This is a genomic window from Chitinasiproducens palmae, assembly GCF_900095735.1.
In the GTDB taxonomy this organism is placed as follows: domain Bacteria; phylum Pseudomonadota; class Gammaproteobacteria; order Burkholderiales; family Burkholderiaceae; genus Chitinasiproducens; species Chitinasiproducens palmae.
In genome coordinates this window covers 288,358-329,635 of the sequence record NZ_FNLO01000006.1, presented here as the reverse complement: position 1 = coordinate 329,635, position 41,278 = coordinate 288,358, and the positions used below count along the sequence as shown (strand labels likewise).

Annotated in this window: 38 protein-coding genes and 1 pseudogene (1 of these 39 cut by a window edge); 20 read left to right on the top strand and 19 right to left on the bottom strand. The window is 67.4% G+C overall.

Features of this window, described 5'->3' with window-relative positions; genetic code table 11:
• On the top strand, window positions 1–284 hold a 284-nt coding region (locus tag BLU54_RS12340), incomplete at its 5' end, for an FAD-binding protein (RefSeq protein WP_211435344.1).
• A gap of 126 nt (window positions 285–410) precedes the next feature.
• Here the strand turns inward: BLU54_RS12340 and BLU54_RS12335 are convergent.
• The 14 genes from BLU54_RS12335 to BLU54_RS12270 all read right to left on the bottom strand — a co-directional run bounded on the left by BLU54_RS12335 (window position 411) and on the right by BLU54_RS12270 (window position 14,249).
• A complete protein-coding gene (locus BLU54_RS12335) occupies window positions 411–1,343 on the bottom strand; it encodes an NAD(P)H-dependent flavin oxidoreductase (RefSeq protein ID WP_091908519.1) in 933 nt (310 codons plus the stop codon).
• Complete coding sequence (locus BLU54_RS12330) at window positions 1,343–1,798, bottom strand: MaoC/PaaZ C-terminal domain-containing protein (RefSeq protein ID WP_091908517.1); 456 nt, start codon at window positions 1,796–1,798, stop codon at window positions 1,343–1,345. The genes BLU54_RS12335 and BLU54_RS12330 overlap by 1 nt, the downstream gene beginning before the upstream one ends.
• 32 nt (window positions 1,799–1,830) lie before the next feature.
• The gene (locus tag BLU54_RS12325) at window positions 1,831–3,543 is read right to left on the bottom strand and encodes an AMP-binding protein (RefSeq protein ID WP_091908514.1); all 1,713 of its coding nucleotides are present in this window, start codon (window positions 3,541–3,543) and stop codon (window positions 1,831–1,833) included.
• Window positions 3,543–4,256, bottom strand: coding sequence for an ABC transporter ATP-binding protein (locus BLU54_RS12320; protein WP_091908512.1), 714 nt, complete (start codon window positions 4,254–4,256; stop codon window positions 3,543–3,545). Before BLU54_RS12320 ends, BLU54_RS12325 begins: the two co-directional genes overlap by 1 nt.
• Complete coding sequence (locus BLU54_RS12315) at window positions 4,253–5,086, bottom strand: ABC transporter ATP-binding protein (RefSeq protein WP_091908510.1); 834 nt, start codon at window positions 5,084–5,086, stop codon at window positions 4,253–4,255. The genes BLU54_RS12320 and BLU54_RS12315 overlap by 4 nt, the downstream gene beginning before the upstream one ends.
• Window positions 5,083–5,982 (bottom strand): branched-chain amino acid ABC transporter permease, encoded by a 900-nt coding sequence (locus tag BLU54_RS12310; protein WP_091908508.1) that lies wholly within the window; start codon window positions 5,980–5,982, stop codon window positions 5,083–5,085. The genes BLU54_RS12315 and BLU54_RS12310 overlap by 4 nt, the downstream gene beginning before the upstream one ends.
• A gap of 12 nt (window positions 5,983–5,994) precedes the next feature.
• Window positions 5,995–6,867 (bottom strand): branched-chain amino acid ABC transporter permease, encoded by an 873-nt coding sequence (locus tag BLU54_RS12305; protein ID WP_091908504.1) that lies wholly within the window; start codon window positions 6,865–6,867, stop codon window positions 5,995–5,997.
• Between the two features lie 10 nt (window positions 6,868–6,877).
• Window positions 6,878–8,083: an ABC transporter substrate-binding protein gene (locus BLU54_RS12300; protein WP_091908502.1), complete on the bottom strand. Its 1,206-nt coding sequence runs from the start codon at window positions 8,081–8,083 to the stop codon at window positions 6,878–6,880.
• Window positions 8,084–8,298: 215 nt separating this feature from the next.
• The gene (locus BLU54_RS12295) at window positions 8,299–9,084 is read right to left on the bottom strand and encodes a citryl-CoA lyase (RefSeq protein ID WP_091908500.1); all 786 of its coding nucleotides are present in this window, start codon (window positions 9,082–9,084) and stop codon (window positions 8,299–8,301) included.
• A 19-nt stretch (window positions 9,085–9,103) separates the two neighbouring features.
• Window positions 9,104–9,982 carry a MaoC/PaaZ C-terminal domain-containing protein gene (locus BLU54_RS12290; RefSeq protein ID WP_091908598.1) on the bottom strand — a complete coding sequence of 293 codons (879 nt, stop codon included), beginning with the start codon at window positions 9,980–9,982 and terminating at the stop codon, window positions 9,104–9,106.
• Window positions 9,979–10,758, bottom strand: a complete 780-nt coding sequence (locus BLU54_RS12285) for an enoyl-CoA hydratase/isomerase family protein (protein WP_091908498.1) — start codon at window positions 10,756–10,758, stop codon at window positions 9,979–9,981. Before BLU54_RS12285 ends, BLU54_RS12290 begins: the two co-directional genes overlap by 4 nt.
• Window positions 10,759–10,868: 110 nt before the next feature.
• Entirely contained in the window at window positions 10,869–12,065 is a 1,197-nt protein-coding gene (locus tag BLU54_RS12280; protein WP_091908496.1) for an acetyl-CoA C-acetyltransferase, read from the bottom strand.
• Between the two features lie 19 nt (window positions 12,066–12,084).
• Entirely contained in the window at window positions 12,085–13,344 is a 1,260-nt protein-coding gene (locus BLU54_RS12275) for an acetyl-CoA hydrolase/transferase family protein (protein ID WP_091908494.1), read from the bottom strand.
• Window positions 13,344–14,249: an SDR family NAD(P)-dependent oxidoreductase gene (locus BLU54_RS12270; protein WP_091908595.1), complete on the bottom strand. Its 906-nt coding sequence runs from the start codon at window positions 14,247–14,249 to the stop codon at window positions 13,344–13,346. The genes BLU54_RS12275 and BLU54_RS12270 overlap by 1 nt, the downstream gene beginning before the upstream one ends.
• 196 nt (window positions 14,250–14,445) lie before the next feature.
• On the opposite strand from BLU54_RS12270, the gene BLU54_RS12265 reads away from it, so the two are divergent.
• Window positions 14,446–15,348: a LysR family transcriptional regulator gene (locus BLU54_RS12265; protein WP_091908492.1), complete on the top strand. Its 903-nt coding sequence runs from the start codon at window positions 14,446–14,448 to the stop codon at window positions 15,346–15,348.
• A gap of 113 nt (window positions 15,349–15,461) precedes the next feature.
• On the opposite strand, the gene BLU54_RS12260 is transcribed toward BLU54_RS12265, so the two are convergent.
• From BLU54_RS12260 to BLU54_RS12240, 5 genes are all read right to left on the bottom strand, one after another.
• A complete protein-coding gene (locus BLU54_RS12260; RefSeq protein WP_091908490.1) occupies window positions 15,462–17,015 on the bottom strand; it encodes a class I adenylate-forming enzyme family protein in 1,554 nt (517 codons plus the stop codon).
• 516 nt (window positions 17,016–17,531) lie between these two features.
• Window positions 17,532–18,869, bottom strand: coding sequence for an MFS transporter (locus BLU54_RS12255; RefSeq protein WP_091908488.1), 1,338 nt, complete (start codon window positions 18,867–18,869; stop codon window positions 17,532–17,534).
• Between the two features lie 82 nt (window positions 18,870–18,951).
• Window positions 18,952–20,286, bottom strand: a complete 1,335-nt coding sequence (locus BLU54_RS12250; RefSeq protein ID WP_091908485.1) for an amidase — start codon at window positions 20,284–20,286, stop codon at window positions 18,952–18,954.
• A 7-nt stretch (window positions 20,287–20,293) separates the two neighbouring features.
• A complete protein-coding gene (locus BLU54_RS12245) occupies window positions 20,294–20,971 on the bottom strand; it encodes a DUF2848 domain-containing protein (RefSeq protein WP_091908484.1) in 678 nt (225 codons plus the stop codon).
• A 7-nt stretch (window positions 20,972–20,978) separates the two neighbouring features.
• A complete protein-coding gene (locus BLU54_RS12240; protein WP_091908482.1) occupies window positions 20,979–21,662 on the bottom strand; it encodes a GntR family transcriptional regulator in 684 nt (227 codons plus the stop codon).
• Between the two features lie 306 nt (window positions 21,663–21,968).
• Between BLU54_RS12240 and BLU54_RS12235 the strand changes: the two genes are divergently transcribed.
• The 18 genes and pseudogenes from BLU54_RS12235 to BLU54_RS12150 all read left to right on the top strand — a co-directional run.
• Window positions 21,969–22,607 (top strand): alpha/beta hydrolase, encoded by a 639-nt coding sequence (locus BLU54_RS12235; protein WP_091908480.1) that lies wholly within the window; start codon window positions 21,969–21,971, stop codon window positions 22,605–22,607.
• A 71-nt stretch (window positions 22,608–22,678) separates the two neighbouring features.
• The gene (locus tag BLU54_RS12230) at window positions 22,679–23,083 is read left to right on the top strand and encodes a nuclear transport factor 2 family protein (RefSeq protein WP_091908478.1); all 405 of its coding nucleotides are present in this window, start codon (window positions 22,679–22,681) and stop codon (window positions 23,081–23,083) included.
• Between the two features lie 676 nt (window positions 23,084–23,759).
• Window positions 23,760–25,031 carry an SfnB family sulfur acquisition oxidoreductase gene (locus tag BLU54_RS12225; protein WP_091908476.1) on the top strand — a complete coding sequence of 424 codons (1,272 nt, stop codon included), beginning with the start codon at window positions 23,760–23,762 and terminating at the stop codon, window positions 25,029–25,031.
• A 3-nt stretch (window positions 25,032–25,034) separates the two neighbouring features.
• Complete coding sequence (locus BLU54_RS12220; protein ID WP_091908474.1) at window positions 25,035–26,318, top strand: SfnB family sulfur acquisition oxidoreductase; 1,284 nt, start codon at window positions 25,035–25,037, stop codon at window positions 26,316–26,318.
• A complete protein-coding gene (locus BLU54_RS12215; protein ID WP_091908472.1) occupies window positions 26,318–27,688 on the top strand; it encodes an LLM class flavin-dependent oxidoreductase in 1,371 nt (456 codons plus the stop codon). Before BLU54_RS12220 ends, BLU54_RS12215 begins: the two co-directional genes overlap by 1 nt.
• 334 nt (window positions 27,689–28,022) lie before the next feature.
• Entirely contained in the window at window positions 28,023–28,832 is an 810-nt protein-coding gene (locus tag BLU54_RS12210; RefSeq protein WP_091908593.1) for a MetQ/NlpA family ABC transporter substrate-binding protein, read from the top strand.
• A gap of 352 nt (window positions 28,833–29,184) precedes the next feature.
• Window positions 29,185–30,369 (top strand): methionine ABC transporter ATP-binding protein, encoded by a 1,185-nt coding sequence (locus BLU54_RS12205; protein WP_235837934.1) that lies wholly within the window; start codon window positions 29,185–29,187, stop codon window positions 30,367–30,369.
• Complete coding sequence (locus tag BLU54_RS12200; protein ID WP_091908468.1) at window positions 30,350–31,003, top strand: methionine ABC transporter permease; 654 nt, start codon at window positions 30,350–30,352, stop codon at window positions 31,001–31,003. Before BLU54_RS12205 ends, BLU54_RS12200 begins: the two co-directional genes overlap by 20 nt.
• Before the next feature lie 72 nt (window positions 31,004–31,075).
• Complete coding sequence (locus BLU54_RS12195; protein ID WP_091908466.1) at window positions 31,076–32,260, top strand: acyl-CoA dehydrogenase family protein; 1,185 nt, start codon at window positions 31,076–31,078, stop codon at window positions 32,258–32,260.
• A gap of 30 nt (window positions 32,261–32,290) precedes the next feature.
• Entirely contained in the window at window positions 32,291–33,466 is a 1,176-nt protein-coding gene (gene ssuD, locus BLU54_RS12190) for an FMNH2-dependent alkanesulfonate monooxygenase (protein ID WP_091908464.1), read from the top strand.
• A complete protein-coding gene (locus tag BLU54_RS12185) occupies window positions 33,463–34,320 on the top strand; it encodes an amidohydrolase family protein (protein WP_091908462.1) in 858 nt (285 codons plus the stop codon). Before ssuD ends, BLU54_RS12185 begins: the two co-directional genes overlap by 4 nt.
• 174 nt (window positions 34,321–34,494) lie before the next feature.
• Window positions 34,495–35,430 carry a MetQ/NlpA family ABC transporter substrate-binding protein gene (locus BLU54_RS12180; protein WP_091908460.1) on the top strand — a complete coding sequence of 312 codons (936 nt, stop codon included), beginning with the start codon at window positions 34,495–34,497 and terminating at the stop codon, window positions 35,428–35,430.
• A 245-nt stretch (window positions 35,431–35,675) separates the two neighbouring features.
• Window positions 35,676–36,818 (top strand): taurine ABC transporter substrate-binding protein, encoded by a 1,143-nt coding sequence (gene tauA, locus BLU54_RS12175; protein ID WP_235837925.1) that lies wholly within the window; start codon window positions 35,676–35,678, stop codon window positions 36,816–36,818.
• Window positions 36,815–37,573 (top strand): annotated as a pseudogene (locus BLU54_RS12170) (taurine ABC transporter ATP-binding protein); the annotation flags it as partial. The gene tauA and the pseudogene BLU54_RS12170, both read left to right, overlap by 4 nt.
• 179 nt (window positions 37,574–37,752) lie before the next feature.
• Window positions 37,753–38,700, top strand: coding sequence for an ABC transporter permease (locus BLU54_RS12165; RefSeq protein ID WP_091908454.1), 948 nt, complete (start codon window positions 37,753–37,755; stop codon window positions 38,698–38,700).
• Between the two features lie 132 nt (window positions 38,701–38,832).
• Entirely contained in the window at window positions 38,833–39,966 is a 1,134-nt protein-coding gene (locus tag BLU54_RS12160; protein WP_235837924.1) for an aliphatic sulfonate ABC transporter substrate-binding protein, read from the top strand.
• Complete coding sequence (locus BLU54_RS12155; protein ID WP_235837923.1) at window positions 39,956–40,882, top strand: ABC transporter permease; 927 nt, start codon at window positions 39,956–39,958, stop codon at window positions 40,880–40,882. Before BLU54_RS12160 ends, BLU54_RS12155 begins: the two co-directional genes overlap by 11 nt.
• Window positions 40,879–41,278, top strand: partial view of an ABC transporter ATP-binding protein gene (locus BLU54_RS12150; protein ID WP_091908450.1) — the start only. It continues 419 nt past the right edge of the window; the window shows 400 of its 819 coding nt (coding positions 1–400); the start codon lies at window positions 40,879–40,881; its stop codon lies beyond the right edge, outside the window. The genes BLU54_RS12155 and BLU54_RS12150 overlap by 4 nt, the downstream gene beginning before the upstream one ends.

Sequence of the window (41,278 nt, the reverse complement as noted above, 5' to 3'; positions counted from 1 at the left end):
TGGCCGACAAGCTGGGCGCGGCGCTGGGCGCCTCGCGCGCGGCGGTGGACGCGGGCTTCGTGCCGAACGACTACCAGGTGGGGCAGACGGGCAAGATCGTGGCGCCGGGGCTGTACATCGCGGTGGGCATTTCCGGGGCGATCCAGCATCTGGCGGGCATGAAGGACAGCAAGGTGATCGTGGCGATCAACAAGGATCCGGAGGCGCCGATCTTCGGCGTGGCCGACTACGGCCTGGCCGGCGACCTGTTCGCCCTCGTGCCGGAACTGGTCGCGGCGCTCTGACATCGCTGCGCGAGCGGTCGCACGCTCGCGCATTGCGCACGCGGCGCGCCGTGGACCTTGGGCGGCGCGGCCCCGCCGCATAGGTTGGGCGGCGCGCCGTCGCCGCCGTCGAGCCAAAGCCGCGACTCAGTCCGGCGACGAGACCCGCTGTGCCGCGGCGCGATATTCTTCGAGCAGTCGGTCGACAACGGTCCGAACCGACAACACTGCGTCGATATTGCCCACGCCCTGTCCGGCGCCCCAGACCTCGCTCCACGCCTTCGGCCGCGTTTCCCCCTTGCTGTAATCGACCTTCGCACCGGCTGCCGGCAACGCGTCCGGATCCAGCCCGGCGGCACGAATGCTTTCCTTCAGGTAGTTCGCCGGCACGCCCGAGAAGAACGGCGTATAGACGATATCGCGCGACGTGGCGGCCACCACCATTTGCTTGTGTGCATCGGTCGCGCCAGCTTCTTCGGTGGCGATGAAGCGAGTGCCCACATACGCCAGCTCGCAACCGAGTGCGCGCGCGGCGAAAACGGCCGCGCCGTCGGTGATCGCACCCGCGAGCACCAGCAGGCCATCGAAGAAGCGCCGCACTTCGGCGCGAAACGCGAACGGATTGAGCGTCCCGCCATGGCCACCGGCGCCCGCGCAAACCAGGATCAGACCGTCGACGCCGGCGGCCGCAGCCTTTCGCGCGTGGTGCACCGTCGTCACGTCATGGAACACCAGGCCGCCGTACTCGTGTACGCGAGCCACGACGCGATCCGGCGCATGCAAAGACGTGATCACGATCGGTACGCGGTGCGCGACGATGACCTCCAGGTCCGCGTCTAGACGGGCATTGCTCGGATGCACGATCAGGTTGACCGCGAATGGCTGCGGGCAGCCCGCCAGTCGAGTTTCGATCTCGGTCAGCCAGGCATCGAGCTGTTCCTGCGGCCGGGCGTTGAGCGCCGGGAAGCTGCCGATCACGCCGGCCTGGCACTGCGCGACCACGAGGTCGGGCTTCGACACCAGGAACATCGGTGCGGACAGGACCGGCACCGTGAGTTTCCGAAAGCGACCGTTGTCCATCACGCCGCACCCCGCTTGCGGATCAGCAGATCGCTGTGTCCGTCCTGCACGATCACGTCGTTCTGATTCAGCAGGACGAAACGGCGACCCAGCTTGCCGACGCGTTGACTGCTGCCGGCGTCCAGCGCGGTGATTTCCAGGCGCAGGCGAATCGTGTCACCCACAAACAGCGGCGCGACGAACTTCCATTCGTTCAGCGACATCATCGCGACCGCGCTGTCATGGAAGATACCGAGCTGATGCAGCATGCCGGTGGCGACCGCGATGCCGAGCGTGCCGTGCACGACCCGCTGCTGGTAGCGCGTGGCGCGCGCGAATTCGGCATCGGCATGGATCGGGTTCCAGTCTCCCGAGAGCATCGAGAAGAAGGTCAGATCCGCCTCGGTGATGGTGCGGCCACCGCTCTCGAACGATTGCCCTACCGAAAAATCCTCGAAATACAGAGATGTCGTCATGGTTCGTGTCCTGCAGGCAGTCTCGTTTGCTGTCAGTGGGTGGCGACGGCTTGTTCGGCGGCAAGCCGTTCGAGCGCCATCGCGCGCAGGCGGGTGCGCTGAATCTTCACGCCGTTGGAACTCTCCGTCACCGGGAACGCGTCGACCGTCCAGACGCGGACCGGCACCTTGAACGCCGCCATCGTCGGGCGTAGCGCTTCGGTCAGGCGGGCCGCATCGATGGCGGCGCCCGGTGCCGGAATCACGAAGGCCACGGGTCGAGGTTGGCCATCCAGTTCGACGCTGACCACCTGCGCATCCGCGACCCCTTCCAGCGCCTTGATGCGGTCCTCGATTTCGACGGGACTCACCAGGAAGCCCGCCAGCCGGATCGCGTCGCCCTTGCGCGTCTCGTACACGAAACTGCCATCCTCGCGCAGCCGGCCGATGTCGCCCGTGCGGAAAAAGCCGTCGTCGCTGAGCGCCTCGGCGCTTGCCTCCGGATCGTCGAAGTAGCCTACGAAGTTGCCCGGTGCGGCGATCTCGATCTCACCGCTCTGTCCCGGACCGAGCAATGCGCCGGTCTCGATATCCCGGATTCGCACCCGGGCCGCGGCCGCCGCCGGATAACCGCCCCCTTCGATACGCGCATCGAGCGGCGCATCGAGCCGCTGCAACGAGAACAGCGCCTGGACCTCGCTCGAGCCGTACAGCCCGGTCAAGTGCATGCCGCGACTCGCCAGGCGGCTGGCAAGATCCGATACACCAGGCTGGAAGGCCGCGAAGCCGAGCACCCGCGCCGATGGAAACGGGGCGTCGCCTGGCGCGGCTTCGGCCAGGCGCCGATACATCTCGTCGCTGCCGAAGGTGTGCGTGACCCGATGCCGTTGCATCAGGCGAGCCGCCTCGGGACCGTCGAACGTGTCGAGCAGCACGACCGGCGCAGCGCCGGCGAACGCGGCCAATGCACCGTTGAGGCCGAACACGCCGCAGAACGGCAAGGCGGCCAGCATCACCGCGTCCGGCTGATCGAAGCCATAGGCACGCGCCGCCCGACGGCTATGCCCCGCCACAGTGTGCTGCGGATGCACGACCAGCTTCGGCGCCTTGGTCGTGCCCGAAGTCGTGAAGAGAATCAGCGGCGCGTCCGGGGAAACCGGCGCGCGCGCGCCACGGTCCGTGGCGAACCGCGTCAGATCGAGCGAGACCACCGGCTTGCCGTGCACGGTGGCCGGTATCCGATCGGCGGCGCCGGAGCCCGCGGCCGCCACTTCGCTCGCGACGCCAGCATTGCGGTCTGTATTGCCGGCTGTGTTGGCCGCTGTCTTGCCGAATGCGTCGTACCCGGCGTCGATGACGGCCACGCGTTCCAGTGCGGCGAGGCTCGCCTCCGGCACGTTCTGCAGTTCCGACAGGAACTCGATCTTCCTGAAGCGCGGCTGCAAGATCAACATCCTTGCCCGCGACTTCGACAGGATGTGACCTACCTCCAGCGAGCGATAGCGCGTATTGACCGCCACCACGGTGGCGCCAAGCCGCGCGGCGCCGAACAACAGGGCCAGCCACTCGATCCGGTTGACCAGCCAGATCGCCACGCGATCCCCGGCTTGGATGCCCTGGGAAACCAACCAGCCCGACGCCTGTTCGGCAAGCTCGTCGAATTCCGCGTAGCTGACCGGTCGTTCACCGTCGATCAGTGCCGTGCGTGTCGGATGTGCATCAAGATGCGCGTCGAGGAGACCATTCAGCGTGAGCAGCGCCGTCATCAGTAGAGCTCCATCAATTTTGCATTGGTATCGAGATCGGCCGGCAACGCCTCTCGAATCAACATCCCGGACTTCATCACCACGACCCGGTCGCTGACCTTGAGTGCCTCCCGCACGTTCTGCTCGACAAGCAGGATCGCCATGCGCGTGTCCTGTTGCAGCTGGCGGATCGGTCCAAGCAGATCCTGGAAGAGCTTCGGCGCCAGCCCGATCGACGGCTCGTCCATCAACAGGCAGCGGGGACGCGACAGCAGCGCACGGCCGATCGACACCATCTGCTGCTGGCCACCGGACAGCGAGCCGCTGCGCTGCGCATAGAACTTCTTGATCGCTGGCAGCACGGTCGTCACCCAGTCCAGCCGCGCGGCATGTTCCGCGGCCGGCACCTTGGCCGACCACAGCCCCAGCTTCAGCACTTCGGCGACCGTCAGGCTGGGAAACACGCCGCGCCCCTCAGGGACCAGCGCGATGCCGGCATCGGTGGCGGCCCGCACGCTGGCTTGCGTGCGCTTGCGCCCATCCACCCATACTTCGCCCGCGCTCGGCGCCATCAGACCGAACAGCGATTTGATCAGCGTGGATTTGCCCGCGCCGTTGTGCCCGAGCAGGCACAGCACCTCGTTCTCGCGCAAGCTCACGTCGATGCCGTTGAGGACCGCGCGACCGCCGTAGCCGGCTTTCAGCGAACGCGCCTGCAGGATGGGTTCGCTCATGCGGTTTCTCCGAAATAGATCGATGCGAGGCGCGGATCGTCCAGCACCTCGCGAGGCGTGCCTTCGGCAAGCAGGCGGCCTTGATCGAGAAAAGCGACGCGGTCGGAAACGTTCGAGACGACGTCGAGGTTGTGCTCGATGATGCAGACCGTGACACCCTGCGCGACCTGCGAGCGAAGCAGCCCGACGAATCGGTCGTAGGAACGCGGGTCCAGCCCCGAGGCCGGCTCGTCGAGCAACCAGATACGCGCGTCGCTGGCGATCAGTCGCGCAATGCTGAGGAACTTGCGTTCCGCGTATGCCAGGTCGATCGCGCGCGCATCCGCCAGCGCGCTCAGGTGCGTCATCTCAAGGATCTGCGCGACGCGCTCCGCGCGGGTCCGCCGCGCCGCCCGGCCGCCGGGCTGCCAGAGCCACGCACTGTGCTCCATCGCCGTCAGCACGTTTTCCTCGACACTCATGCGGGAGAACAGCCGCAGATCCTGAAACGTGCGTCCGACGCCGCTGCGCGCGATCCGCCATGGCGATTGGCCGGCGATCGACTTTCCTTCGTACAGGACATCGCCCGACGTGGGTGTCAGGTGCCCGGTGATCAGATTGAACAGCGTGGTCTTGCCGGCGCCGTTCGGTCCGATCAGCGTCGTGACGATGCCGGCATGCAGTTCGAGTGTCACGTCGGAAACCGCCTGCAGTCCGCCGAAGCGTTTGCCCAGCTGGCGCACTGCGAGCAATGGCGCGCGGGCCGCTTGCGGCGCGGCGTCGCCGTCGGCGGCGGGTCCGGCCTGCGGGGTCGCTGCGGCGGCCGGTGCGGATGCGGGAAAGGCGGTCATTGCGCGGTCTCCGTGGTCGCGACGCGGCGCTTGCGTTGGCCGGCGATGCCGCCCGGCCGGTAGATCATCAGCAGGACCATCACCAAGCCGTAGACGATCTGCTGGATCAGTCCAACTTCGGCCTGCGGCAGGCCGGGGATGAAGCTCAAGCCGGCCGGCAACAGCATCAGCAACGCGGCGCCGACGATGGGCCCCACCAGCGAGCCGGTGCCACCGATGATCACCATCGCCATCAACAACACCGACAGGTCGAGCGTGAAGCCCTCGACGTTGATGAAGCTGAGATAGAAGGTGTACACCACGCCCGCCGTCGCGGCGAGCGCCGCCGACACGACCACCGACAGCGTCTTGATCGCCGCGACGTTCTTGCCGAGCGCCAGCGCAGCGGACTCGCTGTCGCGGATGGCCTGCAGGTTGCGCCCGGTGGACGAGCGGACCAACAGCGCGATGACCAGCGCGACCGCCACCAGAAAACCGAGCGCCAGCGCGAAGAAACCGTTCGCCGACTCGATCGGCACGCCGAAAAACTCGACCGGCGGTATGTTGGTGATCCCGCCCAGTCCCCCGGTGACGCTCCGCCACTCGGAAAATACGGTAACCGCCAACATTTGCAGCCCGAGCGAGGCCGCGACGAAATACTCGCCGCGCACCCGTAGCGCCGGCAGCGCAAGGGCGAGTGACAGTGCTGCGGCCAGGGCCATTGCGGCAAAGGTGCAGACGAAAAGCGATGGGCTGACATGCATGGCGACGAACGCGACCGTGTACGCGCCGACGCCAAAGAAGGTGGCATGCGCCAGCGAAAAGATGCCGGCGTAGCCCATCAGGAAGTTGAGCGTCATCGCAAGGATGGCGTTCACGCAGATCAGCACGGCCAGGTTCTGTAGATAGGCAAGCATGGTGGACCTCGCTCAGTGGACCCAGACACGGCCGAAAAAGCCGGAAGGACGAAACAGGATGAACAGGAACAGCACGACGAACACCACGGCCTCGCTCCACTGCGGACTGAACCAGAGGAGCGCCAGGCTCTCGGCCAGCCCGAGCAGCAGCCCGGCGCAGGCCGCGCCGCGCAGGCTGCCGACACCGCCAACGATGGTGGCGGCCAGGCTGATCAGCATGACGTGGCTGCCCACAGCCGGATTGAGACCGGCACTTGCGCCGCTCAGGATCGCGGCGGGCACGACCATCAGCGAACCCAATGCGAACGCGACTTGCGACAGGCGTTGCGGCGACATGCCGTAAGCGCGCACCAGTTCCGGGCTGTCGGCAAGCGCGCGCAACGCAATGCCGGTGCGGCTGCGTGACAGAAACAGGCTCAGGCCACCGAAAGCCAGCAGCGCGACGACGACGGACAAGCCCGCGAGCGGGGCGACGTATACCCCTTCCAACAGTTTCACGCCCTTCGACAGCGGCGTCGAAATCGCGACGAAGCCGCGTCCGAAGAAGAACGCGATCAGGTTCTGCACGATGATGCCGACCCCGAAGGCACCGGCGAACAACGTGAAGAACGAGTTCTCGTGCCGCTTGATCGGCGTGTAGACCAGGCGATCGAGCAACACGCCGAAGACGACCGTGACCAGCGCGGCGAGCAGCGCCGCGGCGTACCACGGCCAGTGCAGTCGGTCGTACAGCTCATAGAAGCCATAGCCGGCGATCATGAAGGCGGCGCCGTGTGCGAAGTGGAAGATCCGCGTCGCGCCGAAGATCAGCGAGAAGCCGCCAGCGGTGAGCGCATACAGGGCGCCGAGCGCGACGCCATTGAGCAGCAATTGGACGAACAGCATGGTGCCCCCGTCAGCGGATGGTGGAGACGACAGTGCCGCCGGCGCCGTCGATCTGGTTGACTTGAATCGGCGCGCGCACCGTACCGTTGGCGTCGAACGAAACGCTGCCGCCGACGAGATCGAAGTGTTGCAGGCGTTGCCGTGCCGCGAGCAGGTTTTGCCCGGTCACCGGTTTGCCGTCGTGTTCGAGCGAAGCCGCGAGGATCGCGAACAGGCGTACCGCGTTGTAATAGTTCGCCGCGTACGCGGTGGGCTTGCGTCCGTACCGCTGCTTGTAGTCGGCAACGAAGCGCTGTGTGAGTCGGTCCGGCGCGTCCCAGTCGAAGCGCTGCGTGGTGTAGAGGGCGCCCTTGGCCTCAGGCAGCGCGTTGATCGCCGGGATGCTGAACGCCGAATAGCTGGCAATCTGCTGCATCACGCCGTTGTCGCGCAATTGCTTGACGATCTGGGATTGCTGCGCGCCATAGGACGCGATGAAGATGAGGTCGGGGCGCGCATCGCGCACCCGCGCCACCACGCCGCCGAACTGTTGCGAACCGGCCGGGACGGCGAACGACGCGGCAAGCGTGCCGCCAGCGGGCGGCAGGTCCTGCGCCAGTTCCTGGTTGATCGACTGCCCGAGCGGATCGTCGACGTAGATCAGGACGAAGCGCTTGAGCTTGCGTTCGTTGATCAGGTACGGAATGATCGCCCGCACTTCCGCGTTCGCGAGCGGAATCACGTTCCAGAAATACGGCCCCAGCTGCGCGAGGTCCGGACCGACGCCGCCGCCGTTGACCGCCACGGTGCGACTGCGCCGGGCGATCGGCGCGACCGCCTTGGACACGCCGGTGAAGCCGGTCAGCACCAGCGGTGTCTCGTACACATTGACGAGCTTGTTCATCCCCAGCACGCCTTGCATCGGCAGCGCCTGGCTGTCCTCGTACCGCAGCACGAGCTTCTTCGACAGGATGTGATCGTCGTTGACGTGCGCGATCGACAGGTCCGCCCCGGATCCGAAAGTCTGACCGTATTCCGCGTTCGGGCCGCTCATCGGCAGCAGCGCGCCGATCGTCAGCGTGCCGTCGTCGGCATGCGCCGCGCCGGTTGCCAGCGTCAGGCCAGCCGCAACGGCGCAGGCCAGCGCGCGCCGTCTCGCCGCGCTGGATGCGGCTCGCAAGCCGGTTGGGATGTTTGCAAGCCGTGCCGCGAGGGACGCTTGCCGGATGGGTCGCATGGTGTCGTGTCTCCTGCTGATCATGTCGATCGCACGATCATCGCGTGCGATTCTTGGTGTCGTTTTTCGATCCGGTCGGCAGTGCCCCTGCTCCACTGCACGCCATGCCGCCCGTCCACAGCCCTGCCTTCACGTCGTGCTGCCTTGCTGCTGCCCTCCTTCCCTCGCCGCCTCCGCTACCCTGCCACGCGGAACGCCGACGCCAACGCCTGCGCTCATGCCTCGCGCAGATGCCGCGACGCTTCGTCTTCCACGCGCTGCCAGATTTCGACCGCCATCGGACGTTCGGCCTCCTCCATCAGGTGGCCGACCAGGCCGATGGCGCGGGCCATTACGCCGAAGCCGCGGACCATGTGCCACGGAAAACCGAATTCGCAACAGATCGCGCCGATCGCACCGGTCGCGTTGATCGGCAGGGCCTTGCCGGTGGCCCGCTCCGCTTCGCGCGCAATGCCCTGCATCAACGCGACGTAGCGGCCGGACATGCCGTTTTCCGCAGCGATCTCGAACAACCGTTGCGCGCGCGGATCGACCGGCTTGTGCAGCGGATGGCCGAGGCCGGCGATCGCCGCGCCGCGCTCGCGCAGCGCGGCGACCGTGTCATGGGCCACGCGCTCGAGGTCTACCTCGTCGGGCTGGCCTAACAGCGCTTCGTGCAACATCCTCGCGGCGCCCTCCATGCTGCCGACGAATACCGATCCGAGTCCGCACAGCCCTGCCGCGACAGCCGCCTGCAAGGACTCCGGCGCGCCGGCGTACGTCATGCGCGCGGCGATCGCGCTCGGCGTCATGCCGTGCTCCACCAGGGTGATCAACAGCGCGTTGAATACCGCTGCTTGCCGTGGCGAGGCGGTCCGGCCGGTGAGCTGCAGGAATGCGAAGTCGCCCAGATTCATCTGACCCAGGACGTCGCGCACCAGGTCCTTGCCGCGCACCGTGACGTGCGTGGGCGTGCTGTACGCGATGTCCGAGCGGACCAGCGGGCGAGGTTGACGCGCCATATCGGGCTCCTGGTGAGGGTCAGCGCAATTCGGCGCGACCGTTGTTCAGCACCATCACGTCGCGTTCCAGTGCGCGCGACCGGAACCAGACGGTGCCGCCATCACGCCACATCTCGGTACGGATCGTTTCGCCGGGATACACCGGCGCGCTGAAGCGCGTGTACAGCATTGCCAGCCGCTCCGGACGGTTGTCGCAAGCCACACGGACCACCGCGCGCCCGGCCACGCCGTAGGTCGCCAGTCCGTGCAGGATCGGGCGCTCGAAACCGGCGTTGCGCGCCGCTTCCGGATCGACGTGGATCGGATTGTCGTCGCCCGAGAGCCGGTAGATCAGTGCGCTTTCCGGTCGGGTGACGAGATCGCAGACGTCATCCGGCGCCCGCTCGGGCAACGGCGGCGGCGTCGGAATCGGCTCGTCGCTCGGCTGGCCGCTCGCGCTGTAACCGCCATCGCCGCGACAGAAGTTCAACTGCTCGACGGTCGCGAGCAACACCCCGCTTGCCTTGTCGGTGATGGTGCGCTCGATCAGGACCAGCGCGCCCTTGCCGGGCCCCTTGTCGACGATCTTCGCCACGCGCGATTGCCCGATCACGGTCGCCTCGCGCGGCAGGGGGTGATGCAGGCGCAAGGTTTGTTCGCCATGCAGCAGCTTGACCCAATCGATGCCGGTACCCGGATGCTTGGCCCAGAAACCCGGATAGCCGAGCACGTTCGCGAAAGTCGGCGACACGCGCAGGTCCTTCGCATCGCTGTCGTAGACGAAGGGCAGGTCGCGTGGATCGAGCGGGTCGGTCCCGTAGCCGAGTCCCAGGCTGTACAGCACTGCGTCGCGCGCCGTATAGCGGTGTTCGAGCGGCGGGAACGGCCAATTCTTCAGTGTTTGATAGTCGATCGTCATGCCGCGGGCCATTGGAAAAGAGGCGCTGCCTTGTCGCGGAAGCGCTGCACCGCCTCGCGATGGAACGCCGTGGAGAACGCCACGCCCTGGGTCGCCGCTTCGAGCTCGAGCATGGTGCGCAGGTCGCTGCCGAGCGACAGGTTCAACGCCCGCTTCGACAGGCCGAAGGCCGCCGACGAAGCGCCGGCGAGCGCACCCGCGACGGCGGCGGTCCGCGCCGCCAGTTGCTCGGCCGGCACCACGTCCAATACGATGCCCAGCGATTGCGCGCGCTGCGCGTCGATCTCCTGCGCCGTGAAGATCAGCTCCTTTGCCCGTGCGAGGCCGACCACCCGTGGCAACGTGTAGAACGCCGCGCAGTCCGGCACCAGGCCGACTTTCATGAACGGCATGCAGAAGCGGGCACGGTCGGTTGCAATGACGAAGTCGGCGGCCAGCGCGAGGCTGAAGCCCGCGCCGTAGGCGACGCCGTCGACTGCTGCAATCACCGGCCGGTCGAGATCGACGAGCTGCGCGATCCAGCCGTGCAGATCGTCGAGACGATTGCGCCCCGCCTCGGCGTCCTCCACGTTCATGCCGCGCACGTCGCCACCCGCGCTGAAGTCTTTGCCAGCGCCCTTCAAGACCACCGCGCGCACGCTCCGATCATGCCGAATCGCCTGCACCGCGTCGCGCAACGCGGCGCGCATCGGCAGGTTCAGCGCGTTTTTCGCTTCCGGGCGGTTCATCGTAAGCGTCACGATGCCCGCGTCGTTTTCAATCAGCAGTTCGCTCATCGCTTTCTCTCAATTCCAGTTCGGGCCGGGCGCGCAGCGTCGCCGCTGCCTGCTGGCGCGCGCGCCGCCTCGGACGTCACATCGCACGCTGCATCGCGCCGCGCGCGCACTCAGGCCCGTTCGAAGACGGCGGCGATGCCCTGCCCTCCGCCGATGCACATCGTCTCCAAGCCATAGCGGCCGTTGCGGCGCTTCAGTTCGTGCAGCAAGGTGGTCAGCATGCGCACGCCGGTCGCGCCGATCGGATGCCCGAGAGAAATGCCCGAGCCGTTGACGTTGAGCCGCTCGTCGTCGCGCCAGCCCCACCCCTTGAGGACCGCCAGAACCTGGCATGCGAAGGCCTCGTTCAGTTCCACCAGGTCGAGATCCTCGAACGAGAGGCCCAGGCGGCCCAGCAGTTTCTGTACGGCCGGCACGGGGCCGATCCCCATCGTGGCGGGATCGCAACCGCTCGCGGCCCAGCCCACGAGATAGCCCATCGGCTCGAGTCCGAGCGCTTCGAGCCGGTCCTCGGCGACGATCAGGCACGCGGCGGCGGCGTCGTTCTGCTGGCTGGCGTTGCCCGCCGTGACGGTGCCGTCCTTGCTCAAGGCGCGCAGTTTCGCCAGCGAGGCTGGCGTCGCGTCCGCACGGATGCCTTCGTCGCGGGCGAAGAGGATCGGGTCTCCCTTGCGTTGCGGCACGCTGACCGGCACGACCTCCTCCGCGAACTTGCCGGCATCCCACGCCGCCGCCGCGCGCCGATGGCTGCGAGCCGCATATTCATCCGCCTCTTGCCGCGTAATGTGATAGTCGCGGGCCAGATTCTCGGCGGTCTCGATCATGCCGGAGATGTAGCCGAAGCGCGCCTCGGGCTGCGAACGCTCCCGCCCGCGTTCGAGTCGATCGTGCAGGCGTACGGAGCCGGCACGGGCGCCCCAGCGCATGTCCGTGCTGTAGTACTCGATATTGCTCATGCTCTCGACGCCGCCTGCGACCACGACGTCGGCCGCGCCGCTTTGCACCATCATCGCGGCGGTCACCACCGCCTGCAGCCCCCCGCCGCAGCGTCGGTCGAGCTGCATGCCGGGCACGTGCACCGGCAGGCCGGCCTGCAGCGCCGCCCAGCGACCGACGCACGGCGTCTCGCTGTTGGCATAGGACTGCGCGAACACCACATCCTCGATCCGCTCGGGATCCGCACCGCTGCGCGCCAGTGTTGCCTGAATGACAGTGGCTGCCAGGACCTCGACCGGAACCGGCCGCAAGCTGCCGCCGAAGGTGCCAACCGGGGTGCGCACCGGCGCTACGATTGCTGCTCGTCTCATCTCAATCTCCGTCTCGCATCTAGTGCAGGCGCAGTGCCTGGCTGTCGGCGGCAAGGTCGTCGCGCAGCTCCGGCGCGGCAATGTCGATCATCCGCCTGACGCGCTGCCGCAGCGTCAAGCCACGCAGGTCGGCCACGCCATGTTCGGTGACGATGACGCCGGCGTCGCTGCGCGGCGTCGTGACCGGTCCGTTCAGCCGCGCCACGATGCGACTGCCGGCACGCCCGCGCGACGCGAGCGCGATGACCGCAACGCCGCCACGGGAGCGCGCCGCGCCGCGCATGAAGTCGATGCCGCCCCCTACCGCGCCGAGGTAACGGCCGGCCACGCTCTCCGCGTTGATCTGCCCGGTCAGGTCCACTTCCAGCGCGGAGTTGATCGCCACCAGACGGTCGATACGGCCCAGCACGTCAATGTCGTGCGTATAGGCCGTTGCGCGGAACTGCACCTGCGGATTGCGATGTGCGAAGCGATAGGCGCGCTCGCCGCCCATCATCACGCCGCTGACGCTCACGCCGACGTCGATCGATTTGCGCGCGTTGGTGATCACGCCGCGCTCCATCAGGTCGGCCGCCTCGTCGCCGAAGGTGCCGCTGTGCAGGCCCAGATCGCGCCGATCGCCGAGCGCGGCAAGCACGGCTTCCGGCAAGGCGCCCATGCCGAACTGAAGCGTGGCGCCGTCCTCGATCAGCCCCGCGACGTGTGCTGCGATGCGTCGGTCGGTGTCGCTCGGTGCCGCCCGAGGCAGCGTCAACGGAGCGCGCTCGGTGTGGACCAGCGCATCGAAGTCGTGCTCGCGCAGCACGACCGAGCCATGGGTCCACGGTGCGAGTGCATTCACTTCGGCAATCACGACACGCGCCGTGTCGAGATACGGCACCAGGTATTCGTGCGCGACGGACAGGCTGTAGCGGCCTGCCGCGTCGGGCGGCGCAACCTGAAGCAGCAGCACGTCGACGCGTACCGCTCGCTCGAAACAGGAGTAGTGAACCGGCAGGATCGACAAGACGCCCGCCTCGGCCAGCGCGCGGTTGCTGCCCGCGGCCGTGTACGACACGATGTCGATCGCGTCGGCATGTTCGGGACGCAGCGTGTCCGACCATTGGGCGCCGACGAATACACCGAAGCGTCCGCCCACCGCGTGGCGCTGCGCGATCAGTGCACGCGTCAGCGCGAGCGGTTCGGCGCCGCACTGCCCCCAGGCCACCACGTCGCCGGGTCGCACGAACTTTGCGACCGCGTCCGTCGCGTCCGGATCGAGCGTTCGCGCCTCGCGCATCAGACCGGATCCCAACTGAACACGTCGGCCGACACTTCCAGCGGATGGAACGAACCCTTTAGCGCCGGCATGCCATGCTCGGCAATCGACTCCGGCGTCCAACCTTCGCCGCGATGCACCGAGCGGACCGGCCGCGGCTGACTGATCAGGAAGAGCTCGTTGTTGCGCACCGCGAAGATCTGGCCGTTGACGTCGCTCGCCGCATCACTGGCCAGGTACACCGCGAGCGGCGCGATCTTGGCGGGCGTCATCTGTTTGATCTTCTCGACGCGCGCGGCCTGCTCGTCGGAGTCGACCTTGATCGAACTGATCATCCGGCTCCACGCGAACGGCGCGATGCAGTTCGAGCGCACGCCGGCCCGCGCCAGGTCCAACGCAATGGACTTCGAGAGCCCGGCGATGCCAAGCTTGGCGGCACTGTAATTGGCTTGCGCGAGGTTGCCGATCAGGCCGGAGGTCGAGGTCATGTGGACGTAGGCGCCGGAGCCCTGCGTCTTGAAATGTTCGGCGGCGGCACGCGAGACGTTGTAGCTGCCGTACAGGTGCACCTTCAACACCGCGTCCCACTCCTCGTCGCTCATCTTGTGGAAGAAGCGGTCGCGCAGGATGCCGGCATTGTTGACCACGCAGTCGATCCGTCCGAAACTGTCCAGCGCGGTCTGTACGATGCGACGCGCGCCTGTCGCATCGGCCACGCTGTCCGTGTTCGCGACCGCCTGCGCGCCCAGCGCGGCGATTTCCTCGACGACCTTCTGCGCCGGACCTGCGCTGTGGCCCTCGCCGCCGAGCGACGCGCCCACGTCGTTGACCACCACGCGCGCGCCACTGGCGGCCATCAGCAGAGCGATGTCGCGACCGATGCCGCCGCCCGCGCCGGTCACCACGACGACCTTGCCTTCCATCATCTGCTGTGTTGCCATTGCTCCCGTCTCCGATGTGCTTTGCTGTGACACAGCTTGACGCATCGCGCGCGAACGGAGAATTTGCGAATGCCGAAACCCGCGTTCGGCTGGTATTAACCCGTGATAGCGATAATGGAAGGCGTTGCCGCGCAGCGTGTAACATCCGTGCTGCGCCGTTGCGTGACGGCCCCGGAGATTTATGCACTTCGATCTAGTCGACCTACGACTCTTCACCCACATCGCGGACCAGAGCAGCCTCACCGGCGGCGCCCGTCGCTCGCACCTGTCCCTGCCGGCGGCCAGCACCCGTATCAAAAATCTGGAAGAACAGGTCGGCGTCAAGCTGTTGAGTCGCACCAGCCAGGGGGTCACGCTGACGGGGCCGGGCGAGACGCTGCTGCTGCACGCGCGCCGGGTGCTGCAACAGCTCGAACAGCTGACCGGCGACCTTCACGAATACTCGAACGGCGTGAAAGGCCATGTGCGTATCGCCGCGAACACGACGTCGACCAGTGAATTCCTGCCGGCAGTGCTGCGCACCTATCTGGTCAATTTCCCCGACGTCTACATCGATCTGCACGAACGACTGAGTGGGGACGTGGTGCGCGCCGTGCAGGAAGGCACCGTGGACATTGGACTGGCCGCCGGCAACGTGCACGCGGAAGGACTGCAGGTAATGCCGTACCGGCGCGACCGGCTGGTCTTGGCGACCGGACTCAGCCACCCGCTCGCCGAACAGAAGAAGGTCGACTTCGCCGACACACTGGCCTACGACTTCATCGGCCCGCCAGAGGCGAGCGCCATCCACGGCTTCCTGAAGCGGGCGTCGGCCGAACTACAGCGCACGATGCGGTGGCGCATCCAGGTCAGCAATTTCGAGACGGCGTGCCGGATGATCGAGGCGAACATCGGCATCGGCGTGCTGCCGGAGACCACCGCGCAACGGCATGCCAAGACGATGGCGCTGCGTATCGTGCCGCTGAAGGACGACTGGGCCGTGCGTAATCTGCAGATTCTGGTCGCCGACCTCGCGGCACTGCCGCTCTTCGCGCGCAAGCTGGTCGATCTGCTGGTGGCGGACGGCGAAGGCCGCATCGACTGAGATGCCGGGCCAAGCGCGGCGCGGGCTGCTCAGCGACCCGGCGTCGGACAGTGTGGCGGACTGTGCGGAAACAAGCGGTCGGGACGGCGGGGCCGTGGCCCGTCGGCTCGGCGTCAGGAGACCAGCGCCTCGTCGGCCAACGCGCGCAGGCGCTGCTTGAGCAGCTTGCCGCTGGCGCTAAACGGCATGCGGTCCAGCAACAGTACATGAGACGGGCGCTTGAACGCCGACAGGCGGGGTTTCAAGAATTCCTGCAATTCGGCGACATCGAGCAGGTGCCCCGGCCTGACCTCGACGAAGGCGACGATTTCCTCGTTGTTGTCCGCGGTGCGCCGACCGATCACGGCCGACTGCTTGACCGCCGGGTGGCTGTTCACCACCGATTCGACCTCGATCGGATAGACATTGAAGCCGGAGCGGATGATCAGATCATTCGAACGGCCGACCACGAACAAAGCGCCGTCCGATCCCAGTCGGCCAATGTCGCCCGTGTTCAGCCAGCCGCCCTCGCGCAGCGCCTCGGCAGTCTGCTCGGGCGAACGGTAATAGCCGTGCATCACACCCGGGCCGCGCACCCAAAGCTCGCCCGGCTCGCCGGTCGGCACGTCCCGGCCGTCGGCGCCGACTACGCGCAACTCGGCGCCCTCGACGATCTCGCCGCACGAGACGTCGTTGCGCGGGCGCTCCATGCGGGTAATGAACACCGAGCCGGCGTATTCCGTCATGCCATAGCCATGGTGCAGCGGCTGGCCGAAGGTCGCCTCGACCTCACGCTTCAACGTCGCTTCGACCGGCCCGCCGCCGGTGTAGACATAACGCAGCGCGGGCGCGCGCACCGGCTGGGGGTGATCGCGCAGATAGGCAAGGATCCTCGCAAACATGGTCGGCACACCCTGCAGAATCGTCACGGTGCCGTCCGCCAACCCGTGCAGCACGTCCTCCGGCTTGAAGCGCGCGAACAGCATCAGGCTGGCCCCGGCTTCGAAGGTCCCCAGCAGGACCGTTGCCAGCCCGAAGATATGTGAGATCGGCATCACCGCATAACTGCAGTCGCGCGGCGAGAGATCGCGGGATCGCGCCGACACGCGAGCGAAGTGCATGAGCCCGCGATGCGTCGCCATCACGCCCTTCGGCTGTCCGGTCGTGCCCGAGGTATAGATCAGCAGCGCAACCTGCCGCGCCAGCGCCTCCGGCTCGCGGGGGCTCTCCGCATCAAGCGCGGCTTCCATCAGCGGTCCCAGCCCTGGCGGCGTGATTTCCCGCGCGCGATAGTTCACACCGTGCCTGACGGCATCCGGCGAAACCGAATGCGTGAAGATCATCAGCCGCGGTCTGCAATGGGCACGGATGCTCTCGATTTCACGCTCCGACAACCGCGCGTTGACCACGGCCGGCCAGGCGCCGATCTCCGAAAGGGCAAACAGGAGCGTGATCGACGCAGTGCAATTCTCGGTGACGATCATCACGCGGTCGCCAAGACCGACGCCTCGCCCCTGCAGGAACGCGATGGCAGCTTCGATGTTGTGCCACAACTGCCCGAAGGTGACGGCTTCACCCTCTTCACGCACTGCGACGCCGTCTGGCGTCGCCGATGCCCACCGACGCGGGATATCGCTGATACGGGATGACGCCGCACTCGCGGCCGTGCCTGGCCCACCTGAAGTCATTCGCCCTGTTCCTGTCTCGTTGATGCCGCGGTCGCCGACCGCGCCTTGTGATGCGCGGCCAGCGAAGCCTCAGTGTCGGTCAAGCACAGCGTGGCGAACAATTTCTTTTCGGTGAAGTGGGGATTCCGCTCAGATGAAGATCGGGTTTCCCCGATGAGCGTGGTCGCGGCCCGAACCGCTCGCCGCGCCGGGCTGGTCCTGTCGCCGGCGGTAAACAATCGACACGAGATCGACATGATACCCGCGCCCGGCGGAAGCATCACGACGGCGCGTGCCGGCCGTCCACTGCGCGGGACTGCGTGGATGTAATTCGGGAAGGGGGCGGCGCGCCTTGCGATCGGCACGGCGGACCATGGCGGACACGGCCGGGGGGGTGCATCGAAGTTCGCGCGCGTGATAGGGGTCGAGGGGTCGCGCACGCGAGGCAGGGGAAGGACACGGATCCGTCGTCAGCGTCGACCTCGGTATCGACGCCGACGCCCACCTTGACGCCGGCATCGGCCGTTCGCGCGGGGCTCAGGCGCCGAGACGCTTGTCGCGAATGAACAGTACGATCAGTACCGCCGCGCCGAACTCGAGCACGCCGACGAAGTACAGGCCGGAGGACAGCAGGCCGGTGGTGGTCTTCAGCCAGCCGATGGCGTACGGCGCCGCGAAGCCGGCGAGATTCCCCACCGAATTGATGATAGCGATGCCGCCTGCCGCCGCCGTGCCCGACAGGAAAGCGGCCGGCAGCGACCAGAACACCGGGAAGGCGGACAGGATGCCCATCGCGCCGACGGTCAACGCGATCAGTGCGAGCGTCGGTTGCGCCAGCAGCGCGCCCGTGAGGCTGATGCCGATCGCAGCGATTACAGCGGCATACGCACAATGCATGCGGCGCTCGCCAGTTTTGTCCGAATGCGCCCCGTTGGCGATCATCGCGATGGTGCCGGCGATGAACGGAATCGCGGCGAGCATCCCGATCCACAGATTGCTCTTCACGCCCAACTCGCGAATGATCGACGGCGTCCAGAAGGCGATCGTCGCATTGCCGCTCACGATGCAGAAGTAGGTCGCGGTGCAGATCCACAGCCGGGGATTGCCGATCGCTTCACGCAGCGTGGCATGGCGGCCCGGGGTCGCATTGTCCGCGCGCAGTTCGGTTTCGATCGCTTCCCGTTCGAGCGGCGCCAGCCAGCGCGCCACGGCCGGCTTTTCCGGTAGGTAGAGCAATACCGCAATGCCAGCGAGCACCGACGGAATGCCTTCCACCAGGAACAGCCACTGCCAGTTTGCCAGGCCCTCGACGTTCGACATCACGTCCATGATCAAGCCGGCGATCGGCCCGCCAACCACACCGGCGATGGCGAACGAGGTCATGAACAGACCATTGATCTTGGCGCGACGCGCGGACGGAAACCAGTACGTCAGATACAGCACGACGCCGGGGAAGAAGCCCGCTTCGAACACGCCCAGCACGAAGCGCAGCACATAGAACTGCATCGGCGTCTTGACGAAGATCATCGCCATCGATGCCAGGCCCCACAGGATCGTGATGCGCGCGAGGGTCTTGCGGGCCCCGATTTTTTCCAGCAACAGGTTGCTCGGCAACTCGAAGAGGAAGTAGCCGATGAAGAAGATGCCCGCGCCGAAACCGTACACCGCCTCGCTGAACTGCAGGTCCTGCAACATCTGCAGCTTGGCGAAACCGACGTTGACGCGATCGATCCAGGCCAGCACAAACAGGAACACCAGGAAAGGAATGAGTCGCCAGGTCGCCTTTCGATAGGCTTCGGTCCGGACGTGCGGCGAAATCTCCGCACCGCCGGTCGGGCTGTTCAGGCCCGGATCTAGGTTCAGGTCGGCTTTCATGTTCAGTTATGCAGATTATCCGGTGAGCCGTTGTATGGAAAACGACCGACGCACACCCAGTGCATCGGTCGGTAAAACACCTTCAATGGGCGGCGTCGGCCAGCGCGCGTTCGACGCCGGCCGCAACCGAAAGCACCTTCGCATCGCTGCCGTACAGTCCGCCCACGGACAAGCCGATGCCCGCCGCGCACGGCACCGAGCACGCAGCGCCGTCGAGGAAGTTGAGCACCGTCGTGTTGCGCAGCACGAGACCGTTGATCCGGAGAAAGTCGTCCGCATCGGCGAGCTCGTCGAGGCGCGGTGCGCGGATCGCCACGCTCGGCATCAGCCACGCGTCGCTGCCACGCAGCTTTTCCGCCGCGCGCGCCTGCAGATGCGCGCGGGCATCGAGCAGTTCGAGATAGTCGGCGGCGCTGATCGCCTCGCCACGGGCAATCCGGCGCGCGACGATCGGGTCGTACTCGCCGCCTCGACTGCGCAGCAGATCGCGATGCCAGTACCAGCTTTCCGCGGCGGTGAAACCGCCCTTCGCGTTGACCTCGGGCAGTGTCCGCAACTCCGGAAAATCGAATTCGACGATGCGTGCACCGGCGGCGCTCAAGCGCGACAGCGCCGCCTCGAACGCGGCGCCAACCGCGTCGTCGATCCCGTCGCACACGTAATCGCGCGTGACGAACAGACGGAGTCCCGCGACCGGCAGCGGCGCCGTATCGAGCGTCTGGCCGGACAGCACGGCATCGAGCGTCGCACAGCACGCGACCGACGGCGCCAGGGCGCCGATCGAGTCCAGGGTCGTCGAGAGCGGAATCGCGCCACGGCTGGACACCCGATCCGCGCTGGGCTTGAAACCGACGATGCCGCAGAAGGCGGCGGGGATCCGCAGCGAACCGCCCGTGTCGGTGCCTAGCGCCGCCGACGCCATGCCCAGCGCCACGCTGAGCCCGCCGCCCGACGTCGAACCACCCGCCACGCGTGCTTCGTCGAAAGGCGAGCGCGGTGTGCCGTAGTGGGGATTGACGCCAAGTCCGGAAAACGCGAACTCGCTCATATTGGTGCGGCCGATCAGGACCGCGCCGGCGCGGCGCAGACGCGCCACCGCCTCGGCGTCGGTCGCCGCGGGCGTGTCAGGCAGGACCACGGCGCCGGCGCGCGTTACCTGGCCGGCCACATCGAACAGATCCTTTACCGAGACCGGTATGCCGGCCAGTGGCGATGGGCAATAGCCAGCGCGGCGCGCCGCATCGCTGGCGTCGGCCGCCGCAAGCGCGGCGGACGCATCGACGTGGACGAACGCCGCGCCGCCCGCCTTTCGATGCGTTTCGATGGCGCCGAGCGCCGCTTCGGTCAACGTGCGGCTGGTGGTCGTGCCGCGCGCCAACGCGTCGGCCAATTGTGCAAGTGTCGGGCGGGAAGGCATCGCGCGCTCACTCACTGACAGGCAGCGCTTCGACGCTATAGACGTGCTTCAGCGTGCGCGAGCGCACCGGATCGTGCAATTCGACCTCGAACGCGTCGCCATGGCCCAGTTCACCGATCACGGCCTGCGTGCCGCAGTACATGACGGTGCCGACGGGCAATGTCGAAGCGCCCGTGAAGCGCTCGATCAACTCGCGCGGGTCGCGAAGCGATGCGGTGCTGCCCGATTGATACAGCGCGCGGTCGCCGCCCCGAACCCGCCAGCAGCGCATTTCCAGACTGTCCCAGTGATCGGCCACTTCGTCGAAACGCCAGACGGTGTCGCTCACCGGCTTGCCGCACATCTGCTTCGAGACGGTCACGTCGTAGGCCTCGACGCGGCGGTCGGTATGGTCGGAGCCGATGCCGACCATCAGGCCCTGTTCAGTCGCCAGCAGTACGCACTCCACCTCGCCGGACGAGTCGCTGCGCGGCACGCTCAGCGTCGCGTCGGTGCTCAGCAGTGCCGGCGCCAGCGGGTAGAAACACGGCACCGTCGACGGCCGCTTCACGCCGATCGCTTCGAGTTCGCGGATGTGGTGTTCGACGCTGGCCGCGTCGCGGCCGGCCCAACCGGCGATGACCAGGGCCTTCGGCGAGAAGTTCAGGGTAGCGCCGTCGGCGACGTGGAAAGTGAGGGTAGGCATGGTGGGTTCAGATGCTGCGGATGATGTTCTTGCGGAATTCGGCGATGTGCTGCCGTATTGCTTCGCGCGCGGCCGGCACGTCGCGCCGTTCGAGCGCGTCGAGCAAGGTCAGGTGCTCGCGATAGACATTGTTCAGATGCTCCGGATCCGACAGGGACAGGAACCAGAAACGGGCCTGCTTTTCATGCAGATTGCGCAGGAGATCCGCCAGCACGCGATTGCGCGAGGCAGCGGAAACCGCCACGTGGAATTTCAGATCGAGCGCCATCAGCGCACCGATGTCGCGCCGCTCGATCATGGCGGGGCTGGCTTCGACGATATCGCGCATCGCACGCAGGTCGGCGTCGTGCGCCCGCTCGGCCGCGAGCGTCACGCACAGCACCTCATTGGTCGCACGCACCTCGATCATGTCGAGCACATCGTTCAGCGACAGCGGCGCGACCAGTACGCCTTTGCGCGGCATGATCGACACCATGCCTTCGACTTCCAGGCGATGCAATGCGTGGTGCACCGGTGTGCGCCCGAGGCCCAACATCGATGCGACCTGCGCCTCGTTGATCGGCGCGCCCGGGCGAAATTCGCAGCTGATGATGCGGCGCTTGATTTCATCGTAGGCGTGCTCGCGCAGCGCAGCGCCACTGGCGCGCGCCGCCGCAGTATTGAGAGGCGCCACCGGTGCGCGCTGAAGCATCTAACCAATCCCGAAATCGAGCTAAGGCTGTGATGCTAGTCTGATGTATCACTGACTGTCAATTGCTCAAAAATAATTGCGTGGCGGCAGAATGGACGAACGGAAGCCGAGCAACTGCGCTTGTTAGACGACGATGACGGATTTTCCACTGATGGGCCCATGAAGTGGCGCGCCGTGTCGAGTGATGGATTGCCGCCGAGGTCGCCTTCGTCGGCCTTCCTGCATCCGGACCATCCGGCGCGCGCGGCGTGGCCACTTCGCGTTATCCTTCCGAATCACGTGCCCCGAGTCGAATCCGCTTCACACATGCAGACCTCGATTGCCGGCCCTGCCGGGACCATCCAGCTGTTGGTCGACCTGCCCGAGGCGACGCCACACGGCATTGCGATGGTCAGCCACCCGCAACCACTGCTCGGCGGCAACCCGCGTCACATCGTGCCGCACAGCATTGCGCGTGGACTGCGCGCGGCAGGCTGGATCGCGGTGCGGCCCAGCTTCCGCGGCGTCGATGGGTCGGAGGGGAGCTATAGCGACGGCGTCGGCGAGGCAGACGACGCGGTCGTCGTCGCAGACCATTTGCGGCACCTCTACCCCGGTCTGCCGCTCGCGCTGGTCGGCTTTTCATTTGGGGCGCATGTCTATGCGAGGGCAGCCTGCCTGCTGGAATCACGCGCACCGGTACACGCCATCGCGCTGCTCGGCCTGCCAGTGGGACGCGTGCCGGGCGGCCGCGCATACGAGGCATTGCCGTTGCCGGACCGAACGCTCCTGCTGCACGGTCAAGACGATGCGATGGCGCCCTTGCCGCAGTTGCTGGCATGGGGAAGCGCGCGGCAGCATCCAGTGACCGTGTTTCCGGGCACCGATCATTTCTTCAAGGGCTGTCTGCCGCGCGCGACTGCGTTGATCGTCAGCCATCTAGGCCGCGACGGCCTGCCAGCCTGACCGCGCTCGCCGTAGCTCGCCGCAAGCGAGACGCTCGCACTTTTGTTCAACCGTCACGTAACGAGACAGCCATGCAAGCCGCCGATCCCCTCGCCGTTGTCCAACGCTTTTTTCGCCGGGCCGGCACTGCCCAGGACGTGAGCGAGATCGCCGAACTGGTGAGCGAAGACGTCGATTGGTTCGTCGCGGGCGATCTCGAAACGGTACCGTGGATCGGACGCAAGGCGGGTCGCGCTGGCGCGGCGCAGTTCTACGCGCAGATTCGCGAGCAGCTGATTTCCGAACGTTTCGAGATTACGACGTTCGTCGCGCAGGGCGAACGGGTGCTGGCGCTCGGCGAACTCGCGTCGCGTGTCCGGCGTACCGGCAAGCTGATCGAATCCGAATTCGCCTTTGACTTCGTCGTCAAGAATGGGCTTATCACGCGCTTCCGGCTGTTCGAGGACAGCTTCGCCGTGGCCGCCGCCTGCGCCTGAGGCCAACAGCGCGGTGCCGTCCTGGCCGCCGCAGCGACGGTGCTGGCGGTTGGCGTGGCGCGCCGCGTAGCCACGGGTGCTAGGCAGCCAGGCCACCCCGGACGTCGTCCACCGCGCGACGCCCGCTCGCGCGCCATTGCGCCCCATTGCGCCCCATTGCGCCCCATTGCGCTCCGTCAAGGCTGCCACCGCTGGCTCGTGCGCTGCCGTCCGGAGGGCGGGAACCGCGGCGCTGCCCTCTTTTCTGCCCTCCCGCTGCGCCTCGTCACGCTGCGCGTCCTTGCGCCGGCACCTCAGGCCCGATTAGTTCGACGGTCCGCGCATGACGCCGGCTCGGACATCGAACCTGCTCGCACGCGAGGCGCCGCACCGACCGCCATGATGATCGCGTTCAGCGGTCTGCAACGCGCCATCGAACCGGCATCGTCCGAAGCAAAACGAAAATGCAAGTTCGAATTTGATGGTTAGCGCCGCGCCACTCTGCTGGTCAAATAAGCCCTGCCGTCCACTTGGACATTCGCGCAGCATGCCGAACACGATTCATGGGAACGCGCGGGCCGCCAGTCACATGGGCGGCCCACTGCGTGCACCGCCTTGTCTGCAAGCCGAGTGACAAGCGGGTTTTCCCTAATCCCCCGGGGTCGCTCGCGGACGGCGAAGGCAGCCAGGACATCCGATGAGCGTCACAGAAAATGCAACCACTGGGTCAGACACATCGACACGACGACCCGAGCCGATCGACCCGTCACGCGTCGCACGGCTGCGCGGCGATCAGGAAGCGATCGATGCCGCGCATCGTCTAGCCGAACGTTTTTCCCGCGACGCTGCTGAGCGGGACCGCTCGCGTCGCCTGCCTTGGGACGAACTGGCGCTTTGGTCTGAAAGCGGCTTGGGTGCGATAACGGTACCGCGTGAACACGGCGGTGCCGACGTGTCGTTCGTGACGCTGGTCGAGACCTTCGTGATCCTGTGCGCCGCAGACGCCGCGCTGGGCCAGATCCCGCAGAATCACTATGGTGTCCTACGGGTCCTACGCGAGGCCGGTTCGGCCGCTCAGCAACGGCGCCTGTTCGGTGAAGTGCTGGCCGGGGTGCGTCTCGGTAACGCGGGGCCGGAGCGCAAGTCGCCTCAGGCCAGTACGATCCTGCACGGCACCACGCGACTGCGTCGCACGCCGTCGGGTCTGCGCCTGAGCGGACGTCGCTTCTATTCGACCGGCGCCTTGTTCGCGCACCGCATCCCGGCGCGCGCGCTCGATGACGACGGTCGCGCGGTGCAGGTGTGGGTGCCCCACGAGGCACCGGGCGTGCGCGTGATCGACGATTGGCGAGCGATCGGACAACGCATCACCGCAAGCGGTAGCGTGCATTTCGACGACGTGCCGGTCGATGCGGACGACGTCCTCCCCCTCTGGCAACTGGCCGACCGCCCCGGTCTGTATGGTCCAGCGTCCCAGCTGCTGCAGGCGGCCATCGATCAGGGCATCGCGCAGGCCGCCATCGAAGACACGCTGCGTTTCGTGCGCGAGCGTGCCCGCCCATGGATGGATTCAAACGTTGCGCGTGCGGTCGACGATCCCTACATCATCGCCGACGTGGGACGGCTGACCGTCGGCCTCCACGCGGCACACGCGGTGCTGATCGAGGCCGCCGAAGCGCTGGATCAGCTGCACCGGCTGCCGGCCGGCACGCTCGACGCCGAGCACAGCGCCCGGGCATCGGTCGCGGTCGCCGAAGCCAAGGTTCTGACCACCCGCGCCGCGCTCGACGCCAGCGAGAAGCTTTTCGAACTGGCGGGCTCGGCAGCCACGCGCGCGCCGTTCAATCTCGATCGTCACTGGCGCAACGCGCGCACGCACACGCTGCACGATCCGGTGCGTTGGAAAACGCATCTGCTCGGCAACTACCGTCTGAATCACGTGCTGCCGGCGCGTCACTCCTGGAATTGAACGATGTGCCCCGTGCGAACCATCCAGTCCGGGCCTGACGCCGTGCAGCGCCCGCCCGCGCCATCCGGCGACACAGCGCTGCGCGCCCTGGCGCCGACGCACGCCCCGCCGGCGCTTCCCGACAGTGCCGCCGCGCTTGCCAAGGCGGACGCGCTCGCCGACGCATTCGCCCGCGACGCCGCGGCGCGCGATCGCGACCGCCTGCTGCCGTGGCACGAACTCGATGCCTACGTCGCCAGCGGTCTCTGGGCAATCACGGTCCCCGCCGAGTTCGGCGGTCCGGGACTGGACAGCGGCACGCTTGCCGAGTCGGTCGCGCGCATCGCCGCCGCGGACGGCTCGCTGGGTCAGATTCCCCAGAACCACTACTACGCACTGGAAGTGCTGCGCGTCGGCGGCAGCGAAGCGCAGCAACGGTATTTCTACGAGCGGGTGCTGGCCGGCGAGCGTTTCGGCAATGCGCTGGCCGAGATCGGTCACAAGGATTTCAAGCGCCGCACGCGGCTGCTTCGCGACGGCGAGCGCTGTTACATCGAGGGCATCAAGTTCTACTGCACCGGGGCGCTCTACGCCCATTGGATCCCGACGCTGGTCGTCGACGACAGCCTCGGCGACGGAACCACGTTTCTCGCATTCGTGCCCCGTTGGGCCGACGGTGTCTCGATCATCGACGACTGGGATGGCTTCGGCCAGCGCGTGACCGGCAGCGGCTCCGTGCATTTCGAGCGGGTCGAGGTTCGCCCCGAGTGGATCGTGCCATTCCAGGCCTCGTTCGAGCGTCCGACGACGATCGGACCGTTCGCCCAGTTGCTGCACGCGGCGATCGACCTGGGCCTCGCGCGCGGTGCGTTCGCCGCGACGCTCGACTTCGTGCGCGACGAGGCCCGTCCCTGGGTCGATGCGAAGGTCGAGCGCGCCAGCGACGACCCACTCGCGATCGAACGCATCGGCGACATCGCGGTCGGGATCCGCGCCGCAGAGGCATTGCTTCGCCGCGCCGCCCGCTTCGTCGATGCAGCGCAGGCGGAACCCGATGCACGCACGGTGGCGGAAGCCTCGATCGCGGTGGCCGAGGTTCGCGCCGCGACCACGGTTGCCTCGCTCGACGCCGGTAGCCGGCTCTTCGAACTGTCGGGCACCAGCGCCACGCTCGACGATCGCCGGCTGGACCGCTTCTGGCGCAACGCCCGGACACACACACTGCACGATCCCGTGCGGTGGAAATACCATGCGATCGGCAACTACGTGCTTAACGACGTGCTGCCGCCGCGCCACGGAGCATTGTGATGCGCAAGCGCGAGATCCTGCTCAACGCGTTCAACATGAATTGCGTGAGCCACATCAATCACGGACTGTGGACGCATCCGCGCGACCGCTCCGGCGACTATCGGCACCTGAGCTACTGGACCGAGCTGGCGCGCACGCTGGAGCGTGGCCTGTTCGACGGCCTGTTCCTGGCCGACATCGTCGGGGTCTACGACGTCTATCGAAACGATGTCGACGTGACGCTGCGCGAATCCATCCAGTTGCCGGTCAACGATCCGACCCTGCTGGTGCCGGCGATGGCCGCGGTGACGCGCCATCTCGGCTTCGGCGTCACCGTCAATTTGAGCTACGAAGCGCCTTACCTGCTCGCGCGCCGCTTCTCGACGCTCGATCACCTGAGCGACGGTCGGATCGGCTGGAACATCGTCACCGGCTATCTCGACAGTGCGGCACGCGCGATGGGCGTCGACACGCAATTGCCGCATGACGAACGCTACGAGCGCGCCGATGAATACATGGCGTTGCTCTACAAGTTGTGGGAGGGCAGTTGGGACGACGACGCGGTGCGCCGGGACAAGACGGCGCGCGTCTACGCCGATCCGGCACGCGTGCATCGCGTGCGGCACACCGGGCGCTACTACCGGGCAGACGGCTACCACCTGAGCGAGCCGTCGCCGCAACGCACGCCCGTGTTGTTCCAGGCCGGCAGTTCCGGACGCGGACAGCGCTTTGCTGCCGAGCACGCGGAATGTGTGTTCATTTCCCCGCCTGACAAGGCGGCGGCGCGCAAGACCGTGCAGGCCCTGCACGAAGCGCTGCGGCGCGTTGGACGCGCGCCCGAGGACGTCAAGGTGTTCGTGGGAATCGCCGTGGTGCCGGGCGCGACGCCGGCCGAGGCGCGCGCCAAGTACGACGACTATCGTCAATATGCCAGCCGCGAGGCAGGTCTCGCCCACTTCGCCGCCAGCACCGGCGTCGACTATGCCCAGTACGATCTCGACGAACCGATCGACTACAGCGGCGGCAACGCAATCCAGTCGGCTTCGCGCACCGCCGCCGAACGCGGCTGGACGCGCCGCAGCCTGCTCGAGATGTTCGGATTCGGCGGCCGTTATCCGGCCATCGTCGGCGATCCGGCGCAAGTGGCCGACGAGTTGGAATCGTGGCTCGACGAAACGGGTATCGACGGCTTCAATTTGAGCCGCACCGTGGTGCCGGAAAGCTACGAGGATTTCGTCGACCTGGTGATCCCGGAGCTGCAGCATCGCGGCCGCTACAAAACTGCCTACGCGCCCGGCACGCTGCGCCAACGCCTGTTCGGACAGGGTGACCGTCTGCCGGAACGGCACGGCGCCGCGCGTTATCGGTCACGCATCGAGGTCGCGGCATGACGGCGCGGAACGTCGATCGCGCCGGGGCGGTCCGACTCCGCCCGATGCCCGGGGGCGACAGCCGTCCCCGCCCGCTTCGGCGGTGCCGCGTCGAGCCGCGGCTTCGAAACCGCTGCGACCGGGCCGGCTGTGCGGACCACGCAGCGTTGCGTCGCGTGGCCCGCACCGGGGCCGGGCTTCGATCGGCTGATGTCGCTCGACCGAACGACGCGCGGCGCCCTATCGCAGACCGCCCTAAAGCAGCCTACCCCGCCGCCTCCCGCTCTGCCATCGCCCGCGGTCGTTCGTGCCAGGGACCGCTGTGTATCGTCGCCTTCTCCCGCTCACTATGACCATGACTGTCTCGCGACTTCTCGCTGCCACTCTCTTCGCGTTTGCCGGCCTGACCTGCGCGGTAGCCGCGCCGCTGCGCATCGGTGTGACGCCGGGCTCGCTTGCCGATTCGGTCGAGGTGGCCGCAGGCGAGGCAAAGAAGCAGGGCCTCGATGTGAAGGTGGTCGAGTTCACCGACTGGACCACGCCGAACACGGCACTGGCCGCCGGCGATCTGGATCTCAATTACTTCCAGCATCAGGCTTTTCTGGATAACGCGATCAAGGAGCGCGGCTACAAGCTGCGCACGGCCGGCGTCGGACTGCTGCCGAACATCGGCCTGTATTCGCTGAAGGTGCAGCGCTTCGACCAGTTGCGAGACGGCGCGCGTGTCGCGGTCGCCAGCGATCCGGTCAACCAGGGTAGAGGCTTGCTGCTGCTCGCGCGCGCCGGCTTGATCACGCTCAAGTCGGGCGTCGGCGCGCGCGGCACGTTGGACGACATCGCGGCAAACCCGAAGCATCTCAAGTTCGTCGAGATCGAGGGGCCGCAACTCGTGCGAGTGCTCGACGACGTCGATCTGGCCCAGGGCTACCCCGCGCATTACGTCGCGGCCGGCAAGCCCGAGCTGGCGGGTCGCGCGTTGCTTTATTCGGGCGTCGACGACAGCTACTTCGCGATCCGCTTTGTCAGCCGCGACGACAACGCAAACGATCCGCGCATCCGTCAATTCATCACGCTGTACCAGAACTCGCCGGCGGTGCGTGCGCAGATCCATCGTTCGATGGCGGACAACGACAAGCTGTACAGCTTGCCTTGGCTGAAACGGTGAGGGACTGGTGATGACACGAAGCCTCGCGCTACAAGCCGGCAACCTGGCGGACCGGCTCCGCACCGCGCTGTCGTCACGGTTCGTGCTGCGCCCGAGCCTGCTGGCGTCGCTGCCCGGTCGTCTGGCGGCGCCGCTCCCGGCCGCCGGCGACGGCGGACAGACGGCGGACGCAGCATCCCAACGTCATCCGCAGGCGGCACCCACGCAGCAGGCCGACCCGCCCACACTGGGCCGAAGCGGCATTGCCGATGCGCCTGCAAACGGCACGTTTTACGACGGCGCATGTCACGACGGCGCATGTCACGACGGCGCATGTCACGACGACGCATTTCACGACAGCACGCATCACGCGGTGGGCGGCACGCCTGTCGCGAAGGCTCAGCCGTCGAACGGCGATGCGGCGGACGCCGGCGAGGGACGAAGGCGCGGCGCGAGCATCGCCTTCGCGCAGATCCGCAAGGACTATGCTGCACCGACCGGCAGGGTGTCCGCGCTACGCGGCATCGACCTGACCATTCCGGCCGGCCGCATCTTCGGCATCATCGGGCGCAGCGGCGCCGGCAAGTCGAGCCTGCTGCGCCTGATCAACCGCCTGGAGATGCCCAGCGCAGGCCGCATCGCGATCGACGGCCTGCCGATCGGCGCGCTCGACGAAAGCGGGCTGGTCGCGCTGCGTCGACGCATTGGCATGGTGTTCCAGCATTTCAATCTGCTCGCTTCCCATACCGTGCGTGCCAACGTTGCGCTGCCCTTGCGCGTGGCTGGCGTGCCGGCGCCGGAGATTGCGCGGCGCGTCGACGAGGCCCTTGCGCTGGTCGGGCTGCTGGACAAGCGCGACGTCTATCCGTCGCGTCTGTCGGGTGGCCAGAAACAGCGCGTCGGCATCGCGCGTGCCTTGGTCAGCCGCCCCGACGTCCTGCTTTGCGACGAGGCCACTTCGGCGCTCGATCCGGAGTCGACGCAAGCGATCCTGCAATTGCTGCGCGACATCAATCGCCGTCTGGGGCTGACGATCGTGCTGATTACGCATGAGATGACCGTCATCCGCGAAATCTGCGACGACGTACTTGTGCTGGACCGCGGCGAGATGGTCGAGACGGGCCCCGTCTGGCGGGTGTTCGGCCACCCCCGGCACGAGGCGACGCGAGCCTTGCTCCGCCCGCTCGAACATGCGCTGCCGGAGGAGTTCGCCACGCGCCTGCGGCCCACGCCGCCGAGCCCTGCCTCGCTCGAAGTTCTGGAACTGCGCTACGACGGCACGCGCGAGCCTGACCTGGCGGCCCTGCACGAGGCGCTCGGCGGCCCCGTGCAACTGCTGCAGGGCGGTGTCGACCGAATCCAAGGCCATACCCAGGGTCGCCTGCTGATTGCGGTACGCACCCCCACAGTGACGCAGAGCACGCCACCGACTGCGACGCCGCCAGGCGGGTTGGACGCCCACTCGGCCCACTCGGCCCGTTCGGCCACCGAGCGGCTGACCCACGCCGCGCTGGCCACCGAAATCAGGAGTCTCGGCTATGTCGCCGCTCGTGCTTGATCGCCTGTTGCAAGGCTGCCTGGACACGCTGCTGATGGTCAGCGCGTCGGCACTCCTCGCCGTCACCGCCGGCCTGCCGCTCGCGATCTGGCTGCTGCTGAGTGCGCCCGATGGTTTGTTCCCGGCGCCGCGCGTGAACCGCGTGCTGGCTGCCCTGATCAACGGCTTCCGTGCAACGCCCTTCATCGTGCTGTTGGTGGCCTTGCTGCCCTTCACGCGCCTGGTGACCGGCACGACGATCGGCGTATGGGCGGCGGTGGTGCCCCTTGCCGTGAGCGCCACCCCGTTCTTCGCGCGCATTGCCGAGGTCAGCCTGCGCGAAGTCGACCACGGTCTGATCGAGGCCGCGCAGGCGATGGGTTGCCGGCGCTGGCACATCGTGCGCCACGTCCTGCTGCCCGAAGCGTTGCCCGGCCTGATCGGCGGTTTCACGATCACCCTGGTGTCGATGATCGGCGCGTCGGCGATGGCCGGTGCAGTGGGCGCCGGAGGCCTCGGCGACATCGCCATCCGCTATGGCTACCAGCGCTTCGACACGCTGGTGATGTTTGTCGTGATTGCCATCCTGATTGTCCTGGTGTGCGGCGTGCAGTTCATCGGCGACCGCTGGGTGCGCGCGCTGCGCTGCCGTTGACGCCGTGCGTCGCGCGCCACTGTCTCTCAACCCGGCGCGACGCCAGCCGCGCCCCCCGTTCACGGAGTCCGCATGACACTATCGAGCCCAGCCATCCAAGGCGAACTGGCCCACACGGTCGGGGAGCTTGCCGAGCGCTTCGCCGCCACTGCGGTGGAACGCGACGCGGTCGGCGGCACGCCGAAAGCGGAGCGCGACCTGCTGCGCGAAAGCGGCCTGCTCGCCCTGTCGATCCCGCGCGAATTCGGCGGCCTGGGCGCGACGTGGACCGAAATCCTCGACAGCGTGCGCAGCTTTGCGCGGGTCGACAGCGCCATCGCGCACGTCTACGGCTTCCAGCATCTGCTGCTCGCGACGCTGCGCTTGTTCGGTCGCCCCGCGCAATGGCAACCGCTGTTCGAGCGGACCGCGCGCGAGAACTGGTTCTGGGGCAACGCGCTGAACCCGCTGGACCCGCGGGCCAGCGCCGAGGATCAGGGCGAGTATTGGCGATTCAATGGCAGCAAACGCTTCTGCTCGGGATCGGTCGACGCCGAGATGCTGGTCGTGTCCGGCCGTCAGGGCGAGCACGGCAAGCTGCTGATCGCGGCGATTCCCAGTCAGCGCGAGGGTGTGCGCATCGGTGACGACTGGGACGCAATCGGACAGCGCCAAAGCGACAGCGGCACCGTGACGTTCGACAACGTGCGCGTCGAGTGGAGCGAGTTGCTCCTCGACCCCGGACCGTTGAGCACGCCTTACGCCAGTCTGCGCCCGCTGCTGGCGCAGCTGATCTTCGTGCAGATTTTCCTCGGCATTGCCGAAGGGGCTTTCGACGAGGCGCGCGAGCTGACACTGACGGAGACGCGCCCCTGGTTCCGTTCCGGGGCCGCTCGTGCCGCCGAAGACCCCCACGTCATCGCGCGTTACGGCGAACTGTGGCTCGGGCTGGAAAGCGTGCGCGCGCTGGCCGCGCGGGCGACGCAGCGCTTCGACGAAGCCTGGTTCGTCGGCGATGCGCTCGACGAGCGCAAGCGCGGCGAGGTGGCGCTCGCGATTGCCGCGGCAAAGGTCGCGGCCACCCGCGTCGGTCTCGATGTCTGTACCGGCATCTTCGATGTCGCGGGAGCACGCGCGACGCGCGGCGCGCTGCGGCTCGATCGCTACTGGCGCAACTTGCGCACGCAGACCCTTCACGATCCGGTCGACTACAAAGTGCAGGAACTGGGCGCATGGGCGTTGCACCGCTCGGCGCCGGAACCCTCCTTCTATTCCTGAGCGGCACGCCCCCTTCCAACACGATCTCCGATGAGCCCCGACATTTTCTGGTTCTTGCCCACTTCGGGCGACACGCGCTACCTCGGCAAGTCCGATTTCGGCCGCCCGCCGACGCCGGCCTACATGCGCCAGGTCGCCGCCACCGCGGACGACCTCGGCTACGATGGCCTGCTGCTGCCGACCGGCAGCAGCTGCCTGGATGCCTGGATCACCGCGGCGACGTTGGCCGACGCGACACGCCGCATCAAACTGCTCGTCGCCTTGCGTACCTCGGTAACCGGACCCACGCTCGCGGCACGCCAGGCCGCTACCCTCGACCGCGCACTGGGCGGTCGTCTGCTGCTGAATGTCGTGCCGGGTGGCGATGCAACCGAACTGGGCGCGGACGGCGTATTCCTAGACCACGACGCACGCTACGCGGCGGCCGACGAGTTCCTCACCGTATGGCGCCGCATCGTCGCCGGCGAGACCGTGGACTTTCGCGGCGACTACGTCGACGTGCGCCAGGCGCGCAACTTTCATCCCCCGGTGCAGCGGCCGTATCCGCCGCTCTACATGGGCGGTTCGTCGCCCGCCGCGCACGGACTCGCCGGCAAGCACATCGACGCCTATCTCAGCTGGGGCGAGCCGCCCGCCGCCGTCGCCGAGAAATTCGCCGACGTGCGGCGACGCGCCGCCGAACACGGCCGTACTGTGCGTCTTGGCGTGCGTCTGCACGTGATCGTTCGCGAAACCGAGGCCGAGGCGTGGGCGGATGCGGACCGTCTGATCAGTCGCCTGACCGACGCCGACATCGCGCGCGCCCAGGCGCAATACGCGAGGATGGATTCGGTGGGCCAACAGCGCATGGCGCAACTGCACGGCGGTCGCCGCGACAAGCTGGAAATCAGCCCGAACCTGTGGGCCGGCGTCGGGCTGGTACGCGGCGGCGCGGGCACCGCGCTGGTTGGCGATCCGGAAACCGTCGCCGCGCGGCTGCGCGAGTACCAGGCGCTGGGCGCCGACACGTTCGTGCTCTCCGGCTACCCGCATCTGGAGGAATCGATCCGCTTCGCCGAGTTGGTCTTCCCGCTGCTCGGCAAGACGCCGGTCACCGAGCGCGACCTCACGGTGACCGGTGGCGCGTTCGACGCCCGCGCACAACAGCAAGGCATTGCGCCCGTCGTCGGCCCAACGGTTGCCGGCCAGACGGAGACCCGCGCATGAAGGTCATCGACATGCGTTGCCGCCCGGCCTTTCTGCATGACTTCTTCGGCGCCACGCCGGGCAGCGTTGCCAATGAAACCGCACGCTGGCTGAACCGTCGCGTGGGCACGCGCGGCGACGACGAGCACTATGCGGCAAGCCGCACGCCGGAGGGATTCGTCGCGACCGTACGGGACGCCGGCCTGCGGCGCGCCGTCGTGGTTGGACGCCACACACCGTCGCAACACCTGCCGAACGACACGATCCACAGCATCGTCTCGCCACATCGCGAACTGATCGGCATCGGCGCGGTCGACCCGGCGCTGCAGGGCGAGAGCGCGGCGCTTGCCGAAGCCGAACGCGCGGTGCGCACGCTCGGGCTGGCCGGCATCGACATCGAACCCGGTTTCGGGGCGCCGCCGCGCCTGCCCGACGACCCGGTGTATTTCCCGGTCTATGAACTCTGCGCCAGCCTGCGGGTGCCGGTATTCCTGATGACAGGCCCAACCACGCCCGATCCGCGCTTCAACGATCCGTCACCGGTGGCCAAGGTCGCACGCGCGTTTCCCCACCTGTCGATCGTCGCATACCACGGCTTCTGGCCCAACGTGCCGCAGGCGCTGGGACTGGCCTTTGCCAATCCGAACGTTTATCTGGTCCCCGACATGTATCTGTTCGTGGCCGGAAGCCGGGCGTATGTCGACGCGGCCAACGGCTTTCTCGGCGAGCAGTTGCTGTTCGGCTCGTCGTTTCCTTTCCGTCCGATCCACCAGAGCATCGACGACTTCCAGCAGTTGGGATTCCGGGACGACCGGATCGAGGCGCTGCTGCACGACAACGCGGCACGCCTGTTCGGACTGGCAACGGACGACTGAATGGTTCGTGCGGGCCGCGCACGCGCCACCCTTGCGCCACCCAAGTGCCTCACGCGCGTGGCGCCGCGCATCGCGACCCAGGCAGCAAATCAAGGCGTCCCGTAGAGACCGCGCGGGACGCTCGACACTAAACCGGCACGCCAAGCGCAGCCGGTATTCTTCGGGGAGAAGCAGATGAGCCTGTTCCAACGTAGCGCCGATTCCACCCGCCCAGCCCCGCGCGCGAAGCCCGGCGCAACCCCGCGCGACACGCGGCTGGCCGAGCGCCGCCGGGCGCGACTGCGCCTGGCCGGCGCGGCACTCGCCGCGCTCGCGGTAGCGGCCGGCATCACCTTCCTCGCCGCGGGCAGTCGCCCCGCCTCCGCGGCCGACGCGAGCAAGCGGGAATTGCGCATCGGCGCCACCGCCGGCCCCTATGCCGACCAAGTGCGCTATGGCATCAAACCGACACTCGAAAAGCAAGGCTACCGCGTAACCATTGTCGAGTTTTCCGACTACGTGCAGCCGAACCTTGCACTGGCCGAAGGCGCGCTCGACGCCAACGTCTTCCAACACGAGGTCTACCTGCGTCGCTTTGCGGAAGACCGCAAGCTGCGCCTGTCGGAACTGATCAAGGTGCCGACCGCCCCGATCGGCCTCTACAGCCGCCGCCACAAGTCGCTCGATGAGGTGCGCGATGGCGCGACCGTGTCGCTTCCGAATGACGCGACGAATCAGGCACGCGCGATCATCCTGCTGCAGCAGATCGGCTGGGTAACGCTGAAACCTGGCGTCGATCCGGTCAAGTCGTCGGAGCGCGACATCGGCACCAACCCACATCACATCAAGCTGCTGCCGCTGGAAGCGGCGCAGTTGCCGCGCTCGCTGGACGATGTGGACTATGCGCTGGTCAACGGCAATTTCGCACTCGCCGCCGGCCTGAAGCTGGACGAAGCGTTGCAGCTCGAACAGATTCCGTCGCACTACCTGAACCTTGTCGCGGTTCGCACCGACGATCTGAACAAGCCGTTCGCCAAGGACATCGTCGCCGCCTACCGCTCGCCAGCGTTTCGACAGGTGATCGACACGCGCTTCCAGGGCTTCGACCGACCGCCTTACCTGCGCAACTGAACGCAAAATGCGCGCCGCTGGAACGGCCGTCGCGATGCATCCGCACGCGACGGCCGTGTGGCCGCCGCGAGGCGGACCACGTCGAGTCGGTTTGTGAACCGATCCGTGTGCGGCGTCTCGATCCGCCGTTCTCTGCGTTGTCCGCTGCGTTGTCCGCTGCGTCGCGTGCAGTGCACTGCGCAGGATTTTCCTTCTGGCGGCTTTCATCCATCGCCGCACTCTCAAACCCTTTCTCGATTCCGTCCATGGCAAGCCAACGTCACTTCTCGTTTCGTCATCCTTTCTTTCAACACATGCCCCAGCCGCTGCGCGGGCAGCTTCAACGACGACGGCTCGCCCCGTCGCCCCGCACCGGCCTTGCGCACTTGCGTCGCGCCGCCCGGCACGCGCTGATCGCGGCGGCAACGGTTGTGGCAAGTGTCGCGACCTGCGTCGCCGCCCATGCCGAGACACGCGAAGTCGTGATCGGCTACCAGGACATGGTGGTGCCATGGCGCTACGCGCAGGCGACGCACGCGGTCGAAAAGGCAACCGGCTACAAGGTCAGCTATCGCAAGCTGGGCAGCGGCGCGGATGTCGTGCGCGCACTTGCCTCTGGCGCCATCCAGCTCGGCGAGGCCGGCTCGAGCCCGATTGCCGCCGGTCTCTCGCAGGGCGCCGACATCGCGCTGTTCTGGATTCTCGACAATATCAACGACGCCGAGGCGCTGGTCGCGCGCAACGGCAGCGGGGTCACGCGCGTGGCCGACCTGAAGGGCCATCGCATCGGCCTGCCGTTCGTCTCGACTTCGCACTTCCACGCCTTGCTCGCACTGCGCGAAGCGGGGCTCGATCCATCGACGGTGCGAATCGTCAATCTGCGACCGCCGGAAGTCGCCGCCGCATGGGACCGGGGCGATATCGACGCGACATTCATCTGGGATCCGGTGCTGGCCAAGGTCAAGCGCGACGGACGCGTGCTCGTGACGTCTGGCGAACTGGCACGCAGAACCGGCAAGGCCACCTTCGACGGCTTTGCGGTGAACCGCGCCTTCGCGCGCGACAATGGCGCGTTCCTGGCGGGGTTCGTCAAGGTGTTGGCGGCAGCGGACGCCGATTACCGCGATCATCGTGCGGATTGGACGCCGAGCTCCCCGCAAGTGCAGGCGGTGGCACGGGAATCCGGCGCCAAACCGGACGACGTGCCGGCCAGCCTGGCCCTGTACGCATTCCCGACGCCCGCGGAGCAAGCCTCGAAGGCATGGCTGGGCGGCGGCGCCCAATCGGGAGCGGCTCGCTCGCTGGCCGCCACCGCGGCCTTTCTGAAGGAACAGGGCACCATTCAATCGGTGTTGCCCGACTATGCGGTCGGCGTCGACCCGCGCTACGTCGAGCAGGCCGCGCGGTGAGCGAACTGCAAGTGCGCGGCCTGACGGTCCGCTACGCCGGTGCGTCGCGCGATGCGCTGCAGTCGGTCGATCTGACCCTTGGCGGCGGCGAATTCGTCGTCGCGCTCGGCGCGTCGGGTTGCGGCAAGACCACGCTGTTGAACTGCCTTGCGGGCTTTGTGACACCGAGCGCCGGGCAGATCCTGCTGGACGGTCAAGCCGTGCAAGGCCCGGGCGCCGAACGGGGCGTGGTGTTCCAGCGGCACGCGCTGCTGCCCTGGCTGAACGTGCGCGACAACGTGGCGCTTGGACCCCGGCTGCAAGGCATGTCGCGACGCGAGCGACTGTCCCTGGCACACGACCTCATCGCGGCGGTCGGTCTTGCCGATCACGCGCTGGCACCGGTGTATACGCTATCCGGTGGCATGCAGCAGCGCGTCGGGATCGCACGCGCGCTTGCCAGCGATCCACGCGTGCTCCTGATGGACGAACCGATGGGCGCGCTCGACGCGTTGACGCGTGAAACGATGCAGGAGCTGGTGCTCGAACTCTGGGCGCGGACGCGCAAGACCGTGTTCTTCATCACGCACGACGTCGAGGAAGCCCTGTTTCTCGCAACGCGCATCGTGTTGATGCTGCCGACGCCCGGCCGCATCGCGCAAAGCCATGCGCTGCCGTTCTCGCAACGGTTCCTGAGCACGCGCGACGCGCGCGCCGTGAAGTCCGCACCCGACTTCATCGCCTGGCGCGAGCGCTTGCTGCAGCATCTGCGCGGGGCCGATGCGCAGATCGACGCCGAGTCGAAACCGGCACACGACACTCGGCACGCATCCGCCGCAAGGTACGACAGCGCGGCCGATCGGGAGGGCGGTAGGGACGGCGCTAGCGAGTTCAATGTCGCGGCCGATCCCGCCAGCCGCGCCGCAACCAGCGTCGCAACTACGCCATTGTCAGCATGACCACGCCTTCGCCCTACCCCGAGGCCAACGACGACAGCCGCGCAAGCGACTGCCCCGCTCGGAATACCGACGTCGCACCGGGCGCGTCGGCGCCACACCCGAGCCGTGCCGAGAAGCCACCACGCCAGCGACGCCGGGCCTTGCGCGGGAGCAGCACCGAGCTCGGCCTGCCCGGTCAGGGGTCGACCGTTTTCTTGAGCATTGCCGCCACGGTCGCGCTTGCGTTGCTCTGGTGGCAGACGACGCGCGGTGGCTGGATCCCGCCGCTGTTCCTGCCGTCCCCGGCCGCGGTCTGGCGGGCATTCGTGGATGCGTGGCAGGGCCGCATCCAGGGTGGCCTGCCACTGTCCGAACACTTCGCGTGGAGCGCCGCGCGCGTGTTCGGCGCGTTCGCGGCCGCCGTGCTGCTGGGCGTGCCGGTCGGCCTGCTGATGGGCGTGAATCGGCTGGCGCGCGGCCTGCTCGATCCAGTGCTCGAGTTCTACCGTCCGTTGCCGCCCCTCGCCTACCTGCCGCTGGTAGTGATCTGGTTCGGCATCGACGAGGCCAGCAAGGTGGTCGTGATCTTCCTCGCCTGCTTCGCGCCGATCGCGATGGCCGCTCGCGCCGGCACCCGGGCGGCGAGCGTGGAACAGATCCGCGCCGTCTATTCGCTCGGTGCAACGCCCGCACAGATGATCCGGCACGTCGTGCTGCCCGCCGCCCTGCCCGAAATCCTGACTGGCCTGCGCATCGCGATCGGTTTCGGATGGACGACGCTTGTCGCAGCCGAAATGGTCGCGGCAACCGCCGGACTGGGTCAGATGGTGCTGAACGCGTCGAGCTTCCTGCGCACCGATGTCGTCGTGATGGGCATCATCCTGATCGGACTGATCGCATGGAGCTTCGACCTGCTGATGCGCTGGCTCGAACGGCGCCTGCTGCCCTGGAAGGGGCGTCATTGACGCGCACGGAAAACGCCTCGGTCGCGCCTGCCGAGGCTTGCACGCATCGCGACTTTGGATCTGACAATTTCTTGGTTAGCCGCCACCCGTCGTTGCGCTAACTTGCTGGCTGGTCCATCTCCTGGAAAACCGATGTCTGCTCGTCTCCACGCGCCCGCCTTCACTTCGTTCGTTGCCCCGGCACCCGCCATGTACGGCGCGGCGGTGCCGTCACGACGCGACGTGTCGCCGACCCTCTTCTCGGCGCCGCGCACGCGCGCGGCCGCACCGGCGACGCGACCCGGCCTGGCTCGACGGCTCCGCGCGGGCGTGCATGGCGCAGTACTGGCCACCCTCGCGCTGTTCAGCGGCGCCTCCCAGGCCGCGCCGGCCACCGAACTGCGGCTGGATTACGCCTACTATTCGCCCGAAAGTCTGGTCATCAAACGTCAGGGCTGGCTGGAGCAGGAGGTTGCGGCCGACAAGACTCAGGTCCGCTGGGTGCTGAGCCTAGGCAGCAATCGTGCGCTTGAATACCTGAACAGCGGCGCGATCGATATCGGCTCCAGCGCGGGCCTGGCGGCAGTGCTTGCGAAGGCCAACGGCAATCCGATCCGCGCCGTCTATGTATTCTCGCGGCCGGAGTGGACCGCCCTGGTGGTCCGCAAGGATGCGCCCTATCGCAGCGTCGCCGACCTGAAAGGCAAGAAGATTGCCGCCACGCAAGGCACCGACCCGTTCCTGTTCACGTTGCGCGCGCTGCATGAAGCCGGCCTGGCGCGGGACGACGTCTCGGTTGTCAATCTCCAACATCCGGACGGCCGCATTGCGCTGCGCCAGGGGCAGGTCGACGCCTGGGCCGGGCTCGACCCGCACATGGCCGCCGCCGAAGTCGACGACGGCGCACGCCTGCTGTACCGCAATGTCGCCTACAACACCTACGGCCTGCTCGACGTACGCGAGGACTTCATCCGGGACCATCCGGAAACGCTGCGCAAGGTACTTGCCGTCTACGAGAAGGCGCGGGCGTGGATCGCGTCGCACCCGGACGAGACGGCCCGCATCATCGCGGAAGAATCGAAGGTCTCCCTGCCGGTCGCGAAGCTGCAACTGAGCCGTAACGATTTCAGCCAGCCGTGGCCCGGCCGGCAGCAGGTCGATGCGCTGCAGGCCGCCGCGCCGATCCTGCTGCAGGAACGCCTTGTGAAGCCCGGCACCGATCTGAAGAAGATCATCGATGGCTTGATCGACACGCAGTTCGCGCCACGCGGCGCCCATGGTGGCTGAAATGGGCGCGCGCGTGCAGGAGCCTCGCACGGTGACGTCGCGTGAATCCGCCTGCGAGGCATGCAGCGCTGCGAAGGTTCGCACGCGGCTTCGCTGGTGGCCCCGCAACCGCATTGCACAATGGCGCCTGGCCGGCTATCTGTTCCCGTTGGGGCTGTTGCTGCTGCTCGAAGCGGCGGCGCGCTCCGGACTGGCGCCGCCCAATCTCCTGCCGGCCCCATCGGCGGTGGCCGGCAGTCTCGCCGAGCTGGGCGCCACAAGGCTGTTGCGCCATGTCGGCGCGAGCACGTCCCGCGTGCTGGGCGGCTTCGCGATCGGCGCCGTGCTCGGCATCGTGCTCGGCGGGGCCATGGCGCTCAGCCGCAAGGTCGAGGCATTGCTCGATCCGACTTTCCAGGCGTTGCGCGCCGTCCCGTCGCTGGCCTGGGTGCCGGTGCTGCTGCTGTGGCTGGGCATCGACGAAGGACCGAAGATCGCGCTGACCGCGATCGGCGCGTTCTTTCCCGTGCAATTGAGCGTGCTGGCAGGAATCCGCGGCGTCGACCGCAAGCTCGTCGAATTGGGACGGGTGCATCGTCTGTCGCCGTTGGCCCTGTTCATGCGCATCCTGCTGCCCGCGGCTTTGCCGCAGGTATTGACCGGCCTGCGCACGGGGCTCAGCCTGGCGTGGATGTTCATGGTCGCGGCCGAACTCATCGCCACCACGCGCGGCCTGGGCTACCTGCTCAGCGACGGGCGTGAAACGGGCCGCCTCGACCTGGTCTTCGGCGCCATCTTCTTGCTGGCCGTGCTGGGCAAGATCAGCGACAGCGTGATGAAGTGGCTCGAACAACGCCTGCTCGCCTGGCGCGACGAGACACCCGCGAGCGGGCGTTCGCAACGCACCTCGCCGCCCAATCGGAGGCATTCGTCATGACGGAAGCCGCGCTCCTCGACGTACGCATCGATGAAAAGCGGTACGGCGACCGGACCGTGCTGGGTCGCCTGCGTTTCACGATGCAGGCGGGCGAGATCGTCAGTCTGGTCGGGCCCAGCGGTTGCGGCAAGACCACGCTGCTCCGCATCCTTGCCGGACTCGACGCGGATTATCGCGGCAGCATCCGCCTCGAAGGCACGCGCCTGGACGGCCCGTCGTCGCGCGTAGGCGTCGTCTTTCAGGAACCTCGGCTGCTGCCGTGGCTGCGCGTCACCGACAACGTCTCATTCCCGCTGCGTACCAGCGGCGTGCGTGGTGCGACGGCCACCCGGGTCGCCTCGCTGCTCGACGAGGTTGGCCTGCCGGGCATCGGCGATGCCTTGCCGCGCACACTCT

Excerpts from the sequence above, each read along its gene's own strand:
- BLU54_RS12200 (WP_091908468.1), top strand. The coding sequence starts at position 30,350 with ATGTCGCCGCTCGTGCTTGATCGCCTGTTGCAAGGCTGCCTGGACACG.
- BLU54_RS12160 (WP_235837924.1), top strand. The coding sequence starts at position 38,833 with ATGTCTGCTCGTCTCCACGCGCCCGCCTTCACTTCGTTCGTTGCCCCG.
- BLU54_RS12195 (WP_091908466.1), top strand. The coding sequence starts at position 31,076 with ATGACACTATCGAGCCCAGCCATCCAAGGCGAACTGGCCCACACGGTC.
- BLU54_RS12330 (WP_091908517.1), bottom strand. The coding sequence starts at position 1,798 with ATGACGACATCTCTGTATTTCGAGGATTTTTCGGTAGGGCAATCGTTC.
- BLU54_RS12300 (WP_091908502.1), bottom strand. The coding sequence starts at position 8,083 with ATGCGACCCATCCGGCAAGCGTCCCTCGCGGCACGGCTTGCAAACATC.
- BLU54_RS12280 (WP_091908496.1), bottom strand. The coding sequence starts at position 12,065 with ATGAGACGAGCAGCAATCGTAGCGCCGGTGCGCACCCCGGTTGGCACC.
- BLU54_RS12250 (WP_091908485.1), bottom strand. The coding sequence starts at position 20,286 with ATGCCTTCCCGCCCGACACTTGCACAATTGGCCGACGCGTTGGCGCGC.
- BLU54_RS12185 (WP_091908462.1), top strand. The coding sequence starts at position 33,463 with ATGAAGGTCATCGACATGCGTTGCCGCCCGGCCTTTCTGCATGACTTC.
- BLU54_RS12215 (WP_091908472.1), top strand. The coding sequence starts at position 26,318 with ATGCGCAAGCGCGAGATCCTGCTCAACGCGTTCAACATGAATTGCGTG.
- BLU54_RS12305 (WP_091908504.1), bottom strand. The coding sequence starts at position 6,867 with ATGCTGTTCGTCCAATTGCTGCTCAATGGCGTCGCGCTCGGCGCCCTG.
- BLU54_RS12165 (WP_091908454.1), top strand. The coding sequence starts at position 37,753 with ATGACCACGCCTTCGCCCTACCCCGAGGCCAACGACGACAGCCGCGCA.
- BLU54_RS12265 (WP_091908492.1), top strand. The coding sequence starts at position 14,446 with ATGCACTTCGATCTAGTCGACCTACGACTCTTCACCCACATCGCGGAC.
- tauA (WP_235837925.1), top strand. The coding sequence starts at position 35,676 with ATGGCAAGCCAACGTCACTTCTCGTTTCGTCATCCTTTCTTTCAACAC.
- BLU54_RS12230 (WP_091908478.1), top strand. The coding sequence starts at position 22,679 with ATGCAAGCCGCCGATCCCCTCGCCGTTGTCCAACGCTTTTTTCGCCGG.
- BLU54_RS12235 (WP_091908480.1), top strand. The coding sequence starts at position 21,969 with ATGCAGACCTCGATTGCCGGCCCTGCCGGGACCATCCAGCTGTTGGTC.
- BLU54_RS12285 (WP_091908498.1), bottom strand. The coding sequence starts at position 10,758 with ATGAGCGAACTGCTGATTGAAAACGACGCGGGCATCGTGACGCTTACG.
- BLU54_RS12245 (WP_091908484.1), bottom strand. The coding sequence starts at position 20,971 with ATGCCTACCCTCACTTTCCACGTCGCCGACGGCGCTACCCTGAACTTC.
- BLU54_RS12275 (WP_091908494.1), bottom strand. The coding sequence starts at position 13,344 with ATGCGCGAGGCGCGAACGCTCGATCCGGACGCGACGGACGCGGTCGCA.
- BLU54_RS12270 (WP_091908595.1), bottom strand. The coding sequence starts at position 14,249 with ATGATGGAAGGCAAGGTCGTCGTGGTGACCGGCGCGGGCGGCGGCATC.
- BLU54_RS12180 (WP_091908460.1), top strand. The coding sequence starts at position 34,495 with ATGAGCCTGTTCCAACGTAGCGCCGATTCCACCCGCCCAGCCCCGCGC.
- BLU54_RS12295 (WP_091908500.1), bottom strand. The coding sequence starts at position 9,084 with ATGGCGCGTCAACCTCGCCCGCTGGTCCGCTCGGACATCGCGTACAGC.
- BLU54_RS12220 (WP_091908474.1), top strand. The coding sequence starts at position 25,035 with ATGTGCCCCGTGCGAACCATCCAGTCCGGGCCTGACGCCGTGCAGCGC.
- ssuD (WP_091908464.1), top strand. The coding sequence starts at position 32,291 with ATGAGCCCCGACATTTTCTGGTTCTTGCCCACTTCGGGCGACACGCGC.
- BLU54_RS12320 (WP_091908512.1), bottom strand. The coding sequence starts at position 4,256 with ATGAGCGAACCCATCCTGCAGGCGCGTTCGCTGAAAGCCGGCTACGGC.
- BLU54_RS12225 (WP_091908476.1), top strand. The coding sequence starts at position 23,760 with ATGAGCGTCACAGAAAATGCAACCACTGGGTCAGACACATCGACACGA.
- BLU54_RS12255 (WP_091908488.1), bottom strand. The coding sequence starts at position 18,869 with ATGAAAGCCGACCTGAACCTAGATCCGGGCCTGAACAGCCCGACCGGC.
- BLU54_RS12260 (WP_091908490.1), bottom strand. The coding sequence starts at position 17,015 with ATGACTTCAGGTGGGCCAGGCACGGCCGCGAGTGCGGCGTCATCCCGT.
- BLU54_RS12155 (WP_235837923.1), top strand. The coding sequence starts at position 39,956 with ATGGTGGCTGAAATGGGCGCGCGCGTGCAGGAGCCTCGCACGGTGACG.
- BLU54_RS12290 (WP_091908598.1), bottom strand. The coding sequence starts at position 9,982 with ATGACGATCGACTATCAAACACTGAAGAATTGGCCGTTCCCGCCGCTC.
- BLU54_RS12210 (WP_091908593.1), top strand. The coding sequence starts at position 28,023 with ATGACTGTCTCGCGACTTCTCGCTGCCACTCTCTTCGCGTTTGCCGGC.
- BLU54_RS12310 (WP_091908508.1), bottom strand. The coding sequence starts at position 5,982 with ATGCTTGCCTATCTACAGAACCTGGCCGTGCTGATCTGCGTGAACGCC.
- BLU54_RS12325 (WP_091908514.1), bottom strand. The coding sequence starts at position 3,543 with ATGACGGCGCTGCTCACGCTGAATGGTCTCCTCGACGCGCATCTTGAT.
- BLU54_RS12315 (WP_091908510.1), bottom strand. The coding sequence starts at position 5,086 with ATGACCGCCTTTCCCGCATCCGCACCGGCCGCCGCAGCGACCCCGCAG.
- BLU54_RS12240 (WP_091908482.1), bottom strand. The coding sequence starts at position 21,662 with ATGCTTCAGCGCGCACCGGTGGCGCCTCTCAATACTGCGGCGGCGCGC.
- BLU54_RS12335 (WP_091908519.1), bottom strand. The coding sequence starts at position 1,343 with ATGGACAACGGTCGCTTTCGGAAACTCACGGTGCCGGTCCTGTCCGCA.